The following is a 44364-nucleotide window of genomic DNA, read 5'->3' on the forward strand; positions in this document are numbered from 1 at the left end:
TGCGCCGGCTCCGCCAGCGCCAGGGCCGCACGCTCCGCGAGGTGGCCGCAGCGGCCGGGGTCTCCGTGCCCTACCTCTCCGAGGTCGAGCGGGGCCGCAAGGAAGCCTCGTCGGAGGTGCTTGCCGCGATCTGCCGGGCGCTCGGCATCCGCCTCTCCGACCTGCTCGAGGAGGCCCGCGACGACCTGCGCCAGGTCGAGCCGCGCATCCCGACCGCGCCACGGGCCGTGTTGACCCGGCTGGAGCGGGTCGAGGTGGCCCGACGCGACGCCGGCAACCACACCCTGCGAGTGGGCCCACGCACCGCCGGGCCGATTCTGCACCGGGCACCGGGGGCGGCCGGGCCGACACTGTGCGTCCGCCCGATGGCCTCCGCCGGTGGCTCGCGCCCCGGTCCGCGTACCGCCGCCCTGCTGGGCTGCGCGCGGGCCAGGGCGGGCGCGCGGCGGCTGACCGCCGCGTAGGTCGCGCCGGTTCTGCCATCGGCGGATCTGCCACTGGCAGAATCCCTGGTCCCGCCACCGCCGCCGCACGCACGCTGGAGGAGCCGGTCCACCGGGCGGTCCGCCGCCCGCCGGCACGGCGGAAGGCGGCGGCGAATGATCGGGTACGGCGTGCGAATGCTGGACGGCGGGCAGCCGTCCTTCGGTGACCAGGTCTTCGAGCGGCTGCTGCGCGAGCGGATCGTCTTCCTCGGCACCGAGGTGACCGAGGAATCGGCCAACCAGATCTGTGCGCAGATCCTGCTGCTCGCCGCCGAGGACGCCGATCGGGACATCTACCTCTACATCAACTCGCCGGGCGGCTCGGTGAGCGCGGGGATGGCGGTCTACGACACGATGCGCTACGTCCGCAACGACGTGGCCACGCTGGCGCTGGGGTTCGCCGGCTCGATGGGGCAGTTCCTGCTCTGCGCCGGCACGGCCGGCAAGCGGTACGCGCTGCCACACTCGCGGATCATGATGCACCAGCCCTCCGGCGGAATGGGCGGCACCGCCTCGGACATCACCATCCAGGCCGAGAACATGCTGCACGTGAAGCGGACCATGCAGGAGCTGATCGCCCAGCACAGTGGACGGACGCTGGACGAGATCCAGCGGGACTGGGACCGGGACCGCTGGTTCACCGCCGAGCAGGCCCGCGAGTACGGCCTGATCGACCAGGTGCTCACCCGAGCCGAGCAGCTACCGGCGGTCTGACCCGCGGTGGCGGCCGGCGATGGTCCCGCCGGCCGCCACCGCGGCACGGCGCACGACGTCCTCCGACGAGTCCAGCGGCGACCCGTGCCGACGCCGGACGCGGCCCCCTCGATCCGCGTCCGACCAGGCACGGGCCTGTGGTGCTGGCCATCGATACGTCGGAGCCTATTCCCAGCGGTGGGAATACGGGCGGCCCGCGAGTCGCAGCGCATTTCCATGGATTCTCGTTACAGCGTCACGCAGGTGCCATGCTCGCGGAAATGGGGTAGCGGTCGCCCGTTAGGGTCACCTCTATGCGTCGACTGATCCCTGCCATTTCGATCGCCCTCGCCGTCGCCCTCATGGCTGGCTGCGGCACCGACTCCGGCGACACCGCGCAGAACACCTCACCCGCCCCCGCAACGTCCGCGGCCGACCCGGTCGCAGCCATCCAGCAGGCGATGGACCGCAGTCTCTCCGGCCCGGTCACCATGGACGCCGCTGTGAAGGCCGGCGGCCAGTCCATCACTCTCAGCGGAAAGATGGACCCTGCCACCAAGACGATCCAGGTCACCGGTAACGCCCCGGAGCCGATCGAGGCCCGGCTGATCGGCGACACCGCCTACATCAAGTCCGAGTCGGGCGAAGGCAAGAAGCCGTGGATGAAGGTCGACCTCACCAAGCTCCGGCCCACCAGCGCGCTGCGCCAGTCCTTCGACCTCAAGTCGCAGACCGGCATCATCGGCGGCATCGTAACCGCCGAGTCGACTGGCGCTGGCACCTACAAGGGCACCGCTGACCTGGAGAAGGCGGCCGCCGCCGCCAGCACGGATGGCGGAATGCGCGAGGGCATCGAGTCGTCCGCCAAACTGGCGAAGGACCCCAAGGCGATCCCGTTCGAAGCGACCGTCGACGGCGAGGGCCGGCTCACCGCACTGTCCTACACCGTCGCCACGAAGACCCTGGGTGATCTCGTCACCGACATGAAGATGAGCGACTTCGGCAAGTCTGTCTCGGTGTCGGCGCCGCCCGCCGGCGAGGTCGAGGAAGCGTCCGAGGAGATGTACAAGTTCCTCTGACCGGGCCGGCACGTCTGGCTCACCGCGCTCAACAGGCCTGATTGTGGTAGCGAAAGGGAGCGCCGTCGGATCTCACCGACGGCGCTCCCTCAGGTCACCAGGCCAGCACGGTAGGCGTAGACCACCGCCTGCACGCGGTCGCGCAGGTCGAGCTTGGTGAGGATGCGTGACACGTACGTCTTGACGGTCTCCTGGCTGATCACCAGGGTCGCGGCGATCTCGCCGTTGGACAGGCCGTTGGCGATGAGACGCAACACCTCCAGTTCGCGCGGGGTCAGCCCAACGTCGTCCGGCGTGCCCTCGGCGGGACGGATCCGCGCCGCGTACCTGCCCACGAGTTGCCGGGTCACCTCGGGCGCCAGCAGCGCGGCACCGGTCGCGACGGTGCGGATACCGTGCAGCAACTGGGCCGGAGGGGCATCCTTGAGCAGGAACCCGCTTGCTCCCGCGCGCAGCGCCTCGTACACGTACTCATCGAGGTTGAACGTCGTCACCACGAGCACCTTGACGGGTTGAGCCACTCCGGCACCGGCCAGCAGGCGGGTTGCCTTGATGCCGTCGAGTACCGGCATCCGTACGTCCATCACGACCACGTCCGGATGCAGCCGGCCGGCGAGGTCGACCGCAGCGCGCCCGTCCCCGCACTCGCCCACCACCTCGAGGTCGGGCTGAGCATCGATGATGGTCGCGAAGCCGGTACGGATCAGCGCCTGGTCGTCGCAGACCAGCACCCGGATCGGCGCCGTCATGACGGGCTCCCGGTAGGAATCCGGGCCTGCACGACGAAGCCGCCGTCCGCCCGCCGTCCTGCGCTGAACTCGCCACCGAGCACGCCGACCCGTTCGCTGAGCCCCGCGAGGCCGCGTCCGCTCCCGCCGGGGGCCCCGGCGTACGAGCCCGAGCCTTCGGTGCTGACCTCCACAGTGGTCTCCCTCTCGCCATGGTGCACGTGAACAGTGGTGCGGCTGCCGTGGGCGTACTTGAGGGCGTTTGTCAGCGCCTCCTGCACGACTCGGTAGGCCGCTACCTCGGCACCGCCGGTCGTGCCCGCCGGGCTGCCCTCCTCGGTGAACTCCACCGGCTGCCCGGCCTGCCGGGTCTGCTCCACGAGGGCGTGGAGCTCGCCGACGGACGGCGTACGAGGATCGATGCTGTGGTCGGGGTTGAGCAGGTCGAGCAGATGGCGCAGGTCGGTGATGGCCCGCCGGCCGGTGTCGGTGATGGCGGTCAGGGCCGTGTCGAGGCGTTCGGGGGCGGCGGTCAGGTAGCGCGCAGCCTCGGCCTGCACGACCATCGCCGTCACGTGGTGGGTCACGATGTCGTGGAGTTCGCTGGCGATCCGGGTGCGTTCGGCGGCGCGGGCGGTCAGGGCGACGTCGCGACGGCGTTCGGCCTCGACGGCCCGGGACTGCCGCAGCCAGGCTCCGATGCCCCACGCCAGGGCCGCCGCCAGGTAGAACGTGACGAACCCGGTCACGCCTTCGGTCGACCCGTGCCGGTCGAGAGCGACGGCCAGCGCCACGTACGCGGCGGAGGCCAGGACCATGGTGGTGCGCCGACGACGTTCCAGGTGGGCCCCCGCGCTCAGCAGCGCGATGGCCAGCGCGGAGCCCGCGACCGTGTGATAGCCGCGGAGCTGGTCGATCGCGAAGCCGACCGACACCAGGGCGAGGCAGAGGGCCGGCCAGCGCCGGCGGACGGCGAGCGGGAGGCACTCCAGGGCGAGCACCACGACGGTCAGCGCGTCGAAGGGACGCCCCGGCAGGTCGCCGAGCTGCGTACCGTGGTTTTGTAGCGCCGGCACCACCGACGCGAGGGCGAGCAGCAGCGCCAACGGGAGATCCCGGACCGTGACGTCCCACCGCCGCCACGAGTCCGGGACCATCCGAAGGCCGACCATCAGGAGACCGTAGCGGTCGCCGGCTGGACGCCGACCGCGCGACGGTGACGCGGGACGAGGTGACCGCGGCGGTGGGCCAGCCACATGAACACCAGGGTCAGCGCCACACCCGCCGCCACCGTGTAGAGGCTTCCCTCCGGCCCGAAGTCGCCGCCGGTGAGCAGGGTCGGGCCCGACATCGTGGCGTCCAGCAGGCCCTCGGACTGGCCGTTGCCGGAGACCACGACGCTGAAGATGCCGCCGGCGGCGAAGTTCCAGCCGAAGTGCAGGCCGATCGGCACCCACAGGTTGCGGGTGGCGGCGTAGCAGGCGGCGAGCATGAACCCGGCCTCGACCGCGATGGCGATCGCGCCCCACAGGCTGGCGTCCGGGTTGAGCAGGTGCATCAGGCCGAACACCACGCCGGTCAGCAACAGCGCGATCCAGGTGCCCATGCGTTCCTCGACGACTCGGAACAGGACGCCGCGGAAGATCAGCTCCTCGGTCGTGGCGGCGGCGGCCATGAACCCGAGCAGCGCCACCGCGCCTGTCACCGAGCCCAGGCCGTTGACGTGGTAGTCGCCGACGAAGGCGATGTTGACGATCACTGCCGCGAACATCCCGAACCCGATCAGCACCCCTCGGGTGATCCGAGCGCCGGCTCCGGCCCGAGCCACCTCCGTGACCGCGCGGCGTTCGGTACGCCGTACCACCCACGCGTAGACGAGGATCGCGGCCACCGCCGTCAACACACCCAGGGCCAGGGTGAGCCAGGCGTTCCCCTCCACCGCGGCGATGGCCTGGCTGCCGATGAAGGTGACCGCCACAACGGCCACAAGCTGCTTCAACAAACGCATGACGACTCCTTCAACGGGGTCCGCGGCTGAAGCGCAGCGGCCACGTCAAACGCTATGGAGTCGCCGGTCAGGAATCGTCACCGTGCGGTGGACACTTGCGGGTAGCTCGCACGGGGGACAAGCACCTGCGCACGAGGCCGTCGGGCGGGCCTTGCTGAAGGTCGGGGAACCTGACCGAATGAACAAACGACGCGTATGCCGGACTTGAGGAACGACCTGCCGGTGCCGCTGGCCAACCGACAGGGATGCCCTAAACGCCTGCGCTTGGCGGATGGCCCGGGGATGGCCGAGCCGCCACCTGAGCGGCGGTCATCCCCTCGCGAACGGCAACTGCTGTCGTTTCCAGCTCGACGCGCTCCCTGCGCCGCCAGTCCGCGTCGATACGGAATGTGTCACCGGCGAAGCGCGGGAACACGTGCAGGTGCACATGGAAGATCTCCTGGAATGCAGCTTTTCCGTCGGCGAGGAACATGTTTACCCCCTCGCACCGCAGTGTGGAACGGCGGAGCGCTCTGGCGAGCCGATGCGCCTGCGTCCACATCCGTCCACCAACATCCTCGGGCAGGTCTTCCAAGCCGACGGCGTGCAGGCGTGGCACGACGAGCAGATGCCCTGGGGTCACGGGGTGCAGGTCCATGAATGCGATGATCTCGTCATCCTGATGGACAAGGCTTGCTTCCAATTCACCGCGCACGATGGCGCAGAAGAGGCAGTCCTCTGGCTGGGCGAGCTCGTTTCCAGGCAAGTTCATGCACTAAACGTAATCATCAGAATCTATATTGCAACCGGATTCCCGAGCGACGATGATGCAGCCAGCCGCCGCCTGCCTGCCTGCCTGCCACCCTCGGGGCCGGAGATCCCCGCCGGAGGCACGCTCAAGGGTGTGACATGGTGCCCCCGGCAGGATTCGAACCTGCGACACACGGTTTAGGAAACCGATGCTCTATCCCCTGAGCTACGGGGGCGCGAGTGGTCAGTGTAACGACCTGCGGGTCGACCCGCGTTGGCAGGTACTGACCCACGTTGACCTGCGTCGACCCGGCGAACCGCCCCGACCGATGACCACACGCCGATCACATCGGACGGCCTGTGACCATGATCGTTAGCCCCGAATGACCTGAAATAGCACTGGTGAACCCAGGGTGACTTCCGCTGGAGAGCACACGGCGTACACAGCAGCAAGATCAATGAGGGCCTATCGGCGGACCCTCACGTCGCACCCCACGCCTGATCACCCCGCTCATGGAGACCTCGCCACCGAGACGATCGTGGTCAGGGTGCGTTAAAGCGGTGCGCCCGGGACGACCGTAGCGATTCGGGCGGAGCATCCCGGCAGGGCTATCATTCCACTTTCGCGAAGCGCCGCGATCCGCCAGTGAGCCGGGCGGGGGTCGACAATTTCCACACCTGTCGATGTCGAGGACACGCGTGCTCGCCGACGCTGGCGGCCAACTGCTCCTGGGGCTGCCCGTTCGCAGCGGCGGGCCCGGCTGGAGCGGCGTCTCGCCCACGCACCGCCCCAGTTCACTCTGACGCCGCAACCAGCGGGCATGCGGTGTGGGTCTACAGGGCTTGCGCGGAGGCGACGGTCGCGTCGAGTTGAGTGAGCAGGGCGGTGGCGTAGTGCCCCATTGCGGCTTCGACCTCGGCGGGTTGGCGAAGCGCGCGGGCGTGGAACAGCTCGCTTTACGCAGGCCAGCGACCATCAGAGCGGTGGAAGCGGGCGAGCCACCACAAGGTCCGAGAGCAAGGACGGATCCCTGCTCTCGGACTACGACCTACCGCGCATCTTAGGTCAGCAACGGATCTATCGCCCATCGGGCTTGGAAATCGTTGGAAAGGCTAAATCGATAGGTCGTCCAAATTAGTAGCGGCGCGCCAAGTGCTGGCCTTGGCCGCCGACAATAATTCGGCTACCCCTATGCGGGCTTCCAACCAGACGTGCGGCCTCCGCGCCAAACAATTTCAAAGCTAACGATACGATTGCTCGTAGACGCGGTGCCCACACCGCAACCACCTGATGCACCGTTCAAGTCCGCGATGTCAGTGATGGCCCCGCTAGCCACTTTCATTCGCCCGTAGACCCCAACACTGTCATGCTTCGCGTCGCATACGGACGGCCGGGGGCCAGACGAGGAACGCGGAAGTCGCGGGGATACGGCACCTCTGCGCCACCTGCCTAGGGTCAGTCGAAGACTTGGTTGACCGTGACTCGGATGCGGCCGGGGGTGCTGTCGACGATGAGCCACCAGTGGTCGTCGTAGGGCACCTCCAGGACCACGGGGGTGATGTCGTAGAAGCCGCCGAGAACTCGTACTCGTCGCCGTCGACGTACGCCTGGTACTCGTCGTCGTCCCAGAGGCAGACCCTGGCGGCGCGAATCGCGCCAGCACAGATTGACTCATGATGGATTTCCCGTGGTAGGTGGATCTGAAGACGGAGAGATCAGGTCACGACGCGGCGGCGATGAAGTAGCCGGACTGGTCGACGATGACGTGGGACCTACCCCCGCTGTTGTGAAAGAGGTCGACGCCGGAGCCCACGGCGACCACCGCGGCGTTCGACGCCGTCTCACCGGCGACGAAGTTGACGTTCGAGGCGGTGGGTCGCGGCCCACCGCCCGGGTAGAGGGTGAGCACGCCCGGCGTGGTCGGCGCGGTGACAGTCACGTTGCCCAGCAGCGCGGCGGGGGCAGGGCAGGCCGGGTTGCAGACGACATCGCTGCGGAACGGCGCGAACCGGACAGTCTCCCGAGGGGCGAGAGGAGCCGGAGTACGACCGGACAGACCTGTGCCGTAGCGGGAGTCGACGATCCGCTTCGACGTGATCGGGACGAACGTCTGGGTCGCGTCCGGGCTGAACCAACCGGCCAGATCCGCGATGACGTGGGTGGTACCGGAGCTGTTGTTGAAGATGCTGACCCGACCGTTCACCACCGGCATGGTGACCAGGTTGGGGATGGTCTGCCCCGCCACGAAGTTGAGGCTGGACGCGGTAGGTGCCGCCGAGCCGTACGGGTGGATGGTGAGCACACCGCTGGTGGTCGGGGCGGTGACCGTCACGGAGAGCACGGCGGCCGTCGCGGTGGCGGGCAGCCGGTTGGTGAGGTCGAGGGCTCGGGTGCCCTTGGCGGAGATCGGGGTTCCAACGCCCTCCCGGGTGTCGAGGACCCGCGTCGGCGGCGCCGACGCGAAGCCGGAACCCGTCGCGGCGTAGACGCCTTGAAGGTCGGCGATCAGGTGGACGGTGCCCGAGCCGGCGTTGCGGAACATGATCGACCCGTTGCGGACGGGTACGGTGACCTGGTTCGGCACGGTCTCCCCGGCCACGAAGTTGACGCTGGACGCCTCGCTCCAGTCACCGGATGGGAAGACGCTGATAAAGCCGGCGGACGTCGGCTGGGTCACCGTCACGTTGAGCACGACCGCGCTGATGTCCGCGGCCGGAACACCGCCGAGGGCGCCGATCGGCAGCTCGATCGCTCCGGAGCCCGCCACCGGCCGGGACGCGGGCACACCGATCGGTGCTCGCGTGTCCAGCAACCGGGTCGGTGCCACCGGCACGTAACGCGCGCCGACCTGGGTGCAGACCGGCTGTTCGTAAGACCTGTGCATCCGGAAATCGGTCTGGGATGCCTGCACCTGCACGCAGGCGTTACCCGCCCGCCGCAGCGTGTACTCCGCCGCGGCGGAGGTGCTCACCCGCCAGAATTTCTCGCCGTCGAGGAGAAAGGCGTACTGGGTCCGCACCCTCTCGACGGGCCAGGCGGAGTGCACACCCGACCGCGCGACCACGTCGAACGGGCCTCCGCCGACCTTGCGCTCGACGCGGAGCGGGTCCTGGGTGACCGGCCCCTGAGCCTCCACTGCTCCCCGGTCACGGTATCCGCTGCCGGTGCCGGTGTTCGCGACGGCTGGATCGTCGGCGAATGACCCATCGAGCATGTCGGTGTCCAGGACACCGGGGGCATTCGCATCAGCCGAGTCCCGTGCCGGCGAACCGTCCCTGGTCTCCAGGTAGATCCGGTGCATTCCGCCAGCCCAGACGATCTTCGGATCGGCCGAGAGGTCGTGGGTGCCCTGCCCCGTCGCCGCGACAAACGAGACGAGGGTCGGGTGTTCGGTGCCCGCCCAGGTGTAGGGCGCCCCGCCGCTGGTCGGGTCGAACAGGTTGTAGTCGGTGCTGGTTCCCGCCGCCGACGCGGCGGACAACCGGATGCCGACGGCGTCCGCCGGAGTTTTGCAGACATGGCGCTGGCGGGTCGTGACGACGACGTTGTTGCGAATCGAGGCACCCGACGAGCTGCCGGCCAGATCGATGCCACGGCGGCAGTCGACGTGGAACGTGTTGCCCGTGAGGGTGAGGCCGGGCGCGTCCGCCGCGACCAGGCCGGACCCGTCAAGCTGGGTGGCGGTGACCGTTGTGTCGGTGACGCCCGGATCGATGGCCACGGACGCGCCGATCGGGTTGTAGATGTAGCTTCGGCTCAGGGTCACCCGGTTCGACGTGCCGCTGATCCGCACTCCGCTGGGGCCGTAGCTGCCGGTCTGGACGGTGAGCTTGTCGAGGCGGACCCGCTCGGAATCCCGCACCGTGACGGCGTCGGCATATCCGACCCCGAAGAGGACTAGACCCTCCACTGTCACGTCATGCACACCGGTAAGGTCAAGAATGGACTGGCTGCTTGCACCGGCCGTGGCGGCCACGCCAAACGCACCGACCCGCGCCATCAGGTAGTTGACGTTCACCGCACGGAAGGTGATGGGCGCGGACTCGGTGCCGGACCGGGTGAACCGGACCTTCTCGTGGTAATCCCCCTCATGCACCAGGACCGTCTGGCCTGGGCCGGCCACTGCGGCCGCCTCCGAGATGGTGCAGAACGGCCTTTGGACGCTGCCGTCGCCAATGCCCTGACACCAGGATTCGCTGACGTGCAGCTCATCACCGGCCGTGGCCGCCGGTGCGGCCGGCGCGGTACCGGCTGCGGCCGGTACCGCCGGCCCAGCCAGAGCCGCCCCGCCGATCAGTGGTACGACCGCGAACCACGCCCAGCGTCGGATGTTCATAAAGCGCCCCCGCAAGAAAGATGATCGAATTCGGCGTAGTCGCCTAACGGCCTCCGCGACACAGCGGCCACGCCCCGACGAGGAGCGTGGCCGCCGTGACCGGATCGGTCAGTACAGCGGCTTGATGAAGACACCCGCTTGGTCCACGATGGCGTGGGTGGTGCCCGAACTGTTGTTGTAGAGCACTGTGCCGCCACTCGTTGCGACGATGGCGAGGTTGGAAGCGGTCTCCCCCGCGGCGAAGTTGACGTTCGACGCCGACGGTCGGGCGTCGTTCGCCGGGTAGGCGGTGAGCACGCCCGGAGTGGTCGGAGCGGTCACGGTCAGGTTCGCCACCATCGCCGCCACGGACGGGCAGGAGCAGTTCCCGCCGGCCGCGAAGTTCGGATAGACCGTGATCGACTCACGCGGGTTGAGGGGATGGTTTCCCCGGTTCGGGTCGGCGCGCGTGTCGGCGATCCGAACCGGGGAGTTCGGCACGTACGTCAACTGACCGTCCGGCCCGAAGTAGCCGGCCACGTCCACGACGACGTGCGTGCTGCCGGAGCTCGCGTTGTGGATGCTCACCTTGCCGCCCACCACCGGGACGGTCACCAGGTTCGGGATGGTCTGCCCGGCGACGAAGTTCAGGTTCGAGGCGGCAGGCGGCGCGTCACCGGCGGGAAAGACCTTCAGGACGCCGGCCGTCGTCGGCCCGGTCACCGTGACATTGAGGACGACGGCGGTGGCACCCGCCGGGATCCTCTGGCCAAGGTCCAACTGCCGGGTGGTGTTCGGCGGGAAAGCACCCCCGGAGGTACGGGTGTCGAGCGCCCGCAGCGGGTTGAGGGCGGTGAACCCCTGGCCCTCGGCGCTGTACTGACCCTGCAGATCGGCGATCACGTGCACGGTGCCACCGCTGCTGTTCCGGATCCGGATCTTCCCGTTCTCCACCGGGACGGTGACCAGGTTCGGCACTGTCTCCCTGGCCACGAAGTTGACGTTCGACGCGCTCGGCACCGCCGCGCCGTCCGGATAGACGGTCAGGAAGCCCGACGTCGTTGGCTCGGTCACCGTTACGTTCAACACCACGGCACTGACCCGCGCCACGGGCACTCCGCCGATGCTGCTGAGCGGCAGCACCACGTCGGAGTTCGCGGGAACCGGGGTCCTCGTTCCTACTCCGATTGCGCTGCGGGTGTCGAGCAACCGGGTCGGTGACACCGGTGTGTAGTGCGCCCCCAGCACCGTGCAGAGAGTGCTGGCCGAGCCGGGCGCATCACGGTTGCCGGAAAAGTTCGTGCGGACGTAGGCGCAGGCCCGGCCCGCGCGGCGGAACCGGTGAGTCTCTACCGGCGACTGGCTCACCCGGTAGAACTTCGAGTCGCTGAACTTGTAGGTGAAGGTCCCCACCGGGCCGTCGGACTGCCACGTCGAACGGCTCGTGCTCCGAGCGGTTCCGTCCAGTGGCCCGCCGTCGACGGACTGGCGGAACGGCTCCGTGTACCAGTCGAAGCCGAGAACCCGCTCGACCGCACCCCGGTCGTGATAGCCATTGCCGGTGCCGGTGTTGGTCACCGCTGGGTCGTCGGCGTGCGAATTGCCCAGCATGTCCGTTGCCGGCACGCCCCGTGCCGTCGCACTGGCCGAATCGATCGCCGGCGAGCCCGCCTTCAGGGGAAGGAAACTCCGCATGCCGCCGCGCTGGAGGTCGAGCAGCGGATCGGCGGCGATGTCGTGCCCGCCCTGCCCAGTTGCGGCACGGAACGCGTCCACCGTGGGGTGCTTGGTGCCCGCCCAGACATACGGGGCAACGCCCGTGGTCGGATCGATCAGGTTGTAGTCGGCCACCGTCGGCAGCGAAGCCGCCGAGACCGAGATGGCGCCGTCGCCGACGGTTGCCTTACACAGCGACACCTGCTGGCTCAGTGGCTTGACGATGTTGTTCTCGATGGCGGCGCCGGGCGAGGTGCCGGTGATGTCGATTCCCGGGCCGCACGCTGCGGTCACCGTGTTGTTGGTGACCGTGGTGCCGGGCGCGTCGGTGACGCTGATCCGCCCGAGCGCGACCTGATTGGCGATGACTCTGGTGCCGGTGGCGGCCCCTTCGACAGCCAGTGCGACGTTACCGGTGTCACTGATGTTGATCAGCCAGCTTCGGCTGATTGTCACGTCGTGGGAGGCGCCGCTCACCCGTACCGCTGCCGGCACCTTCACCTGCTGCACGGCGATGCCATTCAGGGTGATCCGGGACGACCCGTCGATCACCACGGCAGGCGACGCGCTGGAGTTGTGCCCGTACATCACAAAGCCGTCCACGACCACGTCGTGGACCTGGTTGAGGGACAGGATGGTGCCGGTGACGTCCGACCCGTTGGTCCGGCCCACGTGGACCCACCCGTCGAAGGCGTTCACCGCGCGGAAGGTGATGGGCGCGGTCTCCGTGCCGGACCGGGTGAAGGTGACCGTCTCCGGGTAGTAGCCGGGCTGCACCAACACCGTCTGGCCGGGCTGCGCCACGGCCGCCGCCGCCGAGATCGTGCAGTACGGCGCCTCTTCGCTGCCGTCGGCGACCGCCGAGCAGCTGCCCTTGCTCACGTAGAGCTCGTTCGTCGGGCTGGCCGCTGCTCGGGCGACCGGCGAGGGGGCCGCCGCCACCGCGGGCGCAGCCGGCCCCACCAGGCCCGCGCCACCCAGCAGCGGTACGACCGCCAGGCTCGCCACCATCCGTCTGTCCATCACGCACCCCCGTGCAAGTCGATCATGCGGGGGACAGGGTAACGCGATGCCGACCGATCCGATCAGCGCCAATCGGTCGGCGCCCTCGGCCGTTCGGTCGCCGCTGTCAGTCGTGCCGTTCGGTGCGCTCGATCTCGGCGAACGCCGCGCTCAGGTAGCCGTCGAGCGGTCGGCCGTCACCGCCAACAGGTCGGCAACGAGCAGCGGGGCGTGCCGGGCGAGCGCGGCCGGATCGGGTGGGGAGTCGTCCTCACCCGGGTCTTACACACCGAGAGCCCCAGCCAGCAGGACCAGCACGACATGCGGGTCGACGTCCGGTCGCCAGGGTACCGCCGAACGGACGCACCGCTCCAACACCTGGCGGACGTCGTCGCCGTCCAGTCCGTCCGGATGGGTCGCCTCCAGCAGCGGTCGAGCCACCCGCTTTGACGGCGTTGTCCCGGCCCGGCGACCCTGCTGGCGGGACGCGATCGAAGACGATGCGTTCCAGTCGGACCCGCCCCAGGGCAAGAGCTGAAGCCGAAGACTCGAGAGATAGATAGATTTGCATGTTTATCTGGGTTCCGGTATGAAGGCTGCAAGCACGTCTGGGTGCTGGTTCCTGGGGAGGAGCGACGATGAAACATGCCCTGCGACGCCTACGAACGGTGGCCGTCTCGCTCGGCGCCTGCACACTCGGGCTGAGCTTGCTGTCGGTACCCGCCGCCGAGGCGTACTCGGTTCAACCTCTCGCACCGCAGTCCGAGCGGGCACCCGAATCGGATCAGTTCTCGGCCGAGGGCGTCACCACGGTCGGTGAGCTTCGTACCATCAACGGCTCGCTGTCTTTCGCTGAGGACGGCGGGACGCAGATCATCCGGCACCCCGGCGCGTCGTACGTCAAGGTGCACTTCAGCTCGCTGCGACTGGCTGACGGCGAGTACGTGACCGTGTCGAGCCCCGACGGCCGGGAGAGCTACCGGTACGACCGCTACCTGAACCGGAAGACCGGCGCGGACTACACCACCGACGGACAACCGGGCTTCTGGGCGATGTCGGTGGACGGCGACACCGCGGTGGTGACGGTGCACAGCAGCCGCACCTCCCGCAGCAGCGCCGCGACCATCGACCGGTTCTGGCGCGGCTACGACCCAACGGAGATCACGCAGCACAACTTCTCCACGCAGTCCGTCTGCAGCACCGACGCCCGCCGCGACGTGGTCTGCTACCAGACCAGCCACCCCAACGAGTACGCCAAGGGCAGGGCGGTGGCGCGGCTGCTGATCAGCGGCGGTGGAATGTGCACCACCTGGCGGGTCGGCAACACCAACCGCATGCTGACGAACAAGCACTGCTTCTCGACGCAGTCCGCAGTCAGCGGCAGCGAGATGCAGTTCAACTACCAGTGCGCCACCTGTGGCGGCTCGAACCCCGGCGCCGGCACCAAGGTCAGTGGCGCCACCCTCTACAAGGTGAGCAGCGGCGGCTCCAACCAACTCGACTACACCCTGTACTCGGTGAACAACTTCGCCAACATCCAGACCTTCGGCACCCTGTACCTGGCGACGACCGCCACCACGACCGGCACGCGGATGTACGTCCCGGGGCACGGTGACGGCAGCCCGAAGCGATTGTCGATCTTCGAGGACACCCAGAACGGCGCGAACTGCACCGTCAAGAACGCGAACTACAACACCTGGAACATCAGCTACAGCTGTGACACCTCCGGCGGCAACTCGGGCTCGCCGGTGCTGAACACCAGCCACCGGGTGATCGCCCTGCACCACCTCGGCGGTTGCCCGTCGAACCAGGGCGCGAAGGCACACCTCATCTACAACGAGATCGCCAGCCTGATCGACAACGGCTGACGGCAACTGACGACCACGGGCCGTCGGGGCGCGCTGCGCTCCGACGGCCCACCGGCATCCAGCCCCTGCCGGGGTCACGACCCCAGCGGTCGGGCCGCCCAGTCGGCGGCGAGTTCATCTGGGTCACCGGTCCGGAACAGCGGCGGCTCGTGCAGCAGGAAGTCGCGGTGACTGATGTTCCAGGCGTACGCCCCGGCCATGGCGAAGGCCAGCACGTCCCCCACGCCGATCGGCCCCGCGGTGGCCGAGCGGGACAGCACGTCCTTCGGGGTGCAGAGCTGCCCGACCACGGTGACCGGCCCTCCGTCGGTCCGTGGAACGTCGACACCCCGTCGCCGGTGCACCCGGAACGGCTGCGGGTGCCCCTTCGCCGCGGGTGTGCGCAGGTGGTGGGTGCCGCCGGCCACCACCACGAACCACTCGCCGTAGGAGCGTTTCACGTCGATCACCTCGGTGAGGTACGACCCGCAGTAGGCGGTGATCGACCGGCCCGGCTCGATGCGCAGCCGCAGGTGCGGGTACGCGTCGACGACCTCCGCCAGTGCCTGGCCGTAGCTCACCCAGTCGAACCGGGCCGTCGGGTCGGCGTAGTCGACGGCCATGCCGCCGCCGACGTCAACCTCGGCGGCATCGATCTCGGTGACGGACCAGCGGACCACGGCGGCGGCGACCTCGCCGGCGAGCGTGGCGTCCAGCCCGCTGGCCAGGTGGGCGTGGATTCCGCGTACCTCGATGCCGGCCGGCGGGCGACGGGCACACTCCACCGCGTCGGCCGGGTCCATGCCGAACGGGCTGGGTCCGCCGCCCATGACCAGGCTCGCCCCGGGCGCGTCCACCGGCAGGTTCACGCGCAGCAGCACCTGGGCCGACCTGCCGGAGGCGGCGGCCAGTGCGCCGAGACGCCGTAGCTCGGCCGGCGACTCGACGTGGATGCGGTGCACCCCGGCGGCGAGGGCGGCGGCGAGGTCCTCGTCGGTCTTGCCGGGCCCGGCGTACGCGGCCGGCTCCTGCCCCGGCAGCACCTCGGACAGCCTCCGCAGCTCGCCGCGGCTGGCGGCCTCGAACCCGTCGACAACCGGAGCCAGGGTACGCAGCACGCCCGGATCCGGGTTCGCCTTGACCGCGTAGAGCAGCTCCACCCGCCGTGGCAGCGCGGCACGGATGGACCGGACGTGCGCGGCCAGCCCGTCGAGGTCGTGGACGTAGACCGGTCGGGTCACCGTGGCCCGCCCATCGGGTTCGACACCGGCACGAACGGCGCGGCCCGGTCGGCGTCGCGTCGCCACCGGACCAGCAGGTTCGCCTTGGCCACCAGCGGCTCCCCGTTCAGCAGCCCGCGCAGCTCGGGCGGCTCGCCGAGGTCGGCGGCCACCGCCGCGACGACGGCACGGAGCTCCTGCCACAGCGACCGTTCGATCCCCGGCTGCGCGTCGGCGAGCGCACCGCAGACGCCGGCCAGGTGGTTGACGAACAGGCAGTAGACGATTCGGCGGCGAGCGGCTCGCGGACCGTAGCCGGCCTGCGGTGGGACGCCGTCCGGCCAGGTGACCCACCGGTCGGTGTCCAGCTTCACCCCCTCCAGGTCGCGCAGCAACATCCGTATCGGACGGCGCTCCCGGTCGAGCACCACGACCACGTTCTGCAGGTGTGCCTCGTGCACGACGCCGTGGCTGAGCCAGCAGCGCAGCACCGCCGGCACCAGCAGCCCGATGTACGCCCGCCACCAGGCCACCGGATCCGGTACCGCCAGCGGCACGGCGGCCAGCGCCGCCGCGAGGATCGGAGTGTCCCCGGGTCGCAGGTGCGGGCGCAGGCCGGTGCGCAGGATCGTCCCGTACGCCTCGTCCGCTCCCGGGAGGTCGACCGTGCGGTAGGCGGGCTCGGCCAGCAGCCCGACACCGGCCGGCATCGGCACCCTGGCCAGCAGGTCGGTCAGGGTGACCGCGCCGGTGAGCTCGTACCGCGCGTTCTTGCGCAGGCAGTTGGTGATCCGGACGTGCAGGCTGGTCTTGACGAACAGATCGGCCTCGGGGGCGTAGAGGGTGCGGACGCTCGCCGTCGGCCGTACCGGAACACCGGACGCACCCAGGTGACGCAGCCGGGGATGGGCTGGCGGGATCAGCGACAGTTGCCAGGGGTGTACCGGCAGCACCCGGTGCCCGGCCGGGGGCCGCGGCGGGTCGAGAGCGGCGATCAGCGGGTCGAACGGCCCGGCGCCGGCGACGAGGTCGTCCGGCACGGCGAGCCAGTGCAGTCGGAACGTGGTACGCAACTCCGGCGCGTACCCCCGCCAGGTGTCCGGATCACCGCTGCGCCACTTCGGCGCCGGATGGTGCGGGTGGCCGAAGACCAGCGACTGCTCGGAGTCGACGTACGCGTCGATGGCCGGCTCGCCGGTGGGAGTGGGGTCCTGTGCCGGGCGCTCGGCCAGCAGCCGGGCCACCGTGTCGCGGCTGGCCCGGACCTGCCCGACGAACTCGTCGTTCACCAGGCCGGTACGGGCGGCGAGTTCCGCCGCGACCAGCGTGGCCAACCCGTCCGCGTCCAGGTCCTCCCACCTGCCGTCGTCGGCCATCCGCTGCACCGGGCCGGCGTAGCGGTGCGCGCCGAGCGGGGAGGTTCGCGCGACGGCGCAGCGCAGCGTCACGTCGAGGTGCCGCAACAGCAGACGCGCGGCACCGCCGGCCACGGTGGTGTCGCCGTCGGGCAGGGCGAGCTCCCGCAGCAGGCAGCCGAACACGGCGTGGGCGGTGGCCAGGTCGGCGCGCTGGCTGGTGTCGACGCCCGGCCGGGAGCGCAACTGTGCGCTCGTCATCGTGTCTCCTGTAGGTAGTTCGGGCCGGTGCGCCGGTAGTACTTGTTGATATCGGCGCAGCCCAGCCGCTGCTTGGGCAGCAGGGTGCCGGCGGTGAGCATCGCCTTGATGGGTAGTCGGGCCGCCTGGAGAACTCCCTCGGTGAAGGATCGCACCGCCGGCCCGTCGCCCCAACGGTCGCGGGCCACGGCCAGCCGGGGCGCCAGCGCGGCGGCCGGTGACGGCACGGGCAGGCCTCGGGCGGCCAGGGCGATCAGGGGCGCCGCCGCGGCCAGGTGCAGGGTGATGGTGATGAACACGTCGGCGAGCTCCTGCGGATCGCGCGCCCACATCCGGTCGTCCCGCAGCGGGAGCCCGCCGGGACCGCGATGCCGGAGGTCCAGTCGGGCGCCGTCGTTGTCCTTGTAGAGCAGGCCGATCGACCCGTCGGGGTGCACCAGCAGGTGGATGTTCTGCGGGTGCGCCTCAAGGGCCACCCCGTGGCGTAGCCAGAGGCAGACATGCCAGTCGAGCAGGAGGTCCAGGTAGGACCCGAGCACCCTCTCGGGCTGTCCGGCAGTGATCCGTTCGAGGACGGTGCCCGCGACCGGGTCGGGTGCGGCGAGGGATGCGACCGGCACCACGTGCACGCCGGTTAGGTCGCGCGGAAAGCGGCGCAGCATGAAACTGCGGCGCTCGTCGCCGTCGACGTGTGCGTAGGTGCTCTCGTCGGCGTGCCGGATCCGGCCGGTAAAGGCTGGTTCCGCGCTGGCGATCCGGTCTAGCAGCCCGGCGACCGCCGCGCCGTCGGCGAGCGAGCCCGGGTCCAGTGTCCGCCGGTTGCGGGCGCCGAGGCTCGCTGTCGGCAGCGGCAACTTCAGGTGAACGTACGGGTCGTGGTCGAGCGCCACCGTCCGCATGGAGAGGGTGGGCCGCGCGGAGAACGTCGGCAGGTCCGCCACCGGTAGCGCGTCGCGTGCCGCGATGAGCGGATGCACCGGCATCAGCAGCTGATCCGGGCGCTGTGCCCGCGGCCACCACGGCGGGAGATCACCGGTGAGCCGCACCTGTTCGGCGGAGGCGGCGTACCAGCTCAGCCGGAAACGCGGCGCGTGTTCGGGGGCGTAGCGGAGCAGTTCGTCGTCGCTGAGCCCCGGACGGGAACGGTCGGTGGGGTAGACCGGATGACCGTGGTGCGCGGCGAGTACGTCGTCCAGGAGCGCCGCCGGCATACCCGTGGGGGTGATCGCGCGCTCGGCGGCCACCTCGGCGAGCACCCGTGGCCAGGCAGCGGTGGCGAGCCGTCGCGCCCGCAGGTCGGCTCGGCACTCGGCTCCGAAGTCCCGCCAGCCTGCCTCGGCCTCCGGGTCGTCGTGCGGAGCGAGCAACGTCAGCAGCCCCTCCACGGTGTCCGTCCGGCGGGTGTCTCCGTCCACGACGACGTGCACCATCGGTGCGGCGCTGCGCAGGGCCTGCTGGAAGCCGCCAGCGCGGACCGGTATCCGCAGCAGCCCGGCATCGTGCGGCACCTCCCACCTGTCGAGGCCGTCCGGCCGGCCTCGGCTGAGCAGACCGAGGTGGTCCTCGCGCAGCAGGGCGTCGAGCACCCGGACGAACACCTCCCGCTCGCAGTCGTCGCTCACTCGACGATCGTCCACTGCAACCCTTGGTGGAAGGCGGCCAGCGACTCCCGCACGGTGTCCTGGTCGGGGCCGATCGCGTGCAGCGCGGCGAGGTAGTCGCGGTTCGTGCCGGTACGGTCCGCGATCCGGCCCAGCTCGCGCAGGGGTCGGCAGCCCAACCGGACCTCGCCGTGGACCGTGTCCAGTGGGCCGGGTGCGGCGGTGAGCCGGCCTGACCGGTCCGCGCAGACGTACTCGACCCGGGCGTACCGGTCGACGGTGGCGGGCAGGTCGAGGGCGGCCAGCGGCTCGCCGAGGTGCAGCCGGATGACGTACTCGAATAGCGGCACGCCGAGCAGCTCCGCGAGGATCAGGTCCATCCGGTCGCCGATGAGGCGGTAGTTCACCTCGATCAGCCGGACCCGGCTGTCCTGGACGACGTACTCGGTGTGGCAGGCGCCCAGGCCGACACCGAGCGCGTCGAGGCACGCCCGAAGCTGGGTGCTGATCTGCTCCGCCGGGGGCGACCAGTCGAGGCTCTCCTCGGTGAAGGTCGGTGGCGGGCCGAGGTGGGTGCGCCACCCGCCGAGGACAGCCAGCGCCGTACCGTCGCCGAGAGTGTCATGTGTCCGCAGCTCCCCGGCGAGGTACTCCTCGACCACCAATGCCACATCCGGCCGCCGGCCGCGGATCTCGGCGACGCGGGCGTCCAGCTCTCGGTGATCGGCCACCAGGTAGGCGTCCTCGCTGGCCACCCCCGCGCGGGGTTTGACCACCGCCGGGAACATCTCGCCCGGCGCGGCGGGTGGGACACCAGGGTCGACGGCGACGGCGCGGACCAGGTCGAGCCCGGCAGCCTCGATCGCCCGGCGGGTGGCGGCCTTGTCCTTGCAGAGCCGGGCGGCGTCGGGATCCTTGCCGGGCAGGCCGAGCTTGCGGGCGGCGATCGCGGTGACCTCCTGAAGGTGGTCGCTGTTGGACAGTAGCGCCGCCGGTCGGTCCCCTGCTGTCGCCGCGACCACCGCTGCCGCGTCCCGGATCGCACACCGCGCCACCGGCACCTCGGCCGGCCACTGCTCGGGCCGGTCGGTCAGCACGGTGACCGGCAGTTCGAGTGCGGCCGCCGCTGGGAGGAACCCTTCCAGGACGGCGTCGGTGGGGTTGAGCGCGGTGATGTACAGCCGCATACGGCCTCCGTCGAGGGCGACGATCGTCGTGATTAGGGTAGCCTACCCTTATTGTCAGGATGTAAACGGCTTGTCCTGACTATCTGCCAACGGCCGGATCGGCTGGCCCGGGGCGCACGGACTCCGATCGCTGCGCCCGGTGCAGCAGCCCGGCGGCGACCAGGCCACCGACGAGCACTGCGGCAGCGCCCACCGTCTGCCCGGTCTCCAGCGCCGAGGCGAAGGCGACGGTGACGGCCTCCCGCTCCGGCCCCTCACCGGCAGCGGCGAGCGCTGCGGGGAACGACCCGGCGCCGGCCAGGGCGGCGGGCAGCAGGGCGGCGAACCGGGCGTTCAGCACGGCGCCCAGCACCGCGATGCCGAGGCTGCTGCCGACCTCGGTCATGGTGCCGTCGACGCCGGCACCGGCACCGGCCTTCTCCGCCGGGATCGCGCTCATCACCGCCTCGACGATCGCCGGGTTGGCCAGCGCGCAGCCGACGCCCATGATGAGCAGCCCACCCAGCAGCAGCCCGTAGCCGTCGGAGGGGACGAGGGTGATCACCGCGAGGCCACCCGCGAGCAGCGTCATGCCGACGGCGATGGCGGCCGCCAGGCCGAGCCGACGGATCAGGGCGGCGGCGACGCCGCTCACGTTGAGCAGCACGATGGACAGGGCGAAGGGTGCCATCCGCAGGCCCGCCTCCCAGGCGGGGTAGCCGCGGACGAACTGCAGGTGCTGGGTGAGCAGGAACAGCGCGCCGGTGGCCCCGAACGTGATCAGGACGACCCCGGAGACCGCGCCGACGAAGCGCCGGTCCCGAAAGAAGTGCATGTCCAGCATGGGGTCGGAGATCCGCCGCTCCCAGCGGACGAAGAGCCCGAGCAGGAGCACGCCGACGGCTGCCGTGCCGAGCACCTCGGGCGACGCCCACCCCCGGTCCGGCCCGGAGATGATGGACCAGACAACCCCGGTCAGTCCGGCGGTGGAGAGCGCCGCGCCGACCACGTCGAGGCGGCCACCGGCCGGGCCGCGGGACTCGGGTATCAGCGCACGGCCGGCGACAAGGCAGACCAGCACGATGGGGACGTTCATCAGGAAGATCGCGCCCCACGGCAGGTGGGCGAGGATGGTGCCACCGATCGGTGGCCCGACGGCGAAGCCCAACGCGCTGGTGGCGGCCCAGATGCCGATCGCCCGGGACCGCTCGGCGCCGTCGAAGACCTGCATGGCGATCGCGAGGGTGGAAGTGGCCAGCAGCGCACCGCCGACGCCCATTCCGGCCCGGGCGGCGATCAGCTGCCCGCTGGTGGTGGCGAGCCCGGCGGCGAGCGAGCCGAGTCCGAACAGGACGAGCCCGGCCAGCAACATCCGGCGGCGCCCGTACCGGTCCGCGGCGCTGCCGGCGGTGAGCAGCAGACCCGACAGCACCAGCGCGTACGCGTTGATCATCCATTGCACATCGGCGGTGCTGGCGCCCAGCTCGGTCGTGAGCACCGGCACCGCCACGGTCAGCACCGTGTTGTCCAGCACCACGACGAGTTGGGCGACGCAGAGCACGGCCAGGATGAGCCACCGGTGGGGCAGCCGGGTCGGTGCCGTGAGCGCGGCGGTCGGTTGAACCGCCGCGTGGGTGTTCGTCGACGTGTCGACGACCGCTCCGCGTCGGCCAGCGGGGGTCACGCCACGACCTTCGCGGCTTTCCAGTAGCCGAGGGAGATCAGCTGGCTCTTGTCGACGCCCAGGGTACGGCGGATGTGCCGGATGATGCCGCGGGTGCTGGCCGCCTCGCAGGCCACCCAGTAGTGGGCGGTGTCGCTGGCCGGCAGGGTGGCGCAGACCGTGTCGACCAGGTGTTGACCCGCGTCGCGCCGGGGCACCCAGGTGACGTCGTGGTGCGCCCGGGCCCGTGGCGCGAGTGCCTTCTCACCCTCGTGGGCGTACTCCAGCCAGACCGTAGCCGGGATGTCGGCGCCAGCGTCGAGCAGGCTGTTCACCGCTGGCAGGGACGCCGCGTCGCCGACGAGGTAGAGGTGCTCGGGCGCGGGGTCGGGCAGTTGGTAGGCGCTGCCCTGGACGGTGGCTCCGATGGTGTCGCCGACCTGCGCCGTGGTGGCCCAGCGGGCGGCGCAGCCGTCGTGGATGGCGAATTCGAGGCTGAATCGGCCGGTCGCCGGGTCCGGGTCCACCAACGTGTAGGCACGCTGGTGCGCCCGGCCGTCGTTGTCGAACCAGAGCCGGATCCACATGGTGGGGTGAACCCCGCACGCCTCCAGCAGGCCGCCCCCGTCCAGGAGCAGCCGCTGGTAGTGCCCTTCGACCGACTCGGTGCCCAGCACGGTCAACCGAAAGTCCCGGCCTCCCATGGCCTTGAGGACCAGGGCCTCCCAGTTCCGTTTCACGCACCCTCCAAGTAAGGTCAGCCTTCGTTAGGGCAGGGTAACCTAAGTTGAGCGCCCGACGGAACATGCATTCCTCTCGCCTCGGTGCCACGTACCGATGAGCCACTCACCACTCCGCAGCAAGGGACGGCGCCTCATGACATACCAGGAGAAGATCTCGGGCCTCGGCGAGTTGTCGTTGGTAACCGTGCAACCCGACCGGCACGCCGAACTGCTGCACACCTGGGTGACCCGGCCCCGCAACTCTTTCTGGGGCATGGGGTCGCACACCCTGGAAGAGGTACGCGAGATCTACGCGTTCGTCGACAGCCTGCCGACGCACCACGCGTACCTGATCATGATCGACGCGGAACCGGTCGGCCTCTTCCAGACCTATCAGCCCGAGGCGGACCCGGTCGGCGAGCGCTACCCGGTGCAGCCCGGCGATGTCGGGATGCACCTGCTGCTCAGCCCTGACCGGCGCCTCGCCCAGGGCATCACCAGCGCCGTCGGCCCCGCCCTCGCCCGCTTCCTGTTCCGTGACCCCGCTGCCCAGCGGATCGTGGTCGAGCCGGACGTCCGCAACCACCTCGCGCTACGCCGGCTGGAGAGCGAGGGCTTCACCTTCGGGTCCGAGATCGACATGCCGGACAAGCGTGCCCAACTCGCGTTCCTGACGCGCGCCCGGTTCGAGTCGAACCACCCGACGTCGGCCTGACCGTCGGCCGCTCAGCGGGCGGCCTGGAACGCGCGTCCGACCAGGGTCGCCTCGGTGCCGTCGCTGAACAGCCCGGACCGGTCCTTGTCGGTGGCGGGTAGGCCGAACCAGGCGTAGCGCTGCACGTAGGAGAGTTGGCCCAGCATGCTGGTGGCCGCGGTGAGGAAGGCCGCCTGTTGCTCCTGACTAGGAAACTGCTGGCGTCCGCCGTCGAAGCGGATCAGCGCGAACTCGGTCAGCCAGATCGGCTTCTTGTACCGCTGGTACACGGCCTGCAGATACTGCTTGAGCTGGTTCACTGCGGTGGCGGTGGTGAACTCGGCACCGAACCAGTGCAGGGTGATGAAGTCGACCCGGTGACCGCGGGAGGTCGCGCCGGTCATGAACCTGTCGAGCCAGCCCTGCGGGTCGGCCCCGCCCCAGGCTACCGCCGGGCTGCCCAGCCTGCTGCCGGTCGCCATCAACTGCGGCCACAGGTCCAGCGCCCGCTCGACGGTCATGTTCGCCTGCTCGGGCAGGTCCGGTTCGTTGAACGTGAGCAGGTACGGCCCGGCCGCCCTGGCCCGGGCCAGATCGGCGGCGGTCACATTCTCGGCGCCACGGATCATCGGTACGAACGTCGCACCCTGCGGAGTGCTGATCCCTGGGTGCTGGGTGCCCCAGGTGTAGTACCAGCCGGCCTTCGAGTTCGCCAACGCCTGGCTGACCCCGGCGAAGTTCCACACCCCGACGCCCTTCCTCGTCGAACTGACCGCCGGTGCGGCCGGTGCCCTCGACGACGGTCGCGCACTCGGTGACGGGGCGCCGCTCGGGGATGGGACGGCGGCAGGTGTCACGGCGGGCGGGACGGCCCACGAGGGTGCGGGCGGATCGTCCGGTCGGATCACCACCAACGCGGTGAGGGCGAGGATGACGGCTGCGGCGCCACCGACCAGCGCCGGAAGCAGGCCGCGGGGCCGGTTCACCGCCAGGTTGGCGATGCCGTGTCCGCTGCCGACGTCGGCGGGCACACCGCCGGGTGGGGTCGTCCCGGCGGTGTGCCCGGCCGTCGGGTCCGGGGGGTGGTACCCGACGGCCTGCGAGGCGGCCGGGGGAAGGGCCGCGCTCGGGAAGTGGGCGCTGAGGCTGGCCGGCAGCGGCAGCAGCGACAGACCGGCGAGCAGCCGGTCGATCGGCACCAGGCCGGTGCCCAGGCGCCCGCAGGACGCGCAGTCCCGGACGTGCCGGGCCAGTCGTTTGCGCCACAGTGGATTGGGGGTGCCGTCCCACCCGACGGCCGCGGCCCGCAGGTCCGGGCAGCCGGGGCGGGTCCGTAGCGCGCGGACGACGGCCCGCGCACTCTGGATCTGTTCCTTCATCCGGTGGATCCGCACGGCGACGTGGCCTGGGGAGAGCGCGAGCGCATCGGCGACCTCGGTCCGCGCGAGCACGCCGGTCTCCTCCAGCCACCAGAGCGACAGCAGTTCCTGGTCGTCCGGGTCGAGCCAGCGGGTCGCCTCGGCGACCTCGCGTCGTTGGTCGGTGAGACCGAGCCGGAGGATGGTGATCGCCGCGAAGTCGGAGGCCGGGTCGGGCACGTTGTGGATCGCATCGAGCCCGGCGTCGCGGTTGAGTGCGACCCGTCGGCGCTGCTCCCAGTCACGCACCTGACGGATGGTGATCGCCACCAGCCAGGACCGGAAGGCTGCCGGGTCGTTGAGCGCGGGCAGGTGCCGGACCACCCGTACCAATGTCTCCTGGACCACGTCGTCGACGTCGGCGTGGCCGCGGAGCGCCCGGCCGACGATGTTGTAGACCAACGGGAGGGAGGCCGCTACGACGTCATTGAGAGCGCGCTGGTCGCCCTGTCGGGCCGCGACGACCAACCCGGTGTCGGGTTGTCCTCGACCGGTTGACGACATGGGTCTCACTCCTTCTGCGCTCATCGTCGGGGCGCTAGCGCTGTGCGCGCGGACACCCTCTTGATCGGAGACCGGTGGCGGCGGGTCGGATTACGGAATTCTCCAGAGACAACTGTCGGCCACCTACCGCCCGGGTGCGAGTCAGGACGGATGTGGATGGCCCCCGATGGCGGCGCATGGTCGACGGCGACGCCGGGTATGGTGCGTGTGTAGGTGTCGCCGGGCGCTCGCCCGCGATCGAGACACCGTGCTCTGGCGCCAGAGTGAGCGCCGGGTTTATCGCGAGGTTGTGCGGCAGGAATTGCCGACGGCCCGGGTGCACCCCCTCTGCTGAAGACAGGACCCTTTCATGACTTCGAACAACAGTGATCGACCGGCGTTGTTTCTCGCCACCGCGAGCGCCGACGGGCTCGACGACCCGGGCGTGACCTTCGACGGCAGCGAGGAGGCCATGCGGCGACTGCGCCACCCGTTCGCGGTGAACGCGAGCCGGCCGACCGCACAGGCCGGCGACAACCCGGATCAGCGCGACTGATCCGGCGGGACTACCGCCGCTCCACGGCACAGTCCGTCTACCAGGCGGCCATCCTACTTTCGGCTAGTAATAAGTCACTCTTTCGGGTATCGTTCCGCCCATCAAGTGGAACGACATGACGCGGTGGCGAGGCCCGTGCTCGTGGCCTTGCGACAGCGCACCCCGCCCGTCCGTGCGCTCCGGTGACAGCCGGTTCGGAGATCTTCCGGTCGACCCGATCGACGGGCACATGCGGGAAGGACCATCCCATGGTCACTACCTTCGAACCGGCGACCAGCACGCGCGTCAGCCAACGCAGCGCGGTCCACAGCGGGGATGAACTGCTGGTCGCGATGGCCGCGATGCGAGCCGACGACCCCCGCCGCCCGGCACTGCGGGACCGCACCATCGAGGCGTGGTTGCCGCTCGCCCGCCACCTGGCGCGCCGTTACTCCGGACGCGGCGCAGCCGACGAGGACCTGGCCCAGACCGCCGCACTCGGTCTCATCAAGGCCGTCGACCACTTTGACTCCACCCGGGGCGTCGACTTCACCGGGTACGCCATCCCGACCATCATCGGCGAGATCAAGCGGTACTTCCGCGACCGCACCTGGGCCGTGCGGGTGCCCCGCCGCCTGCAGGAACTGCGCCTGTCGATCAGCGCGGCGAACAGCACCCTGACCCACACGTTGGGCCGCTCGCCGACCGTTGCCGACATCGCGACCTACCTCGAGCTGTCCGAGGAGACCGTGCTGGAAGGACTGGAAGGCGCCCGCGCCTACCGGGCCACCTCACTGTCCACCCCGGTCGGTGTCGACGGCAACCGGGAGCTCGGGGACACCCTCGGCGCCGACGACCACGAAATGGACCGCGTCGAGATCCGCGTCGCCCTCGGCCCCGCCCTCGCTACGCTGCCGGAACGCGAGCGCGAGATCCTGAGTCTGCGCTTTCACGGCAACCTGACCCAGGCCCAGATCGCCGACCGGATCGGCGTCTCACAGATGCACGTCTCCCGGCTGATCACCCGATCGTTGGCCGCTCTGCGCCGCCACCTCTCCGACGACAACGCCTTCTGACCACCGGCACCGTTACGGTCAAGGTTGCCGGAGGCGGTCCCCGACCCGGGGCCGCCGGGAAGTGCGAACGAACAGGACAACCATGACCGTCCACATCGATCTTGCCGGAAAGACCGCGCTGGTCACCGGTTCGACCCAGGGAATCGGTGCCGCCATCGCCACCGGGCTCGCCCGCGCCGGGGCCCGGGTGGCGGTCAACGGCCGTACCGCCGCTGGCGTACAGCGGGCAGCGGTGGCGCTGCGCAGCGAGGTTCCCGGCGCCGACGTGATCGAGGTCGATGCCGACGTGTCCAGCGACGAGGGCACGGCGCGGGCGCTCGACCTGCTGCCCACCGTCGACATTCTGATCAACAACCTCGGCATCTTCGGCCCCACTCCGGCGCTGGAGATCTCCGATGACGAGTGGCGTCGCTACTTCGAGGTGAACGTGCTGGCCGGCGTCCGGCTGACCCGCGCCTACCTGCCCGCGATGATGGAACGCGGCTGGGGGCGGGTGCAGTACATCGCCAGCGACTCGGCGGTCGTGATCCCGGCCGAAATGATCCACTACGGCGTCTCCAAGACGGCTCTGCTCGGCGTCTCGCGCGGGTTCGCGAAGGCTGCCGCCGGCACCGGCGTGACCGTCAACTCGGTGCTCGCCGGGCCGACACACACCGGCGGCGTCGAGGACTTCGTCTCCGAACTCGTGGGCGACAGCCTGCCGTGGGATGAGGCGCAGCGGGAGTTCATGCGGCTGCACCGGCCGCAGTCCCTGCTTCAGCGGCTGATCGAGCCCGAGGAGATCGCCAACATGGTCACCTACCTCGCCTCTCCCCTCGCCTCCGCGACGACCGGCGCCGCCGTCCGGGTCGACGGCGGCTACGTCGACGCGATCATCCCGTAACCGGCTACCGCCGCCGGCACGCGTCGGCCATCAACCGTTCAGAACTGGACGACGTGGCCCACGCGCGGTGGCGTGCGACCCGCGAGGACCTCGAGCCACGCGTGCTGCAGGGCTTCGGGTCCCGTACCGACCTGGACGTCGAGCCACCCGCTCACCACGCCGGTGAACCGTCGCCAGGCCTCGGTGAACCGTTGGTCGAGCCCTTCACGGCCCCAGTCCAGGCTGCGCTTGCGCATCTGAACCGGTGCGAAGAACACCTCCTCGGCGGCGTCGGCGTTCGGCGTCTGGTTGGTGAGCCCGACCGCGATGTCCCGGACGAGTTGGTCGCCGAGGTGCCCGCGCAGAGCGGCTCGGGTCGAGGACGCGCCGGACAGGTCGAGATAGACGGTCGGGACCGCGTCCAGGACGCCGATGTCGTGGTAGGAAACGACCTCGTCGTAGCAGCCGAGTGACCGCGTGAAGGCGAGGTTGCCGGGTGAGGTGAGCCCGACCAGCCGGGGGCCACGACCGTGCAGTTCGAACGCGGCGGCATAGGCGGTCTTACTGGACGCCGATGACAGCACCAGCGACGCCGCGCTGTAGAAGTCGTTGTCGACGATCTGATCGGCCAGCATGAAGGAGGTGAAGAACAGCGGCCGGAACAGGATCAGCAGGTCCTCCTGGTCCGCCCGGTACGCCGGGTCGCCGGTGGTCGACCGGTAGACGTTGTACGGCGAGGGCAGCCCGGCCCGGTGCGCTCTCGCGTCGCGGAACCCGGACTCGTCCACTCGGTCCGGCCGCACCACCAGGTGACCCGCTGGCGGGAGGTAGCCGTAGACCCGCAGCCCCGCCGCGACCTCCGGAACCCGCGACGCGATCACCTCGGCGAAGCCCCACAGCGGCGGCAGCCCCCACTCCTGGCCGAGCCCGCGCGGGTCGGGCGGGAAGAACTGCCAGTAACGCATCGAGTCACCGAGCACCGCGTAGGTCACATTGTTGGCGGTGAGGCCGACGCGGTCCACGCGTAACAGCACCTCGCCGTCGGCCAGAGCCGGCGTCGCGCCCTCGACGAGCGTGCTCCGACCGAGGTCGTCACGGGCCACGGCGAATGTCCACGAGTCAGCCATGGTCTGACGCTAGACAGCCCCCGAAACGGAGACAAGTGCACTGCGGGTGCAAAATCCCACTCGCCGTTGCTCAGGAGGCCGTTGCTCAGGAGCCGGACGTGTTGAGCGCGGCCGGTGGTCTCTCAGGCGCCGTGCCGCCGCTCACCGGATTCCACCATCGTGGCCAGGAGGGCGGCGACCGGCACGGTGGCGAATCCGACCCGGGTGTCGCTGGCCCCGTACGGCAGCCACAGCTCGCCGTCGTGGATGAGCCCCCCGCAGGAGTAGACGACGTTGGGCACGTACCCGTCCCGGTCAGCATCGTCGGGTGACAGGAGCACACCGGGAAGCCGCCCGATGACCCGTTCCGGTCGGTGCAGGTCGAGCAGGAGCGCGCCGATCGCGTAGCGGCGCATCGGACCGACACCGTGGGTGAGCACAAGCCAGCCGGCTTCGGTTTCGATGGGAGATCCACAGTTGCCGACCTGGATCAACTCCCAGCTGTCTCGGGGAGCATGCAGCGGGACCGGGGACTGCCACCGGTTGTCGCCGTCCAGGCCCGTCAGACCGATGGTCTCGCCGTCGGCGCGGCACAGTGCCAGGTGCCGGCCGCCGACGGTACGCGGAAATAGCGCGATCCCCTTGTTACGGGCGCCCGGGCCGCGCATCGGGGTCATCTCGAAACGGCGCAGGTCGCTGCTGACCAGCGCGCGGGTGGCGATACTCCGGCCGTCGTAGGCGGTGTAGGTGGCCCGGTACATCGGTCCGGACTCGTCCTCGAACCTGACGAACCGGGCGTCCTCCATGCCGTTGCTCTCCACCGCGGTGGCCGGCCAGAGCACCCGTTGGTGCAGGGCCGTGTCGGCGGGGAACGCGGTGGCGTAGCTGTCGGCGTTGGTGCGACGCAGTTGTTCGAGGGTGCCCATTCCGGAGGCGCGGGAGAGCAGGTCCGCTGGCAGGTTGCCGAGCACCCGCTCGAAGGTGGCCTCGTCGTACCGGTCGGGCAGGGCGTCCAGCACCGTGGCGGTGACCTCGTTGTCGTAGTCCTCCTCGGCCAGGCCGGCGGCGAGCAGGTCCCGACGGTGCCGTACGCCCATCCGCTGCCCGACGACCAGTGGGCCGGGCCGGTCGGCGACGGCGAGCCGGCGCCCGGGTCCGAGGACCGCGGTGGCGAACCCGATGGACGACAGGTGGCCCTCGCCGATCTGGCGCAGGCTGACCGCGACGCGCAGCTGGCCGGCGCCCAACTCGGTCTGATCGGGGTGGGCCACCATGGACGGGTTGCACAGGGCGGCGGACTCGACGGCGTACTCGTGGCTGAAGTAGGCGCCGACCAGGAGCCGGCTGGTCGGGGAGAGATCCCCGGCCCGGGCGGCACGGTGCCGGACGAGGTCGTAGTGGTGGTGGAACGTGCCGGCCAGATCGCGGTGCCGGCTGCCGAAACGGTCGAAGGTGTCCCGCAGGAGACGGCCGGTCTCCTCGTCGTCGAGGTGCGCGACGCGGTCGATGAGCGCCCGCGCGCGGGTGCGTACCACCGCGGCGTCCTCACCCGGGACGAAGAGCTTGACGATGACCCGGCGTGGATCCGGGGTGAGGGTGACGTCCTGCCGGACGGCCAGGTTTTCGGTCACGACCACCGCCGGGCGTGCTGCAGGGTGGAGATGAACGCGAGGGTCGATTCGGCGCCCTGGTTGAGGTTCGGTCCGTGCGCGGTCAGCCCGTCGTAGCCGCCGCCGGTCGCCGGATCCCACATCGGCGTGCCGAGGTCGTTGTCGCCGAGGAACCAGCCGATCGCCTGCCTGATCCCGGTCTCCCAGTCGAGGTCGCCGGTGACCGTGGCGGCCGTGGCGCAGGCATCGGCGAGTGCGGCGACCTCGATCGGCTGCTGGTCGTGGTGGAACCGCACCGCGCCGTGCCGCCATCCCTTGGCGGGCACAACCGACAGCCGTCCGTCGCGGAGCTGGACGTCGCGCAGCCAGGTCAGCATCCGCAGACCATCGTCGAGGGGCGGGCCGCCGTGGCGCAGCTGGCTGGCGACGATGACAACCTCGGCGAGGGCCGGGTTGGCGTAGGTCAGCTGCTCCCTCGGCCAGGGCCATCGCGGGTCCGCCGCAGGGGCGCCGACGGTGGTGGCCGCGTCCGCCAGCAGCGTGGCCGCCGTGGAGTGGCCCGGGTGGCGGCGCAGCACCTCGGCCGCGCCGAGCCCGGCGAAGGCCATCGCGTGCGGCGCCGGGGAACGCCGCGTGGCACCCCTGCTGAAGGCGACCAGCGCCTCCTCCCGTATCCAGGCGGCGGGGCTGCGGGCGACGGCGGTGCCCAACCCCCACAGCGCCCGGCCCCACCAGTCGCCGAGCCCCGGCTCGTCGGCCCAACGCCGGTCGTACCCGAGCCGGTTGTGGAAGGCGCCGCTGGCGTCCTGGGCGTGGGTCAGGAAGGCGAGGTAGCGCTCCGCGAGCCGGAGCACCTCCTCGCTCGGCTCCGGCTCGCGGCTGGTGACGACCAGGCCGCGGGCCACGTCGTCGGTGCAGTAGCCGTGCTCGCGGCGGACGATGGCGTGCCGGGCGTGCTCGAACAGTCCGGTGTCGTCGCTCAGCCGGATCAGGTGCGCGAAGCTCGGGGCGGGCGCCGTCACCCAACGAGCGCCGGACGGCATGCGAGGGCGGCCGGTGGTCGCGGTCACACCGATGCCGCGCTGACGGCGGCCGGCCTGGTCTCGCTGAGCCCTTCGGCGAGAGTGGCGTAGCGGGCCGCGACCGCCGGCCAGCGCAGGTTCGCGGCCAGCGGCCGGACGCGGCCGGCCAGCCGGGCGGTCAGCCCCGGTTCGGTCAGGATCCGCCGGATCGCGGCGGCCAGCGCGGTCGGATCCCGATGGGGTACGACCAGACCGGGCCCGCCGGTGAGCAGCTCGACGGCGTGCGGGAACGCCGTGGCCACGACGGGCACCCCGGCGGCCACGGCCTCGATGAGCACACCGGAGGTGACCTGTTCGCGAGAGTCATAGGGCAGGACGACCACGTCGGCGGAGCGGATCAACCGGCCGAGCGCCTCCTGGTCGTGGTAGACGTCCTGGTAGTCCACGGCGTGCGCGATGCCCAGCTGGGCGCCGAGCCGGTGCAGCCCCGACCGGTACGTCTCGCCCTGGTGCTCGATCACCTTCGGATGGGTCCGACCCGCCACGGTGTAGGTGGGTGCCGGTTCCAGGTCCTGCAACCGGGCAAGCGCCCGCAACGACCATTCGAGGCCCTTGCCGGGGCCGAGCAGCCCCCAGGTCAGCAGGTGCGGTCGGGTACGTCGGTCGACGGGTACGCCGACGTGATCGGCGGCGCCGTGCGGGATGACCGTCACCTTGTCCGGGGTCACGGAGTAACCGACGAGCAGCCGGTCCCGGGCGGTGTCGGTCATCGTGACGACCGCCCCGGCGGTGGCGGCGATCTGCTCCAGCAGGGACTTCTGCCGGGCGGAGGGCTGGCGGAGCACGGTGTGCAGGACCACGATGCTCGGCACGGTCAGCCGGCGCAGCAACGGCAGGACGTCCTCGCCGTCGGTGCCGGGGTAGATGCCGTACTCGTGCTGGACGATGGCCACGTCGAAGGTGTTCAGGGCCGCGGCGGCGTCCCGCCAGCCGGCCGAGGTCCGCGCCGACCAGGTGTGCACGACCCCGGGCCCGGGTCGCGGGTCGTCGCCGTGGTCGGTGACCCGCACGATGCCGCCGCGCGTGCCGTCGGCGGTCAGGTGGGCGGCGAGGGCGGAGTTGAAGGTGGCCAGTCCGCACCGGGTCGGTGGGTGGGTGCTGAGGAATCCGTAGCTGGGCATGGGCGTGTCGGGCCTTCCGGTTGTCGGCTGCCCATGGCGTACGGGGGCGAAACCTCACGCGGTGTCGACGTACGCCGGCCAGCGTGTGTGGCCGGCGGAACGGATTGGTGCGGTCAGCTACGGACGGGACCTGACCAGGCCTGCCTGGTCAGGAACGGTCGGTCGCTCGGCGGGTTCCGCGTTGCGGCGAATGACCTGGTCGTAGACGGAGAGATAGTCGGTGACCATCCGGTCCGCGCTGAAGCGCTGCCGCGCCCGCGCCCGGCAACCAGCCCGGTCGAGGCCGGCGACCCGGGTCACCGCGTCGACGGCCTGCTCGACGGTGTGCACGAGGAATCCCGTCACCCCATCGTCGACGACCTCCGGCATGGACCCCCGGGCGTACGCGACAACCGGCGTGCCGCAGACCATCGACTCCACCACCGACAGTCCGAACGGCTCGTCGAAGGCGATCGGGTGCAGCAGGGCGGTGCTGGTGCCCAGCACCTCCGCGCGTCGTCGGGGACCAACGGATCCGAGGAAGACGACCTGGTCACCGTCGATGTGCGGGGCCACCTGCTCGGCGAAGTAGCGCTCGTCCTGGACGATGCCGCAGATGGTCAGCGGCCGGCCGGCCCGGCGGGCGATCTCGATGGCGGTGTGGGTGCCCTTGTCGAGGTGGATCCGGCCAAACGCGGCCAGTCCGGGGCCGGCGTCGCGGGTGAACGGCAGCCCGGTGAGGTCGACGCCGTGCTGCACCGTGGCGACGTAGTCGAGCTCGGGGGCCCGGTCAGCGTCGGAGATCGACACGTAGGACGAGCGGGCTCGGGCGTAGGCGGGCAGGATCCCCGCGCCTGAGAAGCCGTGCACGGTGGTGAGCAGCGGAGCGCGACAGTGTTCGGCGAAGGCCAGCGGCAGCCAGTCGAGGTGGCTGTGCACCAGGTCGAACTGCGCCGAGCGGGCCAACGCGTAGGAGACGTGCATCGCCTCCCACACCCGGCCGTCCATGTCGGGATCTTCCGCGTACCCCCGGGGGCAGACGCCGTCGAGCTGGGCGGAGGTGACGGAGTCCAGCGTCGCGAACAGGGTCACGTCCACGCCGCGACTGGCCAGCCCTTCGGCGAGCAGGCCGGTCACCTGCTCCCAGGGGCCGTAATGGTGCGGGGGTGTGCGCCAGGCGACCGGTCCGAGCAGCGCAACCCTCACGGGGAGGGCGCGTCGACGAGCTCAGCAGGATCGAGGTGCAGGGTGGCGAGCAGCCCGGTGTGCTTGGCCGGGTCGACGCGCTCGGGAAGTTCGCGCTCGACCCAGTCGGCCCTGGCCTGCTGACCCCGGTCGCGAAGGGCATTGACGATCTTGCTGCGGGCGATCCTCATCTGGTGCTCCCTGATAGTGCCGTCCGGAACGATCATGTTCATGGACGGCGGTGTGAACGCGGGTCGGGTCTCACCAGTGGCCATCGCGCCGAACCCGAGATGTGCGGTAGTCGGTGAATCCGACGGCCGGGACGAGGTCGGCGAATCATCAACACGACCAGCACATCGCGGCGATGGGGATCGATAACGCCCCTTACGGGCTGGTGGCGACGGCATCTGGCGACCACCGGAGGTCCCGGGCGACATGTTCACCGTACGCCCTCGCGGTGTGGGACTGCACCTGCACCGCTGGCCGGGCTCGTCGGAAACTGCCTGCACAGCGGTACCAACTGCGGAGGCGTACGCTGGAATTGCCCGCCGCCGCACATCCATCGGCCAGGACGCCGACTCTCCGTGGCGCCGATGGCCGGCACCCCCCGCATCGGCACGCCCGAGCCGCGACGGTCTGTCGCCGGCCCGCTCTCACCCCCGCCCCGCGCTGGCGCGCGCATACCGCCAGCTACGCCCGGCACCCATCGGAAGGCGGCGGTTCGTCATGACCGCACCCCGAGACAGGCACGTCCGCCCCTCCCCCATCAATGGACACGACGGCCCGCCGCTGCCCGCCCGGCGCCGCTTCGGCCACCGTCCCATCAGGAAAGGCTGAGCCAGCCATGTCCGTCACCCCACAGCACGCCATCCCGGTCATCGCCTCGACGTCGGCCGCACCTCGGCTCGTTCTCGCCACCGCCCGGGGCCGGACGGTGCTCGACGGCGGCTGGTGGCCGCGGTCCTGGGATCCGACCGCCGAGCTCCCCGGCCTTCTCCTAGCCCTCACCGAACGACATGGCCGGATCCGGCACCTCATGCTCAACATCCGCGCCTGGGACAACCGGCCCCGTCGGTTGACCGTCGGACCGGACATGGTTCGCATCGGCTGGTTCGACACCCTCGACCCGGCCGTGCTGATCGCCACCACCGGCCAGGACATCCAGGTCGACCTGCTCGTGGTGCCGCCCGTCACCCCACCGGCCGCAGCCGAGTGGGCGATGGCTACCGCCGCCGACCAGGCCAACCTCCGACGCGCGCCCGACATCCTGGCCGCCGCCCGGGTGCAGCCGGCGCCGACAACCCGCGCCGATCGGTACGAGATCTGGGACAACGAGGGTGGTAGCAACGCCGTTGCCACGAAGGGCAGGGGTCATCGAGCCAGCCCGACGCGCTAGTGGCCGATCCAGCCGAAAGAGGACAGCCTGCGGCTTTGCCCGAATTGGAGCCGGTGTTTCACTACCATCAAGGGCCCGGAGTCACTAGACGGGCGCCTGATGACGATCGATCGAGCGGTGGGGCTGTCCCGCGAGGATGAGGGGCCCCAGCGGGCAACCTTGCTGGAACTGTTTCTCGATCTGGTGTTCGTCGCTGCGCTCGCCCTGACGTCCCGAACCTTGGCGCAGCGTCTCGACTGGGTAGGCGCCTTCCAGACCGTGCTGCTGCTGATGGCGATCTGGTGGGTCTGGTCCGCTACCGCGCTGGCAACCGACCTCTACCACACGCAGCGACCCCCCATTTTCGTCACGACGCTCTGGGTCATGCTCGGGACCATCCTGCTGACTGGCTCACTGCCCGGAGCCTTCGCCGAGCACGCTCTGCTCTTCGCGGGCGCATACGTGGCGATCCAGGTGGGACGTGGCATCTTTCTCGTCGCCGCGCTGCACGGCCGCGGCACGGCGCAACTGCCCGCCAGGCGGTTCATCTTCTGGTTCGTCGTGTCCGCCGTACCGTGGCTCGCTGGTGGTCTCGTGGCGGGCCCGGCGCGGGGCCTGCTGTGGACCGCTGCGCTCGCGGTCGACTACGGGGCAGCCTGGCTCCGCTACCCGACGCCGCGACTGGGCCGGCTACCCATGCGCCAGTACGCGGTGGCGGCCGACCACCTGGCGGAGCGCTACCAGCAGTTCTTCACTCTCGCCCTCGGTGATCTCATCCTCGTCACCACACTGGCCTTCGCCGACAACGATGTGACGCCCATCCGTACGGCGGCGCTCCTGGTCGGCTTCGCCGCCACCGTGCTGCTGTGGCAGATCTACGTCCACCGCGCCGGTGCCCTGCTGCAAGCCGCCATCGAGGCCTCCCGGGATCCGGGCGAATTCGTGCGGTCTGCGCCCTACACCCACCTGCTCATGGTGGCCGGAGTGGTCGCCACCGCCGCCGGTTTCGAAGTCGTCATCATCCACCCCACCGAGCAGACGCCGCCCTGGTTGGCCGGCGTCATTCTCGGCGGACCCGCGTTGTTCCTGGCCGGACGCGCCAGGTTCGAGTACGAGGTGTTCAGCCGGGTGTCCCCGTCCCGGCTGGTCGCGCTGCTCGTGCTGGTGGTCGCGGGACCCGCTCTGTTGCTCACGCCCGCGCTGGTGGCCGGTCTCGCCGCCGCCCTCGTACTGGCCGGGGTCGCCGTCTCGGACGGCATCCGCGCCTACGGAAACCCACCCGAGCCGCCAGCGCCCTCCGTGTAGCGGAAGGTCAGGGTCGCAGCACCACCTTGCCCGCCCGGCTGCGGGTCTCGGCGAAGACGGGTGCGGCGGCCACCTCGGTGAGCGGATGGCGGGCCGCGATCTGCGGCACGATCACTCCCTGGCGGCAGCAGGTCGAGCAGGTGCAGGCGGGCCAGCACCCCGATGAAGACCCACAACCGTCAAGCCGTCCTCAGGGAGCGATACGCAGGACCCGGATCGAGCTGTCGTCGTAGTCGCTGAAGCGGTACCGGAGCCCGGCGAACGGGCTGCCGGGGAAGTCGCCGGTGATCGTCGCGGTCACGATGGTGCCGGCGGGGGTGTCCTCGACGTCGGTGATCTCGTACGTCACCAGCGGCACCTCGCGGCGCCACCGGCGGATGGCCTCGATGCCGCGGTACTCGGTCGACTCGTCCTCGACGACGGCGTCGTCGGCGAAGAGGGCGAAGTAGTCATCGTGGTCCGGCTGGCCGGCGAGCTCGAAGTAGCGGCGGATGATTGCCGGCGCGGTGTGGCTGGCGGTCATGGTCAATGTCCTTTCCGGAGGGATTAATCGGCGTCGGGTCAGACGGTCGGGATGGTGCCGCCGTCGATGACGTGTTCCGCGCCGACGATCGCCGAGGCGCGGTCGGAGACCAGGAACGCCACCAGGTCGGCCACCTCGGCCGGCTGGGCCGGGCGGCCCAGCGGGATCCCGCCCAGGGAGTCCATCAGCTGCCCGAGGGCGGTGTCGCGGTCGACGCCGTTCCCAGTGGCGAGGCGGTCGACCAGCGCGTCGGCGGCAGTGGTCTGGATGAAGCCGGGCGCGACGCTGTTGACCCGGACGCCGTGCGGTGCGACCTCGTTGGCCAGACCCTTGCTGTACACGGTCAGCGCCGCCTTGGCGGCCGCGTACCCCAGGGTGGCCTCGTACATCGGCTTGCGGCGCTGGATCGAGGAGACGTGCACGATCGCACCGGAGCGCTGCTCGATCATTGCTGGGACGAGGCGTCGGTCTAGCCGGACCGCGCCGAGGAGGTTGAGGTTCAACTCCTCCATCCAGGCCTGCTCGCTGAGCGCCGCGAAGCCACCGGCCGGGGCGTGCGACCCGCCGACGACGTGTACGACGATGTCGGCACCGCCCGCGACGAGCAGCCGCTCCGCCACCACCTCGGCGCCGTCGACACTCGACGTGTCGGCGGCGATGAACCGGTCAGCGAACTCGATCCCGTCGGGCGGGGTGCGGGCGCTGACCCACACGTCCGCCCCGGCCTCGCGCAGCCGGGCGGCGATGGCCGCACCGGCGCCCTTCGTTCCCCCGGTCACCAGGGCGCGGCGCCCGTGCAGTGAGTCCCGCGCGGACGACGTTGCGGACATCGTTACCCCTCCAGGCAGCATGAAGTGGACGTCTCCGAGACGCCGTATAGTTGCTTCTGAAACAGAACCTACTGACTTCGAGACTAGCACCGACTCGGGAGAGGGCAACTTCGTGGCAGGGAAGATCCGGCTGGAGGACCGCGAATGCCCGCTGTCCAGCGCACTGGGCTACGTGGGCGAGTGGTGGACGCTCCTGATCTTGCATGATGCTTTCGACGGCTACACCCGCTTTGATCAGTTCCAGGCCAATCTGGGTGTCTCGTCCAGCATTCTGACCAGCCGGCTCAAGACGCTCACCAGCCAGGGGCTGCTCGAACGGCGCCGCTACCAGACCAGGCCGGACCGCTACGAGTACGTCCTCACCGACCTCGGGCGCAGCCTGCGCCCCGTCGTCGTCGCCCTCGCCGCCTGGGGAAACTCCCGCCTCGACCCCAGCGAACGCAGCATGATCCTGGTCGACCGGCACACCGGCGTGGAGGCCGACCCGATCATCGTCGACCGGAGCAGCGGACGTGCGCTCGACGACAGCGACTTCGTCTTCGCCGCCGGCCCCGCCGCGAGCGAGGCCATGCGCAAGCGCTACGAGCACATCCCGACCCGAACGGTCCCCGACCAGCACCAACCCTGACGGTCAGCGGTCGCCAGGCCAGTCGGTTGAGGCCAGCACGCAGACCGGCGTGCCGCGTTCCCGGTACCGCCAGATTCGCCAGGCTCAGCCCAGCCCTGCCGCCCGGTCCAGATGGGTAAGGAACCGCCGCACCGCCGGAGGTCGGCTCCGCCCGGCGACGGTGGCGGCGAAGACCCGCCGGACGGAGGCGTCGTCGGGGTGCAGGCGGAGCAGGGTCAGGTCGGGCGGAGCGGCGCGTACGGCCAGGGCCGGCACCAACGCGACGCCCAGGCCGGCCGCGACGCAGCCCAGCTTGCCGGTCCACTCCGCCGCGACAATGTCGATCCGCGGCCGGAAACCCGCCGGCAGGGTGGCTCGCAGCAGGGTCTCCTCAGCGGTCGCCGAGCCGGCGATGAACGACTCGTCGGCCAGGTCGCGCAGGCGGATGGTCCGCCGGTGGGCGAGCCGATGCGTCCGGGGAACGGCCACCAGCAGCGCCTCGTCGACGAGGTGGTGCAGGTCGAAGTGGTCGCCGTCGAGCGGCTGGTCGGCCGCGGCGCTCACCACGGCGACATCGGCGTCACCGTCGACCAGGCGTTCCAGCAGCCCCGGCGTGAGCCCTTCGACCAGCGACAGGGCCACCTCGGGATGGTCGGACTTGAAGCTGGCCAGAGCACGCGGCACGAGCGCGGCGACCGCGGTGGGGAACGCGCCGACCCGCAACCGGCCGGCGGACAGGTCGCGCAGCGCCGCCAGGTCCCGCCGGGCGGTGTCCAGCCGGTCGAGCACGGCCTCGGTGTGGCCGAGCAGGCAACGGCCCTGCTCGGTCAGGGCGACACCGCGCGGCAGCCGGTCCAGCAACGGCGACCCGGCCTCGGCTTCCAGCGCGGCGATCTGTCGGGACACCGCCGACTGGGTGTAGCGCAGGCTGCGGGCCGCAGCCGTGATGGAGCCGTGCTCGGCGACGGCACGGAAGACCTGGAGCGCGTTCAGCTGCATCCTGCCATGTTCTCCCAGCATGGCAGCGATGCGTAACAGTCGTTGGTGGCATGGCTTCCCGCCACCTAGCGTTGGCGACATGAACGAGATCGCCCTGCTGGGCACCGGCACGATGGGCACCGCGATCGGCCGCCGGCTGCTGGCCACGGGCCAGCGGCTCACCGTCTGGAACCGCACGTCCGGCAGGACGGCGCCGCTCGTCGAGGCCGGGGCGCGAGCCGCCGGGAGCCCTGCCGAGGCGGTCCGGAACGCCGACATGGTGATTACCATGCTCACCGACGCGGTCGCCGTCCGGCACACGTTGGTCGACTCCGGCGCGGCGTTGGCGCTGCGCCCGGGCACCCCCGTGGCCGAGATGTCCACCATCGGTCCCCAGGCCGTGGCGGAGCTGGCCGCGCTGCTGCCGGCGGGAGTGCCCCTCGTGGACGCGCCGGTCGCCGGCAGTGCCGGCGCTGCCGAGACGGGCCGGCTCGTGGTGTTGGCCGGCGGCGAGGAGGCGGCCGTGGAGCGGGTCGCCCCGCTGCTGGAGACGTTGGGCACGGTCCGCCGCTGCGGCGGCTCCGGCCGGGGCGCCGCGCTGAAGCTGGTGCTCAACACCGCACTGGTCACCGCGGTCACCGCGGTCGCGGACGCGCTCGCCGTCGCGGACGCCGTCGGCGTCGACCGACGTACGGCGGTCGAGGCGCTCGGCACCGGGCCGCTCGGCGGTGCGGTCGCCCGGGCGACCGCCACGGACGCCGCGTTCGCCACCGCCCTGGCCGCCAAGGACGCCCGGCTCGCCCTCGACGTGCTGGGCGACGCGCCGGTGCCCGTTCTGCGCGCCGCCGCGTCGGCGTTGGCGGCCGCGCCCCATCCGCAGGACGACATCGCCCGCCTCACTGGGGCTGCCGCACCGAAGGAGAGAAAATGAACGTGACCCTGGACAATCCGACGACCGTCGCCGCGCCGTTCGGCGACCGGTTCGCACACGTCGCCCGCCTCGACCTGCCAGGGGGCGCGCTGCTGATGCTCTCCGGTCAGGTCGGGGTGGACGACGCCGGCGCCGTCGTCGCACCCGGGGACGTGCGGGCGCAGTCCGAGCGGATCTTCGAGTTGATCGGTGCGCTACTCGCGGCGCACGGCGCCACCTTCGCCGACGTGCTGCACGTCCGGACCTTCCTGACCGACCTCGGTGACCTGGCCGGCTACGCGACCGTCCGCAACCGGTACTTCGTGGAGACCAGGCCCGCCAGCACCACTGTCGAGGTGAACCGGCTCTTCCTCGACGGCGCGGTGCTGGAGGTCGAGATCACCGCGGCCGTGACCACGGGCTGACCGCCATCGGCGACCGCTGGCGTCAGCGCTGGTGCGGCCGATTCCGGACGAGGGCGAGCGCGAGCACGGCGGTGGCCAGGAAGACGATGCCGTTGACCCGTAGCCCGGCCTGCACGCCGGCGGTCAGGGCCTCGGCGAGCGCTGACCGGACCGGGCCGGGCATCGCCTGGTCGCCGGTGGCGCCGGCGACCACCGCCGACTGCACGGCGGTCCGGATGGGCTCGCCGACCTGGTGGGCGGCGAGCCGGTCGGGCAGGTCGGCCAGCATCGTGGTGGTGAGCAACGTGCCGAGCAGGGACGAGCCGAGCACCGAGCCGACCTGGCGGGCGGCGTTGACCGCGCCGGAGGCCATGCCCGCCTGGGCGGGCGCGACGCTGGCCAGCGCCGCCGCGGTCGCCGGGGCCACCACCAGGGCGCTGGCGGCGCCGAACAGCGCGAGCAGTGGCCAACGGTGGCCGAACGGGGTCGCCGGGCCCTGGGCGGCCAGCCCGAAGCTGGCCAGGGCACCGAGGACGAGACCGGCGGTGAGGGGTGCCTTGAACCCGGTACGGCGGATCATCCGCCCGGCGCCGAAGGCCGCGACCGCGTAGACACCGAAGAGCACCAGCATCCGCCAGCCCGTGTCCAGCGGGCTGAGCGCCTGAGCGCGTTCGTGGAACAGGACGAGCAGGATCGCCACGCCGGTGAAGCCGAACAGCGACACCGCGGCGACGACCATGACGGCGCTGAACGACGCGGACCGGAACAGCCGCACATCGAGCATCGGCGCACTGGTGCGCAACTCGACCAGCACGAAACTGACCAGCGCGGCGGCCGAGACGATCCAGGTCGTGGCCACCACCGGGCTGGTGTAGCCGTCCCGACCGCCCTGGATCATGGCGTAGACGGCGGCGGCTATGGCGAGGGTGCCGAGGAGCAGACCGGGCACGTCGAGTCGGCCAGCGCTCGGCCGAGACTCGGCCACTCCGATGGCGGCCACGACGAGGGTGACCACGCCCAGCACGATCGTCGACACGTACACGCTGTGCCACTGGTGGTGGCGCAGCAGGGCGCCCGCGATGAGCGGACCTACCGCGAGGCCGATGCCGGAGGCGGCCGACCAGGCGGTGATGACCTCGGTGCGCCGGTGCGGGTCGGTGAAGGTCGCGCCGAGGATCGCCAGGCTGTTCGGCAGGATCAGGGCCCCGCCGAGACCCGCGAGCAGCTGCCCGGCGATCACCCAGGCCACGGTGGGAGCGCCGGCCACGACGGCGCCGCCGGCGATCATGGCCACGACGCCGGCGCTGAACATGCGCCTGCGCCCGTATCGGTTGCCCAGCGTGGCGGCGGACAGCACCAGGCTCGCCACCACCAGGGTGTAGGCGCTGGGAATCCAGATCAGGGTGGTCGGGTCGACGCGCAGGTCCCGCTGGATCGTGGTCAGGGCGGAGACGGTCGCGGTGATCTGGAGGAACGTGATCATCGCGCCCAGGCACATGGCGATCAGGGTGACCGCGCGGGAGCCGCGAAGGGATGGCCGCGCGGTGGCGTCCGGCACGGGGGCGCTCGCGTGCCGCAGGCGTCCTGGCCTGGTCGGAGCCGTGGTGCGCTGGTCGGTCACAGGGCTTCCTTGGGGTCGATCCGCGCGGGCACCGGTGGTCCAGCGCTGGCGGCGGGCGGGGAGGTGGGTGGCGGCGGTCGGGGCAGCTGAGGCCCGGCACCTGGCTATGGCAAGACGAAGCCAGCCCGACCCTAGTAAAGCACCTGACTAGCCGTCGTGCAAGTCAGGTCGTACCCTGGTGACCATGGGTGACCTCCTGGAGGACCGCGACTCCTGGTCGGCGGCGAACTGCTCCATCGCCCGCGCGATGGATATCGTGGGCAGCCGGTCGACGATTCTGATCATGCGTGAGGCTCTGCTCGGAACGCGCCGATTCGACGACTTCGTCCGCCGTGCCGGGATCGGCGAGCCCGCCATGGCGGCCCGACTCAAGGAGCTGGTCACCGCCGGCGTGCTCGAACGGATCCCCTACCGGGAGCCGGGGCAGCGCACCCGCCACGAGTACCAGCTCACCCGCAAGGGTCGTGAGCTGTTGCCCGTCATCACCGCGCTGCGCAACTGGGGCGACACCTGGGCCGCTGACGACGCCGGCCCCTCCGTGCTCGCCACCCACCATGACTGCGGCCAGCCGGTCCGGGCTGTGCTGCGCTGCGCGGCCGGACACGACGTTGGCGAGGGTGAGATCGACATCGCCGCCGGGCCCGGCCTCATCCGGCACGGATGACGACGGGTGTCATCCAGCGGGCTCGAAGACGGCCCGTACGCAGCCGTCGGTCTTGTTCTTGAACATCTCGTAGCCCTGCGGAGCCTGGTCGAGCGGCATGGTGTGAGTCGCCAGGTGCTCGGTGACGAGTTCGCCGCGCGCCATCCGTTCGAGCAACATCGGAATGTAGCGGTGGCCGTGCTGCCGCGCGCCGCGCAGCGTGAGGCCCTTGCTCAGCACCGCGCCGAGCGGGAACCTGTCCACCGGGCCGGCGTAGACGCCGAGCAGGAACACGTTGCCGCCCTTGCGGCAGTGGTGGATCGCGTCGCGGGCGGCGACCGGCCGGTCCGATTCCAGCCGCAACTGCTGCTTGATCTGGTCGTACCAGAATTGCTGGCCGGTGCCGTGCGACTCCATCCCGACGGCCTCGATGCACACGTCCGGCCCGCGCCCGCCGCTGCGTTCCAGCAGCTCACCGCCCACGTCGTGGGTCTGATAGTTGAGGGTCTCCACCCCCAGGCTCGTCTCCGCCATCCGTAGCCGGTTGTCGAGACGGTCGATCACGATCACCCGCTCCGCACCCAGCAGGACCGCTGCCCGCGCCGCCATCTGGCCCACCCCGCCGGCACCCCACACCGCCACCACGTCACCCGGCCGCACACCGCCCAGGTCGGCGCCCATCCACCCGGTCGGAGCAGCGTCGGAGGCGAACAGCGCACGCTCATCGCTCACCCCGTCCGGAACGGTGAACGCGCCCTGGTCGGCGTACGGGACCCGGACGTACTCCGCATGACTGCCGGCGAAGCCGCCGAGGGCCTGCGAGTAGCCGTAGCAGCCGGCGGGTGCGAAACCCCGGTCGCTCTCGGCGATCACCGGGTCGGTGGTGCTGTTGTCGCACAACGAGAACTGCTGCTGCTGGCAGTACCAGCAGCGACCGCACGAGACGAACGAGCAGACCACCACCCGGTCGCCCACGGTGTGCCTTCGCACCTGCGGACCGACCTCGACCACCTCACCCAGGAACTCGTGGCCGAGGACGTCACCGCGACTAAGGAACGGGATGTGGCCGCCCAGCAGGTGCAGGTCGGAGCCGCAGGTCACCGTCTTGCGCACCCTGATGATGACGTCCTGCTCGTTGCGCAGCTGCGGGTCCGGCACCTGGGTCACCGCCAGTTCGTTGGCGCCCTGCCACACGAGTGCCTTCACCGTCGTCCCCGCCGCGTTGCCATCCACCCAGCCTGGGGTGCCCGCCCCTTCCGTTGCGGTGATCACCGCAGCACCACCGGAACGGGTGCGGGTGGCGGGGCGCCCGGCCGCGGCCCCCCCCCCCCCGCGCCCGGGCGGGGGGGGGGCCCCCCGCGGGCCCCCCCCCCCCCCCCCCCCCCCCCCCGCCCAAGGGACCCCCCGCGGCCCCCCCGGGGCCCCC

At 70.9% G+C, this 44364-nt stretch carries 39 protein-coding genes and 1 tRNA gene (1 of these 40 cut by a window edge); 14 read left to right on the top strand and 26 right to left on the bottom strand.

Annotated features, from left to right (window positions below):
• From ACFY29_RS12010 to ACFY29_RS12020, 3 genes are all read left to right on the top strand, one after another.
• Positions 1-464 carry the 3' portion of a helix-turn-helix domain-containing protein gene (locus tag ACFY29_RS12010; protein WP_328423147.1) on the top strand. It extends 34 nt beyond the left edge of the window, so only the last 464 of its 498 coding nucleotides appear in the window; the start codon falls outside the window, past its left edge; the stop codon is at positions 462-464.
• 135 nt (positions 465-599) lie between these two features.
• Complete coding sequence (locus ACFY29_RS12015) at positions 600-1199, top strand: ATP-dependent Clp protease proteolytic subunit (protein ID WP_328423145.1); 600 nt, start codon at positions 600-602, stop codon at positions 1197-1199.
• 293 nt (positions 1200-1492) lie between these two features.
• Complete coding sequence (locus ACFY29_RS12020) at positions 1493-2257, top strand: hypothetical protein (protein ID WP_386985373.1); 765 nt, start codon at positions 1493-1495, stop codon at positions 2255-2257.
• 89 nt (positions 2258-2346) lie between these two features.
• On the opposite strand, the gene ACFY29_RS12025 is transcribed toward ACFY29_RS12020, so the two are convergent.
• The 8 genes from ACFY29_RS12025 to ACFY29_RS12060 all read right to left on the bottom strand — a co-directional run bounded on the left by ACFY29_RS12025 (position 2347) and on the right by ACFY29_RS12060 (position 13197).
• A complete protein-coding gene (locus tag ACFY29_RS12025; RefSeq protein WP_386985374.1) occupies positions 2347-3006 on the bottom strand; it encodes a response regulator in 660 nt (219 codons plus the stop codon).
• Positions 3003-4157, bottom strand: a complete 1155-nt coding sequence (locus tag ACFY29_RS12030; protein WP_386985377.1) for a sensor histidine kinase — start codon at positions 4155-4157, stop codon at positions 3003-3005. Before ACFY29_RS12030 ends, ACFY29_RS12025 begins: the two co-directional genes overlap by 4 nt.
• Positions 4157-4993 (bottom strand): CPBP family intramembrane glutamic endopeptidase, encoded by an 837-nt coding sequence (locus tag ACFY29_RS12035; protein WP_386985379.1) that lies wholly within the window; start codon positions 4991-4993, stop codon positions 4157-4159. The genes ACFY29_RS12030 and ACFY29_RS12035 overlap by 1 nt, the downstream gene beginning before the upstream one ends.
• A gap of 250 nt (positions 4994-5243) precedes the next feature.
• Positions 5244-5744: an HIT family protein gene (locus ACFY29_RS12040; protein ID WP_386985381.1), complete on the bottom strand. Its 501-nt coding sequence runs from the start codon at positions 5742-5744 to the stop codon at positions 5244-5246.
• 138 nt (positions 5745-5882) lie between these two features.
• A tRNA-Arg gene (locus ACFY29_RS12045) sits at positions 5883-5958 on the bottom strand.
• Between the two features lie 1485 nt (positions 5959-7443).
• A complete protein-coding gene (locus tag ACFY29_RS12050; RefSeq protein WP_386985383.1) occupies positions 7444-10059 on the bottom strand; it encodes a right-handed parallel beta-helix repeat-containing protein in 2616 nt (871 codons plus the stop codon).
• Between the two features lie 108 nt (positions 10060-10167).
• The gene (locus ACFY29_RS12055; protein WP_386985385.1) at positions 10168-12777 is read right to left on the bottom strand and encodes a choice-of-anchor Q domain-containing protein; all 2610 of its coding nucleotides are present in this window, start codon (positions 12775-12777) and stop codon (positions 10168-10170) included.
• A gap of 261 nt (positions 12778-13038) precedes the next feature.
• Positions 13039-13197 carry a hypothetical protein gene (locus tag ACFY29_RS12060; protein WP_386985387.1) on the bottom strand — a complete coding sequence of 53 codons (159 nt, stop codon included), beginning with the start codon at positions 13195-13197 and terminating at the stop codon, positions 13039-13041.
• Between the two features lie 197 nt (positions 13198-13394).
• Between ACFY29_RS12060 and ACFY29_RS12065 the strand changes: the two genes are divergently transcribed.
• Positions 13395-14624, top strand: coding sequence for a trypsin-like serine peptidase (locus ACFY29_RS12065; protein WP_386985389.1), 1230 nt, complete (start codon positions 13395-13397; stop codon positions 14622-14624).
• 74 nt (positions 14625-14698) lie between these two features.
• Here ACFY29_RS12065 and ACFY29_RS12070 read toward each other — a convergent pair whose 3' ends face one another.
• The 6 genes from ACFY29_RS12070 to ACFY29_RS12095 all read right to left on the bottom strand — a co-directional run bounded on the left by ACFY29_RS12070 (position 14699) and on the right by ACFY29_RS12095 (position 22609).
• A complete protein-coding gene (locus ACFY29_RS12070; protein WP_386985391.1) occupies positions 14699-15844 on the bottom strand; it encodes an alanine racemase in 1146 nt (381 codons plus the stop codon).
• Positions 15841-17439, bottom strand: coding sequence for an IucA/IucC family protein (locus tag ACFY29_RS12075; protein ID WP_386985392.1), 1599 nt, complete (start codon positions 17437-17439; stop codon positions 15841-15843). Before ACFY29_RS12075 ends, ACFY29_RS12070 begins: the two co-directional genes overlap by 4 nt.
• Positions 17436-19061 (bottom strand): IucA/IucC family protein, encoded by a 1626-nt coding sequence (locus ACFY29_RS12080; protein ID WP_386985394.1) that lies wholly within the window; start codon positions 19059-19061, stop codon positions 17436-17438. Before ACFY29_RS12080 ends, ACFY29_RS12075 begins: the two co-directional genes overlap by 4 nt.
• On the bottom strand, positions 19058-20227 hold the full coding sequence (locus tag ACFY29_RS12085) for an acetyl-CoA carboxylase biotin carboxylase subunit family protein (protein WP_386985396.1): 1170 nt from the start codon (positions 20225-20227) through the stop codon (positions 19058-19060). Before ACFY29_RS12085 ends, ACFY29_RS12080 begins: the two co-directional genes overlap by 4 nt.
• 79 nt (positions 20228-20306) lie before the next feature.
• Complete coding sequence (locus ACFY29_RS12090) at positions 20307-21794, bottom strand: MFS transporter (RefSeq protein WP_386986685.1); 1488 nt, start codon at positions 21792-21794, stop codon at positions 20307-20309.
• A 92-nt stretch (positions 21795-21886) separates the two neighbouring features.
• Positions 21887-22609: a siderophore-interacting protein gene (locus ACFY29_RS12095; protein ID WP_386985397.1), complete on the bottom strand. Its 723-nt coding sequence runs from the start codon at positions 22607-22609 to the stop codon at positions 21887-21889.
• A gap of 136 nt (positions 22610-22745) precedes the next feature.
• Here ACFY29_RS12095 and ACFY29_RS12100 point away from each other — a divergent pair, with 136 nt between their 5' ends.
• Entirely contained in the window at positions 22746-23306 is a 561-nt protein-coding gene (locus ACFY29_RS12100; protein ID WP_386985399.1) for a GNAT family N-acetyltransferase, read from the top strand.
• 11 nt (positions 23307-23317) lie between these two features.
• On the opposite strand, the gene ACFY29_RS12105 is transcribed toward ACFY29_RS12100, so the two are convergent.
• Positions 23318-25207, bottom strand: coding sequence for a sigma-70 family RNA polymerase sigma factor (locus ACFY29_RS12105; protein WP_386985401.1), 1890 nt, complete (start codon positions 25205-25207; stop codon positions 23318-23320).
• Between the two features lie 349 nt (positions 25208-25556).
• On the opposite strand from ACFY29_RS12105, the gene ACFY29_RS12110 reads away from it, so the two are divergent.
• From ACFY29_RS12110 to ACFY29_RS12120, 3 genes are all read left to right on the top strand, one after another.
• Positions 25557-25742 carry a hypothetical protein gene (locus ACFY29_RS12110; protein WP_328423083.1) on the top strand — a complete coding sequence of 62 codons (186 nt, stop codon included), beginning with the start codon at positions 25557-25559 and terminating at the stop codon, positions 25740-25742.
• A gap of 248 nt (positions 25743-25990) precedes the next feature.
• The gene (locus ACFY29_RS12115) at positions 25991-26797 is read left to right on the top strand and encodes a SigB/SigF/SigG family RNA polymerase sigma factor (protein WP_328423081.1); all 807 of its coding nucleotides are present in this window, start codon (positions 25991-25993) and stop codon (positions 26795-26797) included.
• An 82-nt stretch (positions 26798-26879) separates the two neighbouring features.
• A complete protein-coding gene (locus ACFY29_RS12120; protein WP_386985403.1) occupies positions 26880-27680 on the top strand; it encodes an SDR family NAD(P)-dependent oxidoreductase in 801 nt (266 codons plus the stop codon).
• A gap of 38 nt (positions 27681-27718) precedes the next feature.
• Here ACFY29_RS12120 and ACFY29_RS12125 read toward each other — a convergent pair whose 3' ends face one another.
• The 6 genes from ACFY29_RS12125 to ACFY29_RS12150 form a co-directional block, all read right to left on the bottom strand.
• Complete coding sequence (locus ACFY29_RS12125) at positions 27719-28786, bottom strand: DUF2855 family protein (RefSeq protein ID WP_386985405.1); 1068 nt, start codon at positions 28784-28786, stop codon at positions 27719-27721.
• A 122-nt stretch (positions 28787-28908) separates the two neighbouring features.
• Complete coding sequence (locus ACFY29_RS12130; protein ID WP_386985406.1) at positions 28909-30396, bottom strand: glycoside hydrolase family 130 protein; 1488 nt, start codon at positions 30394-30396, stop codon at positions 28909-28911.
• Positions 30393-31418, bottom strand: coding sequence for a glycosyltransferase (locus ACFY29_RS12135; RefSeq protein WP_386986688.1), 1026 nt, complete (start codon positions 31416-31418; stop codon positions 30393-30395). The genes ACFY29_RS12130 and ACFY29_RS12135 overlap by 4 nt, the downstream gene beginning before the upstream one ends.
• A gap of 23 nt (positions 31419-31441) precedes the next feature.
• Positions 31442-32578 (bottom strand): glycosyltransferase, encoded by a 1137-nt coding sequence (locus ACFY29_RS12140; protein ID WP_386985409.1) that lies wholly within the window; start codon positions 32576-32578, stop codon positions 31442-31444.
• A gap of 117 nt (positions 32579-32695) precedes the next feature.
• Positions 32696-33763, bottom strand: a complete 1068-nt coding sequence (locus ACFY29_RS12145; protein ID WP_386985411.1) for a glycosyltransferase family 4 protein — start codon at positions 33761-33763, stop codon at positions 32696-32698.
• Positions 33760-33975 (bottom strand): hypothetical protein, encoded by a 216-nt coding sequence (locus tag ACFY29_RS12150; RefSeq protein WP_386985413.1) that lies wholly within the window; start codon positions 33973-33975, stop codon positions 33760-33762. Before ACFY29_RS12150 ends, ACFY29_RS12145 begins: the two co-directional genes overlap by 4 nt.
• Before the next feature lie 611 nt (positions 33976-34586).
• Here ACFY29_RS12150 and ACFY29_RS12155 point away from each other — a divergent pair.
• Positions 34587-35138 carry a DUF5994 family protein gene (locus ACFY29_RS12155; protein ID WP_386985414.1) on the top strand — a complete coding sequence of 184 codons (552 nt, stop codon included), beginning with the start codon at positions 34587-34589 and terminating at the stop codon, positions 35136-35138.
• A 99-nt stretch (positions 35139-35237) separates the two neighbouring features.
• The gene (locus ACFY29_RS12160; RefSeq protein ID WP_386985416.1) at positions 35238-36422 is read left to right on the top strand and encodes a low temperature requirement protein A; all 1185 of its coding nucleotides are present in this window, start codon (positions 35238-35240) and stop codon (positions 36420-36422) included.
• A 190-nt stretch (positions 36423-36612) separates the two neighbouring features.
• On the opposite strand, the gene ACFY29_RS12165 is transcribed toward ACFY29_RS12160, so the two are convergent.
• Positions 36613-36945, bottom strand: a complete 333-nt coding sequence (locus tag ACFY29_RS12165) for a nuclear transport factor 2 family protein (RefSeq protein WP_386985418.1) — start codon at positions 36943-36945, stop codon at positions 36613-36615.
• A gap of 38 nt (positions 36946-36983) precedes the next feature.
• The gene (locus tag ACFY29_RS12170; RefSeq protein ID WP_386985420.1) at positions 36984-37775 is read right to left on the bottom strand and encodes an SDR family oxidoreductase; all 792 of its coding nucleotides are present in this window, start codon (positions 37773-37775) and stop codon (positions 36984-36986) included.
• Between the two features lie 112 nt (positions 37776-37887).
• Between ACFY29_RS12170 and ACFY29_RS12175 the strand changes: the two genes are divergently transcribed.
• On the top strand, positions 37888-38403 hold the full coding sequence (locus ACFY29_RS12175) for a winged helix-turn-helix transcriptional regulator (RefSeq protein ID WP_386985422.1): 516 nt from the start codon (positions 37888-37890) through the stop codon (positions 38401-38403).
• 84 nt (positions 38404-38487) lie between these two features.
• On the opposite strand, the gene ACFY29_RS12180 is transcribed toward ACFY29_RS12175, so the two are convergent.
• On the bottom strand, positions 38488-39381 hold the full coding sequence (locus tag ACFY29_RS12180; RefSeq protein WP_386985424.1) for a LysR family transcriptional regulator: 894 nt from the start codon (positions 39379-39381) through the stop codon (positions 38488-38490).
• Between the two features lie 79 nt (positions 39382-39460).
• Here ACFY29_RS12180 and ACFY29_RS12185 point away from each other — a divergent pair, with 79 nt between their 5' ends.
• The gene (locus ACFY29_RS12185) at positions 39461-40291 is read left to right on the top strand and encodes an NAD(P)-dependent oxidoreductase (protein ID WP_386985426.1); all 831 of its coding nucleotides are present in this window, start codon (positions 39461-39463) and stop codon (positions 40289-40291) included.
• Entirely contained in the window at positions 40288-40695 is a 408-nt protein-coding gene (locus ACFY29_RS12190) for a RidA family protein (RefSeq protein WP_328423054.1), read from the top strand. Before ACFY29_RS12185 ends, ACFY29_RS12190 begins: the two co-directional genes overlap by 4 nt.
• A gap of 22 nt (positions 40696-40717) precedes the next feature.
• Here the strand turns inward: ACFY29_RS12190 and ACFY29_RS12195 are convergent, their stop codons facing one another.
• A complete protein-coding gene (locus ACFY29_RS12195) occupies positions 40718-42295 on the bottom strand; it encodes an MFS transporter (RefSeq protein ID WP_386985428.1) in 1578 nt (525 codons plus the stop codon).
• Positions 42296-42479: 184 nt separating this feature from the next.
• On the opposite strand from ACFY29_RS12195, the gene ACFY29_RS12200 reads away from it, so the two are divergent.
• The gene (locus ACFY29_RS12200) at positions 42480-42959 is read left to right on the top strand and encodes a winged helix-turn-helix transcriptional regulator (RefSeq protein ID WP_386985430.1); all 480 of its coding nucleotides are present in this window, start codon (positions 42480-42482) and stop codon (positions 42957-42959) included.
• 9 nt (positions 42960-42968) lie between these two features.
• Here the strand turns inward: ACFY29_RS12200 and ACFY29_RS12205 are convergent, their stop codons facing one another.
• On the bottom strand, positions 42969-44144 hold the full coding sequence (locus tag ACFY29_RS12205; RefSeq protein ID WP_386986690.1) for a zinc-dependent alcohol dehydrogenase: 1176 nt from the start codon (positions 44142-44144) through the stop codon (positions 42969-42971).
• Positions 44145-44364 lie beyond the last annotated feature (220 nt).

It is taken from the genome of Micromonospora sp. NPDC000668, from assembly GCF_042897975.1.
Lineage (GTDB): Bacteria > Actinomycetota > Actinomycetes > Mycobacteriales > Micromonosporaceae > Micromonospora.

Excerpts from the sequence above, each read along its gene's own strand:
- ACFY29_RS12015 (WP_328423145.1), top strand. The coding sequence starts at position 600 with ATGATCGGGTACGGCGTGCGAATGCTGGACGGCGGGCAGCCGTCCTTC.
- ACFY29_RS12020 (WP_386985373.1), top strand. The coding sequence starts at position 1,493 with ATGCGTCGACTGATCCCTGCCATTTCGATCGCCCTCGCCGTCGCCCTC.
- ACFY29_RS12025 (WP_386985374.1), bottom strand. The coding sequence starts at position 3,006 with ATGACGGCGCCGATCCGGGTGCTGGTCTGCGACGACCAGGCGCTGATC.
- ACFY29_RS12030 (WP_386985377.1), bottom strand. The coding sequence starts at position 4,157 with ATGGTCGGCCTTCGGATGGTCCCGGACTCGTGGCGGCGGTGGGACGTC.
- ACFY29_RS12035 (WP_386985379.1), bottom strand. The coding sequence starts at position 4,993 with ATGCGTTTGTTGAAGCAGCTTGTGGCCGTTGTGGCGGTCACCTTCATC.
- ACFY29_RS12040 (WP_386985381.1), bottom strand. The coding sequence starts at position 5,744 with ATGAACTTGCCTGGAAACGAGCTCGCCCAGCCAGAGGACTGCCTCTTC.
- ACFY29_RS12050 (WP_386985383.1), bottom strand. The coding sequence starts at position 10,059 with ATGAACATCCGACGCTGGGCGTGGTTCGCGGTCGTACCACTGATCGGC.
- ACFY29_RS12055 (WP_386985385.1), bottom strand. The coding sequence starts at position 12,777 with ATGGACAGACGGATGGTGGCGAGCCTGGCGGTCGTACCGCTGCTGGGT.
- ACFY29_RS12065 (WP_386985389.1), top strand. The coding sequence starts at position 13,395 with ATGAAACATGCCCTGCGACGCCTACGAACGGTGGCCGTCTCGCTCGGC.
- ACFY29_RS12075 (WP_386985392.1), bottom strand. The coding sequence starts at position 17,439 with ATGACGAGCGCACAGTTGCGCTCCCGGCCGGGCGTCGACACCAGCCAG.
- ACFY29_RS12085 (WP_386985396.1), bottom strand. The coding sequence starts at position 20,227 with ATGCGGCTGTACATCACCGCGCTCAACCCCACCGACGCCGTCCTGGAA.
- ACFY29_RS12100 (WP_386985399.1), top strand. The coding sequence starts at position 22,746 with ATGACATACCAGGAGAAGATCTCGGGCCTCGGCGAGTTGTCGTTGGTA.
- ACFY29_RS12105 (WP_386985401.1), bottom strand. The coding sequence starts at position 25,207 with ATGTCGTCAACCGGTCGAGGACAACCCGACACCGGGTTGGTCGTCGCG.
- ACFY29_RS12110 (WP_328423083.1), top strand. The coding sequence starts at position 25,557 with ATGACTTCGAACAACAGTGATCGACCGGCGTTGTTTCTCGCCACCGCG.
- ACFY29_RS12115 (WP_328423081.1), top strand. The coding sequence starts at position 25,991 with ATGGTCACTACCTTCGAACCGGCGACCAGCACGCGCGTCAGCCAACGC.
- ACFY29_RS12120 (WP_386985403.1), top strand. The coding sequence starts at position 26,880 with ATGACCGTCCACATCGATCTTGCCGGAAAGACCGCGCTGGTCACCGGT.
- ACFY29_RS12125 (WP_386985405.1), bottom strand. The coding sequence starts at position 28,786 with ATGGCTGACTCGTGGACATTCGCCGTGGCCCGTGACGACCTCGGTCGG.
- ACFY29_RS12135 (WP_386986688.1), bottom strand. The coding sequence starts at position 31,418 with ATGCCGTCCGGCGCTCGTTGGGTGACGGCGCCCGCCCCGAGCTTCGCG.
- ACFY29_RS12140 (WP_386985409.1), bottom strand. The coding sequence starts at position 32,578 with ATGCCCAGCTACGGATTCCTCAGCACCCACCCACCGACCCGGTGCGGA.
- ACFY29_RS12150 (WP_386985413.1), bottom strand. The coding sequence starts at position 33,975 with ATGAACATGATCGTTCCGGACGGCACTATCAGGGAGCACCAGATGAGG.
- ACFY29_RS12155 (WP_386985414.1), top strand. The coding sequence starts at position 34,587 with ATGTCCGTCACCCCACAGCACGCCATCCCGGTCATCGCCTCGACGTCG.
- ACFY29_RS12160 (WP_386985416.1), top strand. The coding sequence starts at position 35,238 with ATGACGATCGATCGAGCGGTGGGGCTGTCCCGCGAGGATGAGGGGCCC.
- ACFY29_RS12165 (WP_386985418.1), bottom strand. The coding sequence starts at position 36,945 with ATGACCGCCAGCCACACCGCGCCGGCAATCATCCGCCGCTACTTCGAG.
- ACFY29_RS12170 (WP_386985420.1), bottom strand. The coding sequence starts at position 37,775 with ATGTCCGCAACGTCGTCCGCGCGGGACTCACTGCACGGGCGCCGCGCC.
- ACFY29_RS12180 (WP_386985424.1), bottom strand. The coding sequence starts at position 39,381 with ATGCAGCTGAACGCGCTCCAGGTCTTCCGTGCCGTCGCCGAGCACGGC.
- ACFY29_RS12185 (WP_386985426.1), top strand. The coding sequence starts at position 39,461 with ATGAACGAGATCGCCCTGCTGGGCACCGGCACGATGGGCACCGCGATC.
- ACFY29_RS12190 (WP_328423054.1), top strand. The coding sequence starts at position 40,288 with ATGAACGTGACCCTGGACAATCCGACGACCGTCGCCGCGCCGTTCGGC.
- ACFY29_RS12200 (WP_386985430.1), top strand. The coding sequence starts at position 42,480 with ATGGGTGACCTCCTGGAGGACCGCGACTCCTGGTCGGCGGCGAACTGC.